The sequence below is a fragment of the Pseudomonas sp. WJP1 genome (assembly GCF_028471945.1).
In the GTDB taxonomy this organism is placed as follows: domain Bacteria; phylum Pseudomonadota; class Gammaproteobacteria; order Pseudomonadales; family Pseudomonadaceae; genus Aquipseudomonas.
The window spans coordinates 6487625-6545295 of record NZ_CP110128.1 but is presented as its reverse complement, the minus strand read 5'-3'; the positions used below and the strand labels follow the sequence as shown (position 1 = coordinate 6545295).

The 57671-nt window shown below is 58.9% G+C and carries 47 protein-coding genes and 1 pseudogene (1 of these 48 cut by a window edge); 26 read left to right on the top strand and 22 right to left on the bottom strand.

The annotated features are described in order from the left end of the window. Positions 1–86: 86 nt before the first annotated feature. The 10 genes from OH720_RS29505 to OH720_RS29460 all read left to right on the top strand — a co-directional run bounded on the left by OH720_RS29505 (position 87) and on the right by OH720_RS29460 (position 14601). Positions 87–1064 carry a dipeptidase gene (locus tag OH720_RS29505; protein ID WP_272603833.1) on the top strand — a complete coding sequence of 326 codons (978 nt, stop codon included), beginning with the start codon at positions 87–89 and terminating at the stop codon, positions 1062–1064. Positions 1065–1142: 78 nt separating this feature from the next. Then, positions 1143–1673, top strand: a complete 531-nt coding sequence (locus OH720_RS29500) for a DUF5943 domain-containing protein (RefSeq protein WP_272603832.1) — start codon at positions 1143–1145, stop codon at positions 1671–1673. Positions 1674–1688: 15 nt separating this feature from the next. Further along, positions 1689–3749, top strand: coding sequence for a dimethylglycine demethylation protein DgcA (gene dgcA, locus OH720_RS29495; protein ID WP_272603831.1), 2061 nt, complete (start codon positions 1689–1691; stop codon positions 3747–3749). A gap of 182 nt (positions 3750–3931) precedes the next feature. Continuing rightward, positions 3932–5878: a dimethylglycine demethylation protein DgcB gene (gene dgcB / locus OH720_RS29490; RefSeq protein WP_272603830.1), complete on the top strand. Its 1947-nt coding sequence runs from the start codon at positions 3932–3934 to the stop codon at positions 5876–5878. Continuing rightward, the gene (etfA, locus tag OH720_RS29485; protein WP_272603829.1) at positions 5878–7098 is read left to right on the top strand and encodes an electron transfer flavoprotein subunit alpha; all 1221 of its coding nucleotides are present in this window, start codon (positions 5878–5880) and stop codon (positions 7096–7098) included. Before dgcB ends, etfA begins: the two co-directional genes overlap by 1 nt. Before the next feature lie 15 nt (positions 7099–7113). Beyond that, the gene (gene etfB, locus OH720_RS29480; RefSeq protein WP_272603828.1) at positions 7114–7884 is read left to right on the top strand and encodes an electron transfer flavoprotein subunit beta; all 771 of its coding nucleotides are present in this window, start codon (positions 7114–7116) and stop codon (positions 7882–7884) included. A 24-nt stretch (positions 7885–7908) separates the two neighbouring features. Further along, positions 7909–8475 (top strand): GNAT family N-acetyltransferase, encoded by a 567-nt coding sequence (locus OH720_RS29475; protein WP_272603827.1) that lies wholly within the window; start codon positions 7909–7911, stop codon positions 8473–8475. 183 nt (positions 8476–8658) lie between these two features. Then, positions 8659–9879 (top strand): retropepsin-like aspartic protease, encoded by a 1221-nt coding sequence (locus OH720_RS29470; protein ID WP_272603826.1) that lies wholly within the window; start codon positions 8659–8661, stop codon positions 9877–9879. A gap of 134 nt (positions 9880–10013) precedes the next feature. Continuing rightward, positions 10014–10931 carry an RHS repeat-associated core domain-containing protein gene (locus OH720_RS29465; protein WP_272603825.1) on the top strand — a complete coding sequence of 306 codons (918 nt, stop codon included), beginning with the start codon at positions 10014–10016 and terminating at the stop codon, positions 10929–10931. Positions 10932–12642: 1711 nt separating this feature from the next. Continuing rightward, positions 12643–14601 (top strand): hypothetical protein, encoded by a 1959-nt coding sequence (locus tag OH720_RS29460; protein WP_272603824.1) that lies wholly within the window; start codon positions 12643–12645, stop codon positions 14599–14601. 119 nt (positions 14602–14720) lie between these two features. Here the strand turns inward: OH720_RS29460 and gbcA are convergent, their stop codons facing one another. Beyond that, positions 14721–16016: a glycine-betaine demethylase subunit GbcA gene (gbcA, locus tag OH720_RS29455; RefSeq protein WP_008057111.1), complete on the bottom strand. Its 1296-nt coding sequence runs from the start codon at positions 16014–16016 to the stop codon at positions 14721–14723. Positions 16017–16311: 295 nt separating this feature from the next. Here gbcA and gbcB point away from each other — a divergent pair, with 295 nt between their 5' ends. After that, positions 16312–17412: a glycine-betaine demethylase subunit GbcB gene (gene gbcB, locus OH720_RS29450; RefSeq protein ID WP_272603823.1), complete on the top strand. Its 1101-nt coding sequence runs from the start codon at positions 16312–16314 to the stop codon at positions 17410–17412. Positions 17413–17464: 52 nt separating this feature from the next. Here the strand turns inward: gbcB and OH720_RS29445 are convergent, their stop codons facing one another. Further along, positions 17465–18505, bottom strand: coding sequence for a threonine aldolase family protein (locus OH720_RS29445; RefSeq protein ID WP_008057114.1), 1041 nt, complete (start codon positions 18503–18505; stop codon positions 17465–17467). Between the two features lie 133 nt (positions 18506–18638). Here OH720_RS29445 and OH720_RS29440 point away from each other — a divergent pair, with 133 nt between their 5' ends. From OH720_RS29440 to fdhA, 8 genes are all read left to right on the top strand, one after another. Beyond that, positions 18639–19367 (top strand): TraX family protein, encoded by a 729-nt coding sequence (locus OH720_RS29440; protein ID WP_272603822.1) that lies wholly within the window; start codon positions 18639–18641, stop codon positions 19365–19367. 283 nt (positions 19368–19650) lie between these two features. Further along, on the top strand, positions 19651–20904 hold the full coding sequence (gene glyA, locus OH720_RS29435) for a serine hydroxymethyltransferase (protein WP_008057116.1): 1254 nt from the start codon (positions 19651–19653) through the stop codon (positions 20902–20904). A 24-nt stretch (positions 20905–20928) separates the two neighbouring features. Then, the gene (locus tag OH720_RS29430) at positions 20929–22179 is read left to right on the top strand and encodes a sarcosine oxidase subunit beta family protein (protein WP_180202378.1); all 1251 of its coding nucleotides are present in this window, start codon (positions 20929–20931) and stop codon (positions 22177–22179) included. A gap of 14 nt (positions 22180–22193) precedes the next feature. After that, positions 22194–22523, top strand: coding sequence for a sarcosine oxidase subunit delta (locus tag OH720_RS29425; protein WP_007980417.1), 330 nt, complete (start codon positions 22194–22196; stop codon positions 22521–22523). After that, complete coding sequence (locus OH720_RS29420) at positions 22520–25537, top strand: sarcosine oxidase subunit alpha (RefSeq protein WP_272603821.1); 3018 nt, start codon at positions 22520–22522, stop codon at positions 25535–25537. The genes OH720_RS29425 and OH720_RS29420 overlap by 4 nt, the downstream gene beginning before the upstream one ends. Positions 25538–25668: 131 nt before the next feature. After that, positions 25669–26301 (top strand): sarcosine oxidase subunit gamma, encoded by a 633-nt coding sequence (locus tag OH720_RS29415; protein WP_272603820.1) that lies wholly within the window; start codon positions 25669–25671, stop codon positions 26299–26301. A gap of 142 nt (positions 26302–26443) precedes the next feature. Next, a complete protein-coding gene (gene purU, locus OH720_RS29410) occupies positions 26444–27301 on the top strand; it encodes a formyltetrahydrofolate deformylase (protein WP_008057128.1) in 858 nt (285 codons plus the stop codon). A gap of 200 nt (positions 27302–27501) precedes the next feature. Then, positions 27502–28701 (top strand): formaldehyde dehydrogenase, glutathione-independent, encoded by a 1200-nt coding sequence (fdhA, locus tag OH720_RS29405; RefSeq protein WP_008057129.1) that lies wholly within the window; start codon positions 27502–27504, stop codon positions 28699–28701. A gap of 87 nt (positions 28702–28788) precedes the next feature. On the opposite strand, the gene OH720_RS29400 is transcribed toward fdhA, so the two are convergent. Next, a complete protein-coding gene (locus tag OH720_RS29400; protein WP_272603819.1) occupies positions 28789–29280 on the bottom strand; it encodes a DUF3757 domain-containing protein in 492 nt (163 codons plus the stop codon). A gap of 259 nt (positions 29281–29539) precedes the next feature. Here OH720_RS29400 and OH720_RS29395 point away from each other — a divergent pair, with 259 nt between their 5' ends. Then, complete coding sequence (locus tag OH720_RS29395) at positions 29540–30124, top strand: DUF2780 domain-containing protein (RefSeq protein ID WP_272603818.1); 585 nt, start codon at positions 29540–29542, stop codon at positions 30122–30124. Between the two features lies 1 nt (position 30125). Here OH720_RS29395 and OH720_RS29390 read toward each other — a convergent pair whose 3' ends face one another. Further along, positions 30126–31013, bottom strand: coding sequence for an acyltransferase (locus OH720_RS29390; protein WP_272603817.1), 888 nt, complete (start codon positions 31011–31013; stop codon positions 30126–30128). Between the two features lie 165 nt (positions 31014–31178). On the opposite strand from OH720_RS29390, the gene rloA2 reads away from it, so the two are divergent. Further along, complete coding sequence (gene rloA2 / locus OH720_RS29385) at positions 31179–31685, top strand: retropepsin-like aspartic peptidase RloA2 (protein ID WP_272603816.1); 507 nt, start codon at positions 31179–31181, stop codon at positions 31683–31685. Between the two features lie 47 nt (positions 31686–31732). Here the strand turns inward: rloA2 and OH720_RS29380 are convergent, their stop codons facing one another. Both OH720_RS29380 and OH720_RS29375 read right to left on the bottom strand, forming a co-directional pair. Beyond that, on the bottom strand, positions 31733–32614 hold the full coding sequence (locus OH720_RS29380; RefSeq protein ID WP_442967246.1) for an RHS repeat-associated core domain-containing protein: 882 nt from the start codon (positions 32612–32614) through the stop codon (positions 31733–31735). A gap of 83 nt (positions 32615–32697) precedes the next feature. After that, complete coding sequence (locus OH720_RS29375) at positions 32698–33561, bottom strand: RHS repeat-associated core domain-containing protein (RefSeq protein ID WP_272603815.1); 864 nt, start codon at positions 33559–33561, stop codon at positions 32698–32700. A gap of 178 nt (positions 33562–33739) precedes the next feature. Here OH720_RS29375 and creB point away from each other — a divergent pair, with 178 nt between their 5' ends. From creB to creD, 3 genes are read left to right on the top strand one after another with little or no spacing between them, the layout of a single operon-like run. Then, the gene (creB, locus tag OH720_RS29370) at positions 33740–34417 is read left to right on the top strand and encodes a two-component system response regulator CreB (protein ID WP_272603814.1); all 678 of its coding nucleotides are present in this window, start codon (positions 33740–33742) and stop codon (positions 34415–34417) included. Then, a complete protein-coding gene (gene creC, locus OH720_RS29365) occupies positions 34417–35850 on the top strand; it encodes a two-component system sensor histidine kinase CreC (RefSeq protein ID WP_272603813.1) in 1434 nt (477 codons plus the stop codon). Before creB ends, creC begins: the two co-directional genes overlap by 1 nt. A gap of 51 nt (positions 35851–35901) precedes the next feature. Next, the gene (gene creD, locus OH720_RS29360) at positions 35902–37272 is read left to right on the top strand and encodes a cell envelope integrity protein CreD (protein ID WP_272603812.1); all 1371 of its coding nucleotides are present in this window, start codon (positions 35902–35904) and stop codon (positions 37270–37272) included. 145 nt (positions 37273–37417) lie between these two features. Here creD and OH720_RS29355 read toward each other — a convergent pair whose 3' ends face one another. From OH720_RS29355 to OH720_RS29300, 12 genes and pseudogenes are all read right to left on the bottom strand, one after another. Continuing rightward, positions 37418–37900 carry a hypothetical protein gene (locus OH720_RS29355; protein ID WP_272606548.1) on the bottom strand — a complete coding sequence of 161 codons (483 nt, stop codon included), beginning with the start codon at positions 37898–37900 and terminating at the stop codon, positions 37418–37420. Continuing rightward, positions 37889–38222, bottom strand: a pseudogene (locus tag OH720_RS29350) (RHS repeat-associated core domain-containing protein); the annotation flags it as partial. The gene OH720_RS29355 and the pseudogene OH720_RS29350, both read right to left, overlap by 12 nt. 325 nt (positions 38223–38547) lie before the next feature. Beyond that, on the bottom strand, positions 38548–39402 hold the full coding sequence (locus tag OH720_RS29345) for an RHS repeat-associated core domain-containing protein (protein ID WP_272603811.1): 855 nt from the start codon (positions 39400–39402) through the stop codon (positions 38548–38550). 102 nt (positions 39403–39504) lie between these two features. Further along, positions 39505–40134 carry a glutathione S-transferase gene (locus OH720_RS29340; RefSeq protein ID WP_272603810.1) on the bottom strand — a complete coding sequence of 210 codons (630 nt, stop codon included), beginning with the start codon at positions 40132–40134 and terminating at the stop codon, positions 39505–39507. 191 nt (positions 40135–40325) lie between these two features. After that, positions 40326–41618, bottom strand: coding sequence for an MFS transporter (locus tag OH720_RS29335; RefSeq protein WP_272603809.1), 1293 nt, complete (start codon positions 41616–41618; stop codon positions 40326–40328). 277 nt (positions 41619–41895) lie between these two features. Beyond that, positions 41896–42075 carry a hypothetical protein gene (locus OH720_RS29330; protein WP_008054527.1) on the bottom strand — a complete coding sequence of 60 codons (180 nt, stop codon included), beginning with the start codon at positions 42073–42075 and terminating at the stop codon, positions 41896–41898. Continuing rightward, entirely contained in the window at positions 42072–43202 is a 1131-nt protein-coding gene (locus tag OH720_RS29325; RefSeq protein ID WP_272603808.1) for a PepSY-associated TM helix domain-containing protein, read from the bottom strand. Before OH720_RS29325 ends, OH720_RS29330 begins: the two co-directional genes overlap by 4 nt. A gap of 72 nt (positions 43203–43274) precedes the next feature. Beyond that, entirely contained in the window at positions 43275–45698 is a 2424-nt protein-coding gene (locus OH720_RS29320) for a TonB-dependent siderophore receptor (RefSeq protein WP_272603807.1), read from the bottom strand. Between the two features lie 236 nt (positions 45699–45934). Then, a complete protein-coding gene (locus OH720_RS29315; RefSeq protein ID WP_272603806.1) occupies positions 45935–46909 on the bottom strand; it encodes a FecR domain-containing protein in 975 nt (324 codons plus the stop codon). Beyond that, entirely contained in the window at positions 46906–47424 is a 519-nt protein-coding gene (locus OH720_RS29310) for an RNA polymerase sigma factor (RefSeq protein WP_032831242.1), read from the bottom strand. The genes OH720_RS29315 and OH720_RS29310 overlap by 4 nt, the downstream gene beginning before the upstream one ends. A gap of 196 nt (positions 47425–47620) precedes the next feature. Beyond that, complete coding sequence (locus OH720_RS29305; protein WP_272603805.1) at positions 47621–48328, bottom strand: 3'-5' exonuclease; 708 nt, start codon at positions 48326–48328, stop codon at positions 47621–47623. Then, the gene (locus OH720_RS29300; RefSeq protein ID WP_336299059.1) at positions 48325–50259 is read right to left on the bottom strand and encodes a putative nucleotidyltransferase substrate binding domain-containing protein; all 1935 of its coding nucleotides are present in this window, start codon (positions 50257–50259) and stop codon (positions 48325–48327) included. The genes OH720_RS29305 and OH720_RS29300 overlap by 4 nt, the downstream gene beginning before the upstream one ends. A gap of 261 nt (positions 50260–50520) precedes the next feature. Between OH720_RS29300 and OH720_RS29295 the strand changes: the two genes are divergently transcribed. Next, positions 50521–50967, top strand: a complete 447-nt coding sequence (locus tag OH720_RS29295; protein ID WP_272603803.1) for a response regulator — start codon at positions 50521–50523, stop codon at positions 50965–50967. Positions 50968–51145: 178 nt separating this feature from the next. Here OH720_RS29295 and OH720_RS29290 read toward each other — a convergent pair whose 3' ends face one another. Next, positions 51146–53338 carry a malate synthase G gene (locus OH720_RS29290; protein WP_272603802.1) on the bottom strand — a complete coding sequence of 731 codons (2193 nt, stop codon included), beginning with the start codon at positions 53336–53338 and terminating at the stop codon, positions 51146–51148. Between the two features lie 544 nt (positions 53339–53882). On the opposite strand from OH720_RS29290, the gene OH720_RS29285 reads away from it, so the two are divergent. Further along, positions 53883–54401, top strand: coding sequence for a glycine cleavage system protein R (locus OH720_RS29285; RefSeq protein WP_272603801.1), 519 nt, complete (start codon positions 53883–53885; stop codon positions 54399–54401). 215 nt (positions 54402–54616) lie between these two features. Here OH720_RS29285 and rarD read toward each other — a convergent pair whose 3' ends face one another. From rarD to OH720_RS29270, 3 genes are all read right to left on the bottom strand, one after another. Continuing rightward, entirely contained in the window at positions 54617–55504 is an 888-nt protein-coding gene (gene rarD, locus OH720_RS29280) for an EamA family transporter RarD (protein WP_008054539.1), read from the bottom strand. A 199-nt stretch (positions 55505–55703) separates the two neighbouring features. Further along, complete coding sequence (locus tag OH720_RS29275) at positions 55704–56678, bottom strand: serine/threonine protein kinase (protein WP_272603800.1); 975 nt, start codon at positions 56676–56678, stop codon at positions 55704–55706. Between the two features lie 198 nt (positions 56679–56876). After that, positions 56877–57671, bottom strand: the 3' portion of a protein-coding gene (locus OH720_RS29270; protein WP_272603799.1) for a PhoX family protein. The gene runs 1107 nt beyond the window's last position; 795 of the gene's 1902 nt are visible here — the last part of the coding sequence; the start codon falls outside the window, past its right edge — the gene reads right to left on this strand; the stop codon is at positions 56877–56879.

Genomic DNA, 57671 nt, shown 5'->3' with positions numbered 1-57671 from the left:
CGGCTGCCTCGCCCCTCAGGCATATGCTGGCCCCAAAGCGCCGGCACACGATTCGGCGCATGAATCGCCAACAAGGGGACAGCCTGATGAGCCCAGCCGAATTGCACGCCGACAGCATCGTTATCGACGGGCTGATTATTGCCAAGTGGAACCGCGAGCTGTTTGAAGACATGCGCAAGGGCGGTCTGACCGCAGCCAACTGCACCGTGTCGGTGTGGGAGGGCTTCCAGGCCACCGTCAACAACATCGCCGCCAGCCAGAAACTGATCCGCGAGAACAACGACCTGGTGATTCCGGTGCGTACCACCGCCGACATCCGCAAGGCCAAGGAGCAGGGCAAGACCGGCATCCTCTTCGGTTTCCAGAATGCCCATGCGTTTGAAGACCAGATCGGCTATGTCGAAGTGTTCAAGCAACTGGGCGTCGGTATCGTGCAGATGTGCTACAACACCCAGAATCTGGTCGGCACCGGTTGCTACGAGCGTGACGGCGGCCTGTCGGGCTTCGGTCGCGAAATCGTCGCCGAGATGAACCGTGTCGGCGTCATGTGCGACCTGTCCCACGTCGGTTCCAAGACTTCCGAAGAAGTCATCCTCGAATCGAAAAAGCCGGTCTGCTACTCCCACTGCCTGCCGTCGGGCCTCAAAGAGCACCCGCGCAACAAGTCCGATGAAGAGCTGAAGTTCATTGCCGACCACGGCGGTTTCGTCGGTGTGACCATGTTCGCGCCATTCCTGGCCAAGGGCATCGATTCGACCATCGACGACTACGCTGAAGCCATCGAATACACCCTGAACATCGTCGGTGAAGACTCGATCGGCATCGGCACCGACTTCACCCAGGGTCACGGCCAGGACTTCTTCGAGTACCTGACCCACGACAAGGGCTACGCCCGCCGCCTGACCAGCTTCGGCAAGATCATCAATCCGCTGGGCATCCGCACTGTCGGCGAGTTCCCGAACCTCACCGAGACCCTGCTCAAGCGCGGCCATTCCGAGCGCGTGGTGCGCAAGATCATGGGCGAGAACTGGGTCAACGTTCTCAAGGATGTCTGGGGCGAGTAAGCCGCAGCTCTTCTGAATCTTTTCCCCCGGCCGTCCGTGCCGGGGGCAATACCAAAATTTTTCTGGAGTTAAGTTTCCATGGCCAAGATCGCCCCGCAATTGCCTATCGAAGTCGACAGCGAAACCGGTGTCTGGACGTCCGACGCCCTGCCGATGCTGTACGTACCGCGCCATTTCTTCGTCAACAACCACATGGGCATCGAGGAAGTGCTGGGCGCCGACGCCTACGCCGAAATCCTCTACAAGGCCGGCTACAAGTCCGCCTGGCACTGGTGTGAAAAAGAAGCCGAATGCCATGGCCTGGAAGGCGTCGCGGTGTTCGAGCACTACATGAAACGCCTGTCGCAGCGCGGCTGGGGCCTGTTCAAGATCCAGGACATCGACCTGGATAAAGGCACCTGCAGCGTCAAGCTAGAGCACTCGGCATTCGTCTACGTGTACGGCAAGGTCGGGCGCAAGGTCGACTACATGTTCACCGGTTGGTTTGCCGGCGCGATGGACCAGATCCTCGCAGCTCGTGGCAGCAAGATCCGCACCGTGGCCGAGCAAGTCTACGGTGGCTCCGAAGAGGGCCACGAAGACGGCTTGTTCACCGTCAAGCCGTTGTAAGTCGAGGAACCCGCCATGGCTTTCGAAGCAATGTTCCAGCCGATCCAGATCGGCAAACTGACCATCCGTAACCGCGTGCTCAGCACCGCACACGCCGAGGTCTACGCGACCGACGGCGGCATGACCACCGACCGGTACGTCAAGTATTACGAAGAGAAGGCCAAGGGCGGGATCGGCCTGGCGATCTGCGGCGGTTCGTCCGTCGTCGCCATCGACAGCCCGCAGGAATGGTGGAGCTCGGTGAACCTGTCCACCGACCGTATCATCCCGCACTTCCAGAATCTGGCCGACGCCATGCACAAGCACGGCGCCAAGATCATGATCCAGATTACGCACATGGGCCGTCGCTCGCGTTGGGACGGTTTCAACTGGCCGACGCTGATGTCGCCGTCGGGCGTGCGTGAACCGGTGCACCGCGCTACCTGCAAGACCATCGAGCCGGAAGAAATCTGGCGGGTTATCGGCAATTACGCGCAAGCGGCCCGCCGCGCCAAGGCCGGTGGCCTGGACGGTGTCGAACTGTCGGCGGTGCACCAGCACATGATCGACCAGTTCTGGAGCCCGCGGGTCAACAAGCGTACCGACGAATGGGGCGGCACCTTCGAAGGCCGCATGAAATTCGGTCTGGAAGTGCTCAAGGCCGTGCGCGCCGAGGTCGGTGATGACTTCTGCGTGGGCATGCGTATCTGCGGTGACGAGTTCCACCCGGATGGTCTGTCCCATGAGGACATGAAGCAGATCGCCAAGTATTACGACGACACCGGCATGCTCGATTTCCTCGGCGTCGTGGGATCGGGTTGCGACACCCACAACACCCTGGCCAACGTGATTCCGAACATGAGTTATCCACCGGAGCCGTTCCTGCATCTGGCTGCCGGCATCAAGGAAGTGGTCAAGGTTCCGGTGCTGCACGCGCAGAACATCAAGGACCCGAACCAGGCCACCCGTATCCTGGAGGGCGGTTACGTCGACATGGTCGGCATGACCCGCGCGCACATCGCCGACCCGCACCTGATCGCCAAGATCAAGATGGGCCAGATCGACCAGATCAAGCAGTGCGTCGGCGCCAACTACTGCATCGACCGTCAGTACCAAGGCCTGGATGTGCTGTGCATCCAGAACGCCGCGACTTCCCGTGAATACATGGGCCTGCCGCACATCATCGAAAAAACCACCGGCGTCAAACGCAAGGTGGTGGTGGTCGGTGCCGGCCCTGCCGGTATGGAAGCTGCCCGTGTTGCCGCCGAGCGTGGTCACGACGTCACGCTGTTCGAAAAGAAAGAGTTCATTGGCGGGCAGATCACGACCGCCTCGAAAGCGCCACAACGGGACCAGATCGCCGGTATCACCCGCTGGTACCAGCTGGAGCTGGCACGGTTGAAAGTCGACCTGCGCCTGGGCGTGGCGGCTGATGCACCGACCATCATGGACCTGCGTCCGGATGTGGTGGTGCTGGCAGTCGGCGGTCATCCGTTCATCGAGCAGAACGAACATTGGGGCGCGGCTGAAGGCCTGGTGGTCAGCAGCTGGGACATCCTCGACGGCAAGGTTGCACCTGCCAAGAACGTACTGGTCTACGACACCATTTGCGAGTTCACCGGCATGTCGACCGCCGACTTCCTCGCTGACAAGGGCAGCCAGGTCGAGATCGTCACCGACGACATCAAGCCAGGCGTGGCGATCGGCGGTACGTCGTTCCCGACTTACTACCGCAGCATGTATCCGAAAGAAGTGATCATGACCGGCGACATGATGCTGGAGAAGGTCTACCGCGAAGGCGACAAGCTGGTGGCTGTGCTGGAAAACGAATACACCGGCGCCAAAGAGGAGCGGGTGGTGGACCAGGTGGTCATCGAGAACGGCGTGCGTCCGGACGAGGAGATCTACTACGCGATGAAGGAAGGCTCGCGCAACAAGGGCCAGATCGACGTCGAAGCCTTGTTCGCGATCAAGCCGCAGCCATGCCTGGAACAGAAAGGCGACGGCTACCTGCTGTTCCGCATCGGCGACTGTGTGGCCCAGCGGAACGTGCACGCGGCGATCTACGACGCGCTGCGGCTGTGCAAGGATTTCTAAGAGCTTGTGGATAACCCTGTGGGAGCGAGCTTGCTCGCGATGGACGTGAACGATGACGCGGGCAGTCTGATTTAACGCGTATTTCTCAGGTTTTTCGCGAGCAAGCTCGCTCCTACAGGGAATCGGGCAAGGCATCCAGGTAGTTTGGCCTGCAAGACCCTGCGGTCTTTGGGAGCTCCACCATGTTGAACACCCTTCTTCCAATCCTGTTGTTCGCTGCCCTGGGCCTCGCGGTTCTGGGCGCGTTGCGGCGGGTAGCCATGTGGCGCCGGGGCCGGGCCTCGAAGGTCGATCTGATCGGCGGCCTGTTTGCCATGCCCAAGCGCTACATGGTCGACCTGCACCACGTGGTGGCGCGGGACAAATACATTGCCAACACCCACGTCGCCACGGCCGGCGGCGCGGTAGCGTCGATCGTGCTGGCGATCCTGGTGCATGGTTTCGGCCTGCATAACCGCATTCTGGGTTATGCGCTGTTGTTGATGTCGGCGGTGATGTTCGTCGGCGCGGTCTTTGTCTACCTGCGTCGGCGCAACCCGCCTGCGCGGCTGTCGAAAGGCCCGTGGATGCGCCTGCCGAAAAGCCTGATGGCGTTCTCGGTGTCGTTCTTCCTGGTGACCCTGCCGGTGGCCGGTATCCTGCCGGAGAACTTCGGTGGCTGGCTGTTGGCGGTGATCCTCGGGATTGGCGTGCTGTGGGGCGTGTCCGAGCTGTTCTTCGGCATGACCTGGGGCGGGCCGATGAAGCATGCGTTTGCCGGTGCCCTGCACCTGGCCTGGCACCGTCGCGCCGAGCGCTTTGGCGGCGGTCGTTCCACCGGTCTGAAACCCCTGGATCTGAACGATCCGGCCGCACCACTGGGCGTGGAAAAACCCAAGGACTTCACCTGGAACCAGTTGCTCGGCTTCGACGCCTGCGTGCAGTGCGGTAAATGCGAAGCCGCTTGCCCGGCCTTCGCCGCCGGCCAGCCGCTGAACCCGAAAAAACTGATCCAGGACATGGTCGTCGGCCTGGCTGGCGGTACCGATGCCAAGTTTGCCGGCAGTCCGTATCCAGGCAAGCCGATTGGCGAACACGCCGGCAACCCGCATCAACCGATCGTCAACGGTCTGGTGGATGCCGAAACCCTGTGGTCGTGCACCACCTGCCGCGCCTGCGTCGAGGAATGCCCGATGATGATCGAGCACGTCGATGCCATCGTCGACATGCGTCGCCATCTGACCCTGGAAAAAGGCGCGACCCCGAACAAGGGCGCCGAAGTCCTGGAAAACCTGATCGCCACCGACAACCCGGGCGGTTTTGCGCCGGGCGGCCGGATGAACTGGGCGGCGGACTTGAACCTCAACCTGATGAGCGAGAAGAAGTCTACCGACGTGCTGTTCTGGGTCGGCGACGGTGCCTTCGACATGCGCAACCAGCGCACCCTGCGCGCCTTCGTCAAAGTGCTGAAAGCGGCAAAAATCGACTTCGCCGTACTCGGCCTCGAAGAGCGCGACAGCGGTGACGTGGCCCGACGCCTGGGCGACGAGGCGACCTTCCAGTTGCTGGCCAAACGCAACATCCAGACCCTGGCCAAGTACAGCTTCAACCGCATCGTCACCTGCGATCCGCACAGCTTCCATGTGCTGAAAAACGAATATGGCGCCTTCGATGGCAACTACCTGGTGCAGCACCACAGCACCTACATGGCGGAAATCATCGACGCGGGCGCGCTGAACCTCGGTCAGCACAAAGGCGACAGCGTGACCTATCACGACCCGTGCTACCTCGGCCGCTATAACGGCGAATACGAGGCGCCGCGCCAGGTCCTGCGTGCGCTGGGCATCGAGGTCAAGGAAATGCAACGCTCCGGTTTCCGCTCGCGCTGCTGCGGCGGTGGTGGCGGTGCGCCGATCACTGACATTCCGGGCAAGCAGCGTATCCCCGACATGCGCATGGAAGACATCCGCGAGACGGGCGCCGAACTGGTGGCTGTGGGCTGCCCGCAGTGCACCGCGATGCTCGAAGGTGTGGTCGAACCACGGCCGCTGATCAAGGACATTGCCGAACTGGTGGCCGACGCGCTGCTGGAGGATCAGGCCCCAAAGTCGGCTACGCCGGCCAAACGTGAACCCGCGGAGGTGCACTGATGAGCGACATTATCCGCCGCGACCCCCGTGCCGAATGGATCGCCCGCAACCGCCTGCACCCGCTGCACGCGGCCATGCAACCGGCGCAACACAGCTGGATGGGGCCTAACGGCGTCATCCGCAAGAACCCGCACGGCATCGGTTTCATCGGCCCTAACGGCATCAAGCGCATCGACCGCAGCGGTGCTCAGCAGGGCGGGGCGACCAAACGCTCGGCCGCCGTTGAAGTGCAATTGCCGCTGCATCAGGTGCTTACGCCGGCGTTCTACATCTGCGTGGTGCCGGACATGGTCGGCGGCCGCTTGAGCAGCCACGACAAGGACTTGCTGGGCCTGGCCCAGCAACTGGCCGGCAGCGAAGGCGCGGTATTGGCCGTGGTCTTCGGCGAACACAAGGAAAACGCGTTTTCCACAGCCGGCGTCGATCGCTTGCTGGTGCTCGAAGGCGACGAGTTCAGTGGTTATGCACCGGAACAACGGGTGCAGGGTCTGCGGGCTGTGGATAACCAGTTCAGCCCGCGTCACTGGCTGCTGCCGGACAGTCGCAGCGGCGGTGGCGAATTGGGTCGGCGCTTTGCCGCGGCCCTGGGCGAACGTCCGGCCACGCGGGTCTGGCAGGTCAAGGACCAGGAGTGCATCGGCCGCGCCGGTGCCGGCTTGCAAGACCTGGCGCGTCCGGTTGCGCGGTTGATCCTGGCCGCCGTCGAATGTGCCGAACCGGTCAGCGAAACCCGTCACGAAGTCTTGCCAGTCGAGTTATCCACAACCATCGCGCGCAGTCTCTCGCGCATCGAGGATCTGGGCGCGGTGGCGGTGGACCCGGCGGCGATTCCCATGGCCGAGGCCGAGTTCATTTTCTCCGGCGGCAACGGGGTCAAGGATTGGGACTTGTTCCACCAGACCGCCGCGGCCCTTGGCGCCACCGAAGGCGCCTCGCGGGTGGCGGTGGACGATGGCTTCATGGCCCGCGACCGTCAGGTCGGCGCGTCCGGCACCTGGGTTACCGCGCGGGTCTACGTAGCGGTGGGGATTTCCGGGGCGATCCAGCACCTGCAGGGCATCGGTGCCTGCGACAAGGTGGTGGCGATCAACCTCGACCCGGGCTGCGACATGATCAAACGGGCCGACCTGTCGGTAATCGGCGAGAGTGCCGAGATTCTTCGGGCCTTGATCGCGGCGGTAGAAGCCTACCGCAACGACGCCAAGCGCGATGCGGCTTAAGGGAAGGAAAGGGTTATGAGCACGAAAATCATCAGCCTGGTGTCCATCGGCGCCCACCCGACTTCCGGTCGACCACGACGTGCGGAGCAGGATGCGCGGGCGGTGGAACTGGGCTTGCAACTGGCTGGGGATAACTTGCAGGTACTGCACGCCGGCGACGTCGCCGAGCCGGCCTTGCGCGCTTACCTGGGCATGGGGCTGGAACAATTGCATGTGCTGGAACAACCGCAAGGCGCCGATGCGCTGCCGGCCTTGACCGCTTATTTGCGTGATGCCGGGGCACAGGTCGTTTTGACCGGTAGCCAGGCGGAAACCGGTGAAGGCTCGGGCATGTTGCCGTTCCTGCTGGCCGAAGGCCTTGGCTGGCCGCTGGTGGTGGGGCTGGCGCAGGTCGAGTCCATCGACGGCGGTTCGGCGTTGGTGCTGCAGGCTTTGCCGCGCGGTCAGCGGCGTCGCTTGAAGGTTCGCTTACCGTTTCTCGCCACTGTGGATAACGCGGCGCCCAAGCCCCGGCAGAGTGCCTTCGGCCCGGCCCGGCGTGGGGTATTGCAGGCCAAGGACGTGGAAATCGTCGACGATGAATTGCTCGCGGTCGCCACCCTGCAACCGGCCAAGCCACGCCCTAAACGCTTGAAGGTGATCAAAGCCAAAAGCGGCGCTGACCGCATGAAAGCCGCAACGGCGAAAGCCAGTGGCGGTGGGGGACAAGTGCTCAAGGGCGTAACGGCGCAAGCTGGGGCTGAAGCAATTCTCAAGTTGCTGATAGAAGAAGGTGTGGTCCGCTAGCGGTCAGTTTTTGGGGGCAGGTCAATGGCAGTAGAATTTCGTCCGGCAGTGCGCGCGGACGCGCGTGAGATTGCGCGTTTGTTCCAGATTTCATCGGAGGGGGCTTCGGATTACATCTGGAGCCAGATAGCAGAACCCGGGCAGGATCTGCTCGACGTCGGAGCCCTGCGCTACGCCCGTGACGATGTGGATTTCTCCTGGCAGAACTGCCTGATCGCCGAAGCCGAAGGTGAAGTCATTGGCATGCTGCACAGCTACGTGATGCGTCACGATCCTTTCGCAGCGCCGGTGACCGACCCGGTGCTGGCGCCGTACGCCAAGATGGAAATCCCCGACACCCTTTATATTTCCAGCCTGGCGCTGCATGAAGGCTGGAGAAATCAGGGGCTGGGCAAGCAGTTCCTTGCCTACGCCTACGACCGCGCCAATCGGCTCGGGCTCAATGGCCTGAGCCTGATCGATTATGCCGCGAACACCGGTGCCAGGCGGTTCTATGAGCGCCATGGTTTCCGTGTTGTCGATACCTGCCAGATCACGCCGCATCCGATGATTCGGGTGACGGGTGAGGCCTATTTGATGTATCGGCCCTAGGGCCTTGGGTTGACCCTCTCTTACGGTTATCCACAGTCCAGTGGATAACCCGTTTTCCTCTTGCGCCACCCTCCCGCCTGCTACATTTTCACTGTGCGCTGTTGAGGGTACGGCAACCGGTCACGAAGTTTTCTGAGCTTCAGCGCTTGATCATAAAGCCTGGTTTTTATGAGTGGGTTGGCCATGAAGCCTGTAAAGCGGACTCTGCTGGTTCTTGTACTGGTGACGCTTGCCTCTTTCGGCTCTCTGGCTGGTCCCCGGCCAAACCCACCTGAACGCCGTTCTGAACCCGAACATGATTTCTATCAGTGGGTGGTGTCCGGGCAGGGGCAGAAAGCTTCCCTGGCGCAAATGCAGCAGCGCTGCGACAGGGTATTGGATGCCGGGGAACACCTAAGTTGCTCGGTATCCGTTATCGCTCGAATGTTCGAGACCAAGGCTGCCAACCAGTTGCCTGACTACATGCTGGCAACCCAGCGCAAGCATGCCCGGGCAATCGACGCGGATCCAGAGTTGAAAGTGCTGTTTTCAATGTTCGGCAGCCAATCCTTGTCGGCCCTCAGGGCGACCGGCGACTTTTCGGTGAGCCGAACGCAGCGGCGCGAAAGGCTGGTGATTCATCCCTATTCCAGTGACGTTTTCATTGCTGACCAAGTGCTTCCATTCATCGACGTCAGCGCGGCCAATGGGCACTCGGCGCGTTTCGTCCTGGACACCGGCGCCCCGCAAACCCGGGTCAACCACGACACCGCGAAGCTGATGGGGATCAAACTGTTGACCGACTCCCACTACGCCTACAGCACGTTCTATGGCGAGAGGGACCTGTCTGCGCGGCTCGGAATTCTTGACTCGATCAAGCTGGGGGGCAGCGAGTTCAGGAATGTACTGGTGTTTGTCAGCGACCGTGACAACCTGTTCGGCCTGGACCTGATCAGCAAGCTGGGGCGCCTGAAAATCGCCCGCAAAACCCTGGAACTGAACCCGGCTGCGGTCGTGCGCTGCGAGTCGCCGATCATGTACAGCCGGGCGGACATCAACCAGCGCCTGGTGATCGCCGCACGCCTGGATAACCGGGTTACCCAGGCGATCGTCGACACCGGCAATGTCGACTACCTGACCTCGGCTTCGCCGGGAGACCCAATCAATGCGGTGAAGTCGCTGGTCCCCGGCAATTCCCCACTCATCACCGCTGACAGGCAACACTATCAAACCTTCAAAGGCGTGCTGAATTTGCCGGGTCATGGCATGGCCGTCACCTACAAATACTATCCAGGCTTCACCATTCCACCGTCGTGGGTACTTGGACGGTACGTGCCGTCGATTTTACTCGGCTGGCAAGCCTTCAACGATTTTGAATTGAATCTGGATGTCGACACGGGGCGGTCTTGTTTCAACAGCGTCTGATGGTGGGTGGATTTTTGATGTCCAGGCCGCGAGCGACCTATCAGAACTGCTAGTGTCGATTTCATCAGGCGTTTGTTACGGTATTGAGAAGTCCATTTCCACTCAGGATTTGCAATCCCTTGAGGACGCCCCTGATGCCTGTATCCCAACTCTACCGTTCTCCTTCGCCAGATCGCGGCTTCTCTCGAACGCTGTTGTTGGCCACTGACCTGCAGCAAAGCATCCTCGCCGAGCTTGATCGCAGTGGTCCGAATCAACTCACGTATACGGCCTATGGTTCGCAGAGTAGTCGGCTGCCGGCAGGCACTCGACTCGGATTTAATGGGCAGCTTAAAGAACACCCTACCGGCTGGTATCACTTGGGGAATGGGCATCGTGTTTATAACCCGGTGCTGATGCGTTTCCACAGTCCAGATCGGTTGAGCCCGTTTGGCAAAGGAGGCATGAATAGCTATGTCTACTGCGGTGGATCACCAGTGAATCGGGTCGATCCAACCGGCAAGTGGTGGTTCGCCATCCCTGTTGCAGGGCAGGCAGTTGGCACAGCATTGGGTGCGGTCTTTGCCGTTGGAGCGACTTTCAGAACTGCAGTTGCAAAATATTTTACCAAAACTCCTTTGCCCGCAAATCTACAGACTGCCAACAGAAGGCAATTCTGGGGCGGCGTTATTGGAATATTATCTCGTCCGTTGGGAATTCCAGGCGCTCTCGCCGCTGCCCTACCCCCTACAAATGCGGCCCTGAGTGTCGGGGGGAATTTAGTGAGCCAAGTATTGACGTTCAGCGGTGGATTGGAGCAAGCCTTGCATCAGGGGAGGCAATTGGTGGATGTATCTCGAGCTACGGGACCATCAATACCGCGCATGGCGTTCGAATCTGTAAAGGAAGTAAGTGGCGCGAACGCGGTCACGGCGTTTGTCAAACGTAGGTTTACCAGGGCTTCTGAAATTGGTCCAGATGTACCCATGGTCAGTTTTCAAGTTGACGCTCGCACCGTGAGGGATCCGGATAGTTTGGGATCGCAGGAGATGTCTCAATTTTATGGGAGTTGAATGATTCTTTGTGGATGAAGATATGAGTCCATGCATATTTGTCCCCAATCTCTGTTGGCGTACCTGTGGATAAGATGTTCGCTTACCGCTGAGGGCCTTATAAACAGCGGTGTTCAGGCTTCTGGTTAAAAATCGATCAAATCATGGTTTTAACTGATCAACCGTGCGAAAACCCTGAAAAATCGCAGCTTTCAGCGCTTTTCCACAGAGGGGCAATAGTTGCCCCCAAAGTCTGTTGGCGTTTCTGTGGATAAGGTGTTCGCCATCCTCTGCAAGCCACGTGATTCGCGCTTCTTAGAGGTTTGATCAATAAATGACCAGTAGCTGTGGAAATCTCTGGTTCTGAATAAGTCACGGATTTTCTTCGGTTTCTGTGAAGTTTTCGGCATTTCCACAGTTGTCCCCATTTGCTGTGGGTGCAGGTGTGGATAACTTGTTTGCGGAAGGCTGGGAGGCGCGCAGGGTATAGCTCTGAACGGAATCGATCATATTTCGTACAGATCTATAGTGAGGGCAGTATTGCGAGCAACCCCTTGTAGGAGCGAGCCTGCTCGCGATGGTCGTGAACGATAACGCGTAAAGCCAGGTACCCAGCGGCGCTCTCAAGTTTTTCGCGAGCAGGCTCGCTCCTACAGAGAGCTTTTTAGCCTCAACGCCCAGGTTTGCCAGCAACCGCTCGTTCTCCGGCCGCGCGCCGGTCCTGGCCGTTGGTGGCATCCCATACCTGGTTTTCAACGGTTTTCCACAGCCGTGCGTAAGTTGCCCCCAAAGTCTGTTGGCGCTTCTGTGTATAAGGTGTTTGCCATCCTCTGCAGGCCACGTAATCCGTACTTCTTAGAGGGTTGGTCAATAATTGATCAGTCGCCAAGGAAAACCCTGGTTCTGGATAAGTCACGGATTTTCTTCGGTTTGTGTGGAAAAAGTTTTCGACAATTCCACAGTTGTCCCCATTTGCTGTGGGTGGACATGTGGATAACTTGTTTGCGGAAGGCTGGGAGCCTTATGGGGTATAGCGCTGAACGGAATAGATCATATTTCGTACAGATCTATAGAGATAGTATCGCGAGCAAGCCTCTTGTAGGAGCGAGCTTTTTAGCCTTGAATACAGCGCACGCTCGGCGCCCAGGTTGCTCAGCAAGCGCTCGCTCTTCGGCCAGGCGCCGGGTCTAGCTGTTGGTGGCATCCCAGAAATGACTTTCAGGGCTTTTCCACAGCGGAGTAATAGTTGCCCCCAAAGTCTGTTGGCGCTTCTGTGGATAAGGTGTTCGCGATCCTCTGCAGGCCACGTAATCCTTGTTCTTTAGAGGGTTGATCAATAAATGATCAGTTGACATGTGAAACCCGGATTCTAGATAAGTCACGGATTTTCTTTGTTTTTGTGGAGAAAGTTTTCGACATTTCCACAGTCGTCCCCATTTGCTGAGGGTGGAGATGTGGATAACTTGTTTGCGAAAGGCTGGGAAGCACATACCGTATAGCTCAGTGCGGAATAGATCATATTTCGTACAGTTCTATGAGAGAGGGGTGCCGCGCGAAGGGATGTAGTGTTTTTGGCGCCTTCGCGAGCATTGCACCTGATACATAATTAATACCCTACATGAGCAGCATAGGCATGATGTGTATTATTCATCGTTAACTGTCATTTGTGACAGGTGCGAACCTTCGTTTTTTTGATTAGGGTTGATCTTTACTTCTCGCTTCGGAAGATGCCATGAAAAGTACAGATGACAACCCGGAACCGGCCAGCTCTTTTAGTTTAAATAACTGGATGACGGATATTCATTCCTATGTAAAGGACTTTCGCCTGTGCCAGCTGAGTTTGCCCGGTGCGCATAATGCAGGAGTGGATAAGGATATTGCACAAAACGATTCTTATGATGCTTGTCAGGATCATGCCATTTACCACCAGCTGGAAAATGGTGTACGGGTCCTGGATATAAGGATCAAGTGGTATTCGGGTGTTGCTGGCGGTTTTTTTGATAAGTTTATTTCCATCCACGAAGGAATGGGTAGAAATCTTGGGTATATATTAAATGAGGTGGTGAGGTTTCTCGAGGGTCACTCGGGTGAGATTGTAATTTTAGACTTTCATGACATCCAGTCGGGGAGTAATGCTCCGGCCCCCTATAAGGAGCTTCATGAGGCCTTGGTTTCCGGCTATCAGAAATACATGTTGCCGGTATCTGCTAGCAGTTTGACCATTGCGCAAATAAAAGAGCAACACCCGGGGCCTCGTATGGTTATCGCAGTGCCTAGCTACGTATGGCGTACCCCGGAGCCAATTCGTGATCGCAGCTTATTTTGGCAGCAAGTTGAACACCGGTGGATTGGTCAGAGCATGGTGAATACTGACGAACTGAAGGGTTATATTGCGGGTGTCATAAGTGATCCTCCGCCAGCGGAAGAGTTATGGTCGACATCGGCAACTGCTTTTAGTCTTATTGGCGGGCCGTTAGATATAATTTCGTATCTTAAGTCCTGGTACCCGGCAAACGGTGATTGGCAGGCAAAAAGCAATATTATCAACTTTGACTGGTGTGCGCGATCAAATGCAGACTTGGTATGTCAATGTATTGAAAGCAATAAGATCAAAACACCTCGCGCTGTACTTGAGATCACAAGCCCGGTCAATGGAGACTTTGTGGACGACGAATACGTTGTAGTTCGTGGGACCGGGAAGGCTGGGGCTATTGTGGATCTCTACGAGAGTGGTAGCGGATATTATAGCTATGGCAATGGCCAGGTTAACGTCGCTACGCATACATGGGAAATACGGACTAGATTCATCCCTAGGGGGGCTTTCAACCTGACCTGTATCCAGAGATTTGACGGCAAGGAGTCAAGGTGGGCTAATACAGTATCATTTACGCACGGCCTGCGTCCTGCGCCTGTTCTCTATCGTCCAGATGCTGGAGCGGTCACGCAATCAGTCAGGCCGTTGATTAAAGGTGGTGATGCACAAGTAGGCGCAACTGTTCGACTCTATGTAGGCGACGAAATTTACGGTACTGCTATTGCGGATTCTCAAGGCAATTGGGATCTTGTGTTAATAAGGGATCTTCCTTTGGGTCCTCGATCGTTGACATTTGATCAGGTTGTCAATGGTCAAGTATCTGCCCGTTCACAGGCTACTTTTATCACTGTGTCAGATAAACCAAGTAAGCCGACACTAAGTCGTACTGAAGTTGGGCCTGGTTGGGTAGAGATTTATCTCCATAGAAATGACGACATTGCCAACTATACTTATTCTCTAAATGGTGGGCCTGGAAAAGTCTATTACAGTAACTTGTACAAATTTAATGGCTTGGTGTTGGGAGAGACCTATTATGCAGAAGTCATTTCTACTAATAGCCAAGGTGTCAATTCTGATATAGCAACCTTTCCGCTAAACTATGCTGCGGAGATTCCAGCGCCTACAAATTTTCACGTGATATCGAATGGGGGACGGTCCGTTACGATGGGTTGGAATGCTCCCGCTCCTTTAGCTGGACTACAGTTGGCCGGCTATAGTTTCGGGCCTGCTGGAGTTGGAAATCATCATGTTGTTAACCCAGTAGGGACATTCGATAACCTTATTACGAATTGGCCAACAGAGATGCAAGTTCGAGCGATGTACCAACGTGGTCTTGTATCAGGGTGGGTAAGTCTGGTGGTTTTTCCGAAGCCTTGACAGATGCCTGGAGGATAAAGGTGATTGATGAGCGCATGGACCCCAATGGCCGAAGTCATTCACGCTAGAATATCTGCTACCGGCCAACTACGAATGGTCGGTAGCATTTACTCCTCATTCTAGCCCTGAACGGGCACGCCCTTTAAATACGGCGCAGGTTCAGCGCCGAGATTGCTCAGAAGACGCTCGCTGTACCAATCCACAAAGTTCACCACACCAAACTCATAGGTCTTGGAGTAAGGCCCAGGCTGATACGCCGTGGAGTTGATGCCGCGCTGGTTCTCCTCGGCCAGGCGACGGTCCTGGTCGTTGGTGGCATCCCAGACCTGGCGCATGCGCTCCACGTCGTAGTCCACGCCTTCAACGGCATCCTTGTGCACGATCCACTTGGTGGTGACCATGGTTTCCTGCGCGCTGATCGGCCACACGGTGAACACGATGATGTGGTCGCCCATGCAGTGGTTCCACGAGTGCGGCAGGTGCAGGATGCGCATCGAGCCCAGGTCCGGGTTCTTGATGCGACCCATGAGTTTGGCGCAGCCTTGTTTGCCGTCCAGGGTCATCGACACGGTGCCCTTGAGCAAAGGCATGCGCACGATGCGGTTACGCAGGCCGAAGCTGGCGTGTGCGTAAGGGATCTTCTCGGCTTCCCAGGCGGCGGCAGAGGCGGCCACGTGGTCCTTGAACGCCTGGTCGGCGCGTGGGTCGGTGACGTCGTCCCATTCCAGCAGGGTTTTCAGCAGTTCCGGGTGCGACGCGTTGCAGTGGTAGCACTCGCGGTTGTTTTCCAGCACAAGCTTCCAGTTGGCTTTCTCCATCAAGGTGGTGGTGATTGCCACCTTGGTGTTTTCCATGTCGTACGGTTCCATGTAATGGCTGAGCGTCGACAGGAAGTCATCGATGGCCGGTGGGTTTTCCGCCAGGCTGATGAAGATGTAGCCACCGGCGGTCTTCACATTCACCGGCTTGAGGCCGTACTGCTTCATGTCGAAGTCGGCGCCCATTTCGGTACCGGCGAACAGCAGGCGGCCGTCGAGTTCGTAGGTCCACTGGTGGTAGTGGCAAACCAGTTTGGCGACCTTGCCTTTTTCGCTGGTGCACAGGCGCGAACCACGGTGGCGGCAGACGTTATGGAAGGCATGCACCACGCCATCGGCGCCACGGATCACGATGATCGGGTTCTTGCCCACTTGCAGGGTCAGGTAGTTGCCCTTGGTCGGGATTTCGCAGGTCATGCCGGCGATCAACCACTCTTTCTGGAAAATCTCCTGCATGTCGATATCAAACAGGCGCTCGTCAGAGTAAAACGGCTGCGGCAGCGAGAAGGTGCGCTCGCGCTCTTGCAGCATCTGTGCGGTGGCCTTGCGTGCGGGTTCCAGCGGATCGCCCAGGCTCAGGGTAGTAGTGACGTCCATCGTTTAATCCTCAAGGCCATCTGCGTGGCCGGCGAAAGTGGCTAATCAGGTGTACTGCTAAGGGTTGCTACGCAAGGTGTAAAGATTGTGTCTTGGTATGGGGCGAGTGTGGGGCCGGCGCTGGCCAGAACCTTATCCATGGGCGACATGGTGCAATCTGTTCCCGACGCGCAAGCCCCGGTCGTTGGGGGCTGGTCGCGATAAGCATGTGAATGTCGCAGATAGGTAAATGGGTGTTTCGCGCTATACGCAGAATCGCCAACATGAAGGCCGACAGTCGGCCGTGGAGATCAGCATGTCCAACAGCTTCCTGAACCCGGTAACCACCCAGACCTGGGCCAATGGTCGGCACATCGTCCGTTGTGTCAAAGTCATCCAGGAAACCTGGGATGTGCGCACCTTCTGTTTCATGGCCGACCAGCCGATCATGTTCTTCTTTAAGCCCGGGCAGTTTGTCACCCTGGAGCTGGAAATCGAAGGCCAGCCGATCATGCGGTCGTACACCATTTCCAGCTCGCCGTCGGTGCCGTACAGCTTTTCGGTAACCATCAAGCGCGTGCCGGGCGGTAAGGTGTCCAACTGGCTGCACGACACCCTGCACGAAGGCCAGGAGCTGGCGGTGCACGGGCCAGTCGGGCTGTTCAATGCCATGGACTTCACCGCGCCGAAGGTGCTTTACCTCAGCGGTGGCGTCGGTATCACGCCGGTCATGTCCATGGCGCGCTGGTTTTACGACACCAACGGCAATGTCGACATGGTGTTTATCCACAGCGCCCGTTCTCCCAAGGACATCATTTACCACCGCGAGCTGGAGCACATGGCGTCGCGGATCGACAACTTCAGCCTGCACCTGATTTGCGAGAAGCACGGCATGGGCGAGCCCTGGGCCGGTTATCGCGGTTACCTCAACCACCGAATGCTGGAATTGATGGCGCCGGACTTCCTTGAGCGGGAAGTGTTCTGCTGCGGCCCGACCCCGTACATGAACGCAGTCAAGCGCTTGCTGGAAGCCGCTGGATTCGACATGAAGCGTTATCACGAGGAATCCTTCGGCGCGACGCCGCCAGAGGCACGTGCCGACGCTGTGGAACATGCCGAACAAGCGGCCGAAGCACCGGAAGTCGACGCGGCGGATTTGCACCAGGTGGAGTTCATCTCGTCCGGCAAGAGCATTCGCGTGGCGCCTGGCGAAACCGTGCATGCGGCGGCGGCCAAGGTCGGCTTGCTGATTCCCAAAGCCTGCGGCATGGGTATTTGCGGTACCTGCAAGGTGCTGAAGCTGGGTGGCGAGGTGGAGATGGAGCACAACGGCGGGATCACCGAGGAAGACGAAGCCGAAGGGTACATCCTGTCGTGCTGCAGCGTGCCGAAGGGCGATGTGCGCATCGAGTTCTGATCTCGCTCACCATGATCATTCCCACGCGGAGCGTGGGAATGATCATGACGGGTTAGTGGGACATCACTTCCCGAATGTCCCGCGCCAATTCCCGTACGCGCTCTTCTTCGGTATCCCACGAGCACATGAAGCGCGCGCCCCCGTTGCCGATGAAGGTGTAGAACCGCCAGCCCTTGGCGGTCAGCGCAGCGATGGCCGGTTCCGACAGTTGCAGGAACACGCCGTTGGCCTGCACCGGGAACATCAATTCCACGCCAGGAATGTCGCTGACCAGTTCGGCCAGCAATTGCGCGCAGCGGTTGGCGTGATTGGCGTATTTGAGCCAGGCATCGTTTTCCAGGATGCCGACCCATGGCGCCGACAGGAAACGCATCTTTGAAGCAAGCTGCCCAGCCTGTTTGCAGCGGTAATCGAAGTCTTCAGCCAGCTTGTGGTTGAAGAACAGGATCGCCTCACCCACCGCCATGCCGTTTTTCGTGCCGCCAAAGCACAGCACGTCGACGCCGGCCTTCCAGGTCAGGTCCGCTGGTGTGCACCCGAGGAACGCGCAAGCGTTGGAGAACCGCGCGCCGTCCATGTGCAGGTTCAGGCCCAGCTCTTTGCAGGTGGCGCTGATGGCACGGATTTCGTCCGGGGTGTAGACGCTGCCGACTTCGGTGGCCTGGGTCAGGGTCACGACGCGGGGTTTGGGGTAGTGGATGTCCTGGCGCTTGAGGGCGATTTCGCGGATCGAATCCGGCGTCAGCTTGCCGTTTTCGGTGCGGGCGATCAGCAGTTTGGAGCCGTTGGAGAAGAATTCCGGTGCGCCGCATTCGTCGGTTTCGACGTGAGCTGTTTCCGAGCAGATCACGCTGTGGTAACTCTGGCACAGCGACGACAGGGCCAACGAGTTGGCGGCGGTGCCGTTGAAGGCGAAGAACACTTCACAGTCGGTTTCGAACAGTTTGCGGAAATGGTCGGACGCGCGGGCGGTCCACTCGTCGTCACCGTAAGCGCGCTGGTGGCCATGGTTGGCCTGTTCCATGGCAGCCCAGGCTTCAGGGCAAATACCGGAATAGTTGTCGCTGGCGAATTGTTGGCTCTTATCGGTCATGGCCCTGCTTTCCGTGGTCGAGGCGCTTATGGTGAAGCGTCTCGTGGTCAATGATGGTGCGCACCTTACCGAAGATCGTCCGGGGCGCGCACGGGATGTCTCTGTCAGAACATTACAAGGATGTTGGGCAATTATGCACATGGCTACACACTTAAATCAGCGCGACCGTGCACTGGATCTGCTCAAGTGGCTGGCGCTGCTGAGCATGGTGCTCGATCACCTGCGATATGTCGGCTACTCCGCCGATTGGCTGTATGTGCCGGGGCGCCTGGCATTTCCGTGGTTTTGCCTGGCGATGGCGGCCAACCTGGCGCGCAAGCCGGCGGTGGCGACCAACGGGCAGTGGCGCTATCTGGGCTGGTTGTTAATGTTTAGCGCCGTGAGCGAAATCCCCTACCGAATGTTCATTCCCAACCCCGACACGTTGAACGTGATGCCCACGCTGGCGCTCGGTCTGTTGGTGGTCCGCGGTTGGCAGGACCCGACCCTGCAAGCGCGTCTGCTAGCGGTCGGCGCCGTCGTGCTGGCGGCACTGTTTGCGCGACAGCTGATGTTCGGGTTTTTCGGCGTGATGTTGCCGCTGGCAATGCTGCTGGTGATTCGGCGTCCCTGGTATTTCGCCCTGTTACCGGGGCTGGTTTGCCTGGCGGCCAATCAATGGCAGGTGCTGTATTACTCCGTTCGATTGGGTAATCACGTGGCCGTGGCGGCTGTCGTTACTTGTCTGATTGCGCCATGGCTGGGGGTGTTCCTGTTGCGACATGCGCATGACGTAAAACCACCGCCGATGCGGCGCTGGGCGTATGCGCTGTATCCCGTACACTTCCTGATATTGCTAGCACTACGACAGGCCATCGCCTAACCCTGTAGGAGTGAGCCTGCTCGCGATGGCGGCGGGCCAGCCGACATCAATGTTGAATGTGAGGCCGCTATCGCGAGCAGGCTCGCTCCTACAGGGATCTGTGGAGGATCAAAGGTCATGTATGGCATGCCATTTCCCAGCATGTCGTAAACGCACCTTTGCGTGGCGCGCGTAGGCATTTGACGACTCCAAGCCGGTCATACCATCGCTATCAAAGGGCACTGCCGAAAAGCCAGTGCCTCACCGAGACGAATGGCGCACCGCCGCCGCTGGGAGAGACGCGATGTTCAGCAAGCAAGACCAGATCAAAGGTTACGACGATGCACTGCTGGCGGCGATGAATGCCGAGGAGCAACGCCAGGAAGATCACATCGAACTGATCGCGTCGGAGAACTACACCAGCAAACGTGTGATGGAAGCGCAAGGCAGCGGCCTGACCAACAAATACGCCGAAGGCTATCCGGGCAAGCGCTACTACGGTGGCTGCGAGCACGTGGACAAGGTTGAAGCGCTGGCCATCGAACGCGCCAAGCAGCTGTTCGGTGCCGACTACGCCAACGTGCAGCCGCACTCCGGTTCCTCGGCCAACAGCGCCGTTTACCTGGCCCTGCTGCAAGCCGGCGACACCATCCTGGGCATGAGCCTGGCCCATGGCGGTCACCTGACCCACGGTGCCAAGGTTTCGTCCTCCGGCAAGCTGTACAACGCCGTGCAGTACGGCATCGATACCGACACCGGCCTGATCAACTACGACGAAGTCGAGCGCCTTGCGGTCGAGCACAAGCCGAAAATGATCGTTGCCGGTTTCTCGGCCTACTCCAAGACCCTCGATTTCCCGCGCTTCCGTCAGATCGCTGACAAAGTCGGTGCGCTGCTGTTCGTCGACATGGCCCACGTGGCCGGTCTGGTCGCCGCCGGCCTGTACCCGAACCCGCTGCCGTACGCCGACGTGGTCACCACCACCACCCACAAGACCCTGCGCGGTCCACGTGGCGGCCTGATCCTGGCCAAGTCCAACGAAGAAATCGAGAAGAAGCTCAACGCTGCCGTCTTCCCCGGCGCCCAGGGCGGCCCGCTGATGCACGTGATCGCCGGTAAGGCGGTGTGCTTCAAGGAAGCGCTGGAGCCAGGCTTCAAGGCTTATCAGCAACAAGTGATCGACAACGCCCAGGCCATGGCCGGCGTGTTTATCAAACGCGGCTACGATGTAGTGTCCGGCGGCACCGATAACCACCTGTTCCTGGTCAGCCTGATCCGTCAGGGCCTCACCGGCAAAGAGGCGGATGCAGCACTCGGTCGCGCCCACATCACTGTGAACAAGAACGCTGTCCCGAACGATCCACAGTCGCCGTTCGTCACCTCCGGCCTGCGCATCGGCACCCCGGCGGTCACCACTCGCGGCTTCAAGGTCACCCAGTGCGTCGAGCTGGCCGGCTGGATCTGCGACATCCTCGATAACCTCGGCGATGCCGATGTCGAGGCGAATGTCGCCCAGCAAGTATCGGCACTGTGCGCGGACTTCCCGGTTTATCGCTGAGCGCGGTTTTTGGAGTAAATGACTATGCAACGCTACTCAGGCTTCGGCCTCTTCAAACACTCGCTCAGCCACCACGAAAACTGGCAGCGCATGTGGCGCACACCGACCCCGAAAAAGGTCTACGACGTGGTCATCGTCGGCGGTGGCGGGCATGGTCTGGCGACCGCCTACTACCTGGCCAAGGAACACGGCATCACTAACGTGGCCGTGGTCGAGAAAGGCTGGCTGGGCGGCGGTAACACCGCGCGCAACACCACCATCGTTCGCTCCAACTACCTGTGGGACGAGTCTGCGCACCTGTACGAGCACGCGATGAAACTGTGGGAAGGCCTGTCCCAGGACCTGAACTACAACGTGATGTTCTCCCAGCGTGGCGTCTACAACCTGTGCCACACCCTGCAGGATATTCGTGATTCCGAGCGTCGGGTCAGCGCCAACCGCCTCAACGGCGTGGACGGCGAGCTGCTCGATGCCAAGCAAGTAGCCGACGAGATTCCGTACCTCGACTGCTCGAAGAACACCCGCTACCCGGTGATGGGCGCCACCGTCCAGCGTCGCGGCGGCGTGGCCCGTCACGATGCCGTGGCCTGGGGCTTTGCCCGTGCCGCCGACGCCTTGGGCGTGGACTTGATCCAGCAGACCGAAGTGATCGGCTTCCGCAAGGAAAACGGCGTGTGCATCGGCGTGGAAACCAACAAGGGCTTCATCGGTGGCAAGCGCGTCGGCGTAGTCACCGCCGGTAACTCCGGGCACATGGCCAAGCTGGCCGGTTTCCGTCTGCCGATCGAGTCCCACCCGCTGCAAGCGCTGGTGTCCGAGCCGATCAAGCCGATCATCGACAGCGTGATCATGTCCAACGCCGTACACGGTTACATCAGCCAGTCCGACAAGGGCGACCTGGTAATCGGCGCCGGTATCGACGGCTACAACGGCTACGGCCAGCGCGGTTCGTACCCGGTGATCGAACACACCATCCAGGCCATCGTCGAGATGTTCCCGGTCCTGTCCCGCGTACGCATGAACCGTCAGTGGGGCGGCATCGTCGACACCACGCCGGATGCGTGCCCGATCATTTCGAAAACCCCGGTGCCGAACATGTTCTTCAACTGCGGTTGGGGCACCGGCGGCTTCAAGGCAACACCTGGCTCGGGCAACGTGTTTGCCGCAAGCCTGGCCAAGGGCGAAATGCACCCATTGGCCGCACCTTTCTCCATCGACCGTTTCCACAACGGTGCGTTGATCGATGAACACGGCGCTGCTGCGGTTGCCCACTAACAGGAGAAATCCCCATGTTGCATATCTTCTGTCCTCACTGCGGCGAACTGCGCTCCGAAGAGGAATTCCACGCATCCGGCCAGGCGCACATCCCGCGTCCACTGGACCCGAACAGCTGCACCGACGAGGAGTGGGGCGACTACATGTTCTTCCGCGACAACCCTCGCGGCCTGCACCACGAGTTGTGGGACCACGTTGCCGGTTGCCGCCAGTACTTCAACGTCACCCGCGACACCGTGACCTACGAGATTCTCGAAACCTACAAGATCGGCACCAAGCCACAATTCACCGACAAGACCGATAGCCCGAAAGCGGCCAGCACGGCTCTGGGAGAGAAGGTATGAGCCAGATCAATCGCCTGTCCAACGGCGGACGGATCGACCGCAACAAAGTCCTGACGTTCACCTTCAACGGCCAGAGCTACAAAGGCTTCGAAGGCGATTCGCTGGCCGCTGCACTGCTGGCCAACGGCGTCGACATCATCGGTCGCAGCTTCAAGTACTCCCGCCCGCGCGGCATCTTCGCCGCCGGTGCCGAAGAGCCGAATGCGGTGCTGCAGATCGGCGCCACCGAAGCCACGCAGATCCCGAACGTGCGCGCCACGCAACAAGCGCTGTACCAGGGCCTGGTCGCCACCAGCACCAACGGCTGGCCAAGCGTGAACAACGACATGATGGGGATTCTCGGCAAGGTCGGCGGCAAGCTGATGCCACCGGGTTTCTACTACAAAACCTTCATGTACCCGCAATCGTTCTGGATGACCTACGAGAAGTACATTCGTAAGGCCGCTGGTCTTGGCCGCTCGCCGACCGAGAACGATCCGGACACCTACGACTACATGAACCAGCACTGCGATGTGCTGATCGTCGGCGCCGGCCCTGCAGGCCTCGCCGCTGCACTGGCAGCTGCGCGCAGCGGTGCCCGTGTGATCCTGGCAGACGAGCAGGAAGAGTTCGGCGGCAGCCTGCTCGACTCCCGCGAAAGCCTCGACGGCAAGCCTGCCGTGGAATGGGTCGCCAGCGTCATCGCCGAGCTGAAGAATACTCCGGACGTGCTGCTGTTGCCGCGCGCCACGGTCAACGGCTACCACGACCACAACTTCCTGACCATTCACGAGCGCCTCACCGATCACCTCGGCGACCGCGCACCGATTGGCCAGGTGCGCCAGCGCATCCACCGTGTTCGCGCCAAGCGTGTTGTGCTGGCGACCGGCGCTCACGAGCGTCCACTGGTCTACGGCAACAACGACGTGCCGGGCAACATGCTGGCTGGCGCGGTCTCGACTTACGTGCGCCGTTACGGCGTGGCACCGGGCAAGAAGCTGGTGCTGTCGACCAACAACGACCACGCCTACCGCGTTGCCCTGGATTGGCTCGATGCCAGCCTGCAAGTGGTGGCGATCGCCGACGCCCGCAGCAACCCGCGTGGTGCGCTGGTGGAAGAAGCGCGCGCCAAGGGCATCCGCATCCTCACCGGCAGCGCCGTGATCGAAGCCCGTGGCAGCAAGCACGTGACCGCTGCCCGCGTCGCGGCCATTGATGTCAAAGGCCACAAAGTCACCAGCCCTGGCGAGTGGCTCGAGTGCGACATCGTCGCCAGCTCCGGCGGCTACAGCCCGGTAGTTCACCTGGCTTCGCACCTGGGCGGCAAGCCGATCTGGCGTGAAGATATTCTCGGTTTCGTACCGGGCGAAGCGCCGCAAAAACGCGTGTGCGTCGGTGGCATCAACGGCGTCTATGGCCTCGGCGATTCCCTGGCCGACGGTTTTGAAGGGGGCGTGCGCGCTGCCAGCGAAGCCGGTTTCGGTGCGGTCGAAGCGACCTTGCCAAAAGCCCTGGCGCGTCTGGAAGAGCCGACTTTGGCGCTTTTCCAGGTGCCTCATGAAAAGAACACCGCACGGGCGCCGAAGCAATTCGTCGACCTGCAGAACGACGTCACCGCCGCCGCCATCGAACTGGCGACCCGCGAAGGCTTCGAGTCGGTCGAGCACGTCAAGCGCTACACCGCGCTGGGCTTCGGTACCGATCAGGGCAAGCTCGGCAACGTCAACGGCCTGGCCATCGCTGCCCGTTCGCTGAACGTGACCATCCCGCAGATGGGCACCACCATGTTCCGTCCGAACTACACGCCGGTGACATTCGGCGCGGTAGCCGGTCGTCACTGTGGGCACATCTTCGAGCCGGTGCGCTACACCGCGCTGCATCAGTGGCACCTGAAAAACGGCGCCGAGTTCGAAGACGTGGGCCAGTGGAAACGTCCGTGGTACTTCCCGAAATCCGGTGAAGACATGCACGCCGCCGTGAAGCGCGAGTGCAAAGCCGTGCGCGACAGCGTCGGCCTGCTGGACGCTTCGACCTTGGGCAAGATCGACATTCAAGGCCCGGATGCACGTGAGTTCCTCAACCGCATCTACACCAACGCCTGGACCAAGCTCGATGTGGGCAAGGCGCGTTATGGCCTGATGTGCAAAGAAGACGGCATGGTGTTCGACGACGGCGTAACCGCTTGTCTTGCCGACAACCACTTCGTGATGACCACCACCACCGGCGGCGCTGCACGCGTGCTGCAATGGCTGGAAATCTACTCGCAGACTGAATGGCCGGAGCTGAAGGTGTACTTCACTTCCGTGACCGATCACTGGGCAACCATGACCCTGTCCGGGCCGAACAGCCGCAAGCTGCTCAGCGAAGTCACCGACGCAGACCTGAGCAACGAAGCCTTCCCGTTCATGACCTGGAAAGAAGCCCTGGTCGGTGGCGTGCCGGCGCGGATTTTCCGGATTTCGTTTACCGGTGAGCTGTCGTACGAAGTCAACGTGCAAGCCGACTACGCCATGGGCGTGCTGGAAAAAATCGTCGACGCTGGCAAGAAGTACAACCTGACCCCGTACGGCACCGAAACCATGCACGTACTGCGGGCCGAGAAGGGCTTCATCATCGTCGGTCAGGACACTGACAGCTCGATGACCCCGGATGACCTGAACATGGGCTGGTGTGTCGGTCGCACCAAACCGTTCTCGTGGATCGGCTGGCGTGGCATGAACCGTGAAGATTGCGTGCGTGATCAGCGTAAGCAGCTGGTGGGCCTGAAGCCGATCGATCCGAACAAGTGGCTGCCGGAAGGTGCGCAGCTGGTGTTCAACACCAAGCAGGCGATCCCGATGACCATGGTCGGTCACGTGACCTCCAGTTACCTGCACAACTCCCTGGGCTATTCGTTTGCCATGGGCGTGGTCAAGGGCGGCCTGAACCGCATGGGCGAACGTGTGTTCGCGCCACTGGCGGACGGCAGCGTGATCGAGGCGGAAATCGTTTCTTCGGTGTTCTTCGATCCGAAAGGCGAACGCCAGAACGTATAACACCACAGTACCTGTAGGAGCGAGGCTCGCCCGCGAAGAACGATAACGCGGTGCCTCAGTAAAACCGAGTCGCTGCCTTCGCGGGCAAGCCTCGCTCCTACAGGGCATACGAATTCAGGAACAGGTGCTTTATGACCGCAGCCAATGTTTACCAACAACGCCCAACCAACGGGGCCAAGGCCGAGTCGTCGCTGCATCACGCCGACCTCGCCAGCCTGGTGGGCAAGGGTCGCAAGAACGCCGGTGTGACCGTGCGCGAGAAAAAACTCCTCGGTCACCTGACCATCCGTGGCGACGGCCACGATGCCGCGTTCGCCGCGGGCGTGCACAAGGCCCTGGGCATCGAATTGCCGGGCGCGCTGACCGTCATCGTCAAAGGCGAAACCAGCCTGCAATGGATGGGGCCGGATGAGTGGCTGCTGATCGTGCCGACCGGTGAAGAATTCGCCGCCGAGCAAAAACTGCGCAAGGCGCTGGGCGACCTGCACATCCAGATCGTCAACGTCAGCGGTGGCCAGCAGATCCTCGAACTGAGCGGCCCGAACGTGCGCCAGGTGCTGATGAAATCCACCAGCTACGACGTGCACCCAAACAACTTCCCGGTGGGCAAGGCGGTCGGTACGGTGTTCGCCAAGTCGCAACTGGTGATCCGTCACACCGCCGAGGACACCTGGGAACTGCTGATTCGTCGCAGCTTCTCGGATTACTGGTGGTTGTGGTTGCAGGATGCTTCTGCCGAGTTCGGCCTAAGCGTTCAGGCTTGAGATCGCCTTCGCGGGCAAGCCTCGCTCCTACAGTGTTTAGTCGTTCGCGAATAATTTGTACGACGCGGACCTGTAGGAGCGAGGCTTGCCCGCGATCAACCGCGAAGCGGTTGTCAACAAATCGCACAGGAGTCACCGCACTATGAGCCGCGCCCCAGACACATGGATCCTGACCGCCGACTGCCCCAGCGTGCTCGGCACGGTGGACGCGGTGACCCGCTTTCTGTTCGAGCAGGGCTGCTACGTCACCGAACACCACTCCTTCGATGACCGCCTTTCGGGGCGTTTCTTCATTCGTGTGGAGTTCCGCCAGCCTGACGGCTTCGACGAGCAATCATTCCGCGCAGGCCTTGCCGAGCGCGGTGCAGCCTTCGGCATGATCTTCGAGCTGACCCCGCCGCATCACCGCCCGAAAGTGGTGATCATGGTGTCCAAGGCCGATCACTGCCTCAACGATTTGCTCTACCGCCAACGCATCGGCCAATTGTCGATGGACGTGGTCGCCGTGGTCTCCAACCACCCGGACCTCAAGCCGCTGGCCGACTGGCACCAGATCCCGTACTACCACTTCCCGCTGGACCCGAACGACAAGCCTTCACAGGAGCGTCAGGTCTTGCAGGTGATCGAAGAGTCCGGCGCCGAACTGGTGATCCTTGCCCGCTACATGCAGGTCCTGTCGCCGGAGCTGTGCCGCAAACTCGACGGCAGGGCGATCAACATCCACCACTCCTTGTTGCCCGGTTTCAAGGGTGCCAAACCCTATCACCAGGCCTACAACAAGGGCGTGAAACTGGTCGGTGCCACGGCGCACTACATCAACAACGATCTCGATGAAGGCCCAATCATCGCCCAGGGCGTCGAGGTGGTGGATCACAGTCATTACCCGGAAGATCTGATCGCCAAAGGGCGCGATATCGAAGGGCTGACCCTGGCGCGGGCAGTTGGTTATCACATTGAGAGAAGGGTGTTTTTGAACGCCAATCGCACGGTCGTTCTTTAGATCGTCTTCGCGGGCAAGCCCGCTCCCACAGGATCCGGGATGAGCACATGATTTGTGAACGACACGAAACCCTGTGGGAGCTGGCTTGCCAGCGATGAGGCCACAACAGGCAACACAAGAAACAGCATCTATACCCGAGCACTTAACGCGCTGCCTGCCTGGGCAACGCGGTTCCATAAAAACAACAGCGAGGTGAAAGCATGTCTGGCAATCGTGGTGTGGTGTATCTCGGCGCTGGCAAGGTCGAAGTACAGAAAATCGACTATCCGAAAATGCAGGACCCGCGCGGCAGGAAGATTGAGCACGCTGTCATCCTGCGTGTGGTTTCCACCAATATCTGTGGTTCCGACCAGCACATGGTGCGCGGTCGTACCACCGCGCAAACCGGCCTGGTCCTGGGTCACGAGATCACCGGTGAAGTGATCGAGAAGGGCCGCGACGTCGAAAACCTGCAAATCGGCGACCTGGTGTCCGTGCCGTTCAACGTGGCTTGCGGGCGCTGCCGTTCCTGCAAGGAAATGCACACCGGCGTGTGCCTGAGCGTTAACCCGGCTCGCCCGGGCGGTGCTTATGGCTATGTCGACATGGGCGACTGGACCGGTGGCCAAGCTGAATACGCGATGGTGCCGTACGCCGATTTCAACCTGCTGAAACTGCCAGATCGCGATCGCGCGATGGCAAAAATCCGCGACCTGACCTGCCTCTCCGACATCCTGCCGACCGGTTACCACGGTGCGGTGACTGCCGGCGTAGGCCCGGGCAGCACCGTGTACATCGCTGGCGCCGGCCCGGTCGGCCTGGCGGCTGCCGCTTCCGCTCGCCTGCTGGGTGCGGCAGTGGTGATCGTCGGTGACGTCAACACCGTGCGCCTGGCCCACGCCAAGGCCCAGGGTTTCGAAATCGCCGACTTGTCCCTCGACACCCCATTGCACGAGCAAATTGCCGCGCTGCTGGGTGAGCCTGAAGTGGATTGCGCCATCGACGCCGTAGGCTTCGAAGCTCGCGGTCACGGCCATGACGGCGTGAAACACGAGGCTCCGGCCACTGTGCTCAACTCGTTGATGGGCGTGGTCCGTGTTGCCGGCAAAATCGGTATCCCGGGCCTCTACGTCACCGAAGATCCAGGTGCCGTCGACGCCGCCGCGAAAATGGGCAGCCTGAGCATCCGCTTCGGCCTGGGCTGGGCCAAATCCCACAGCTTCCACACCGGCCAGACCCCGGTGATGAAGTACAACCGCCAGCTGATGCAGGCGATCATGTGGGACCGTATCAACATTGCCGAAGTGGTGGGCGTGCAGGTGATCAGCCTGGATCAGGCGCCTGAGGGATATGGCGAGTTCGATGCGGGTGTGCCGAAGAAGTTTGTGATTGATCCGCATAAGCTGTTTAGTGCGGCGTAAACGCTGTATAGATAAAAAGGGCGATCTGAGATCGCCCTTTTTTTGTAAGTTTAATTTGTTCGTTGCACGTTCTTTAAAACGGCGTGATTACTTTTGAGCTTGAGCGGCAGACAGCGAAGAATATTCAAAAGCACATTTTTCCTGCTCTTCGGAACCACAGGCTTCTACATGCTTGGCGTTCTTGTTGGCAGCGGGGGGCTGTTTGTTGACTTCCCGTTTCCATAGAGTATTGGCTGCCGGTTTCCAGTCTTTAAAGGAATACAGCGTCAAACGAGTAAAGGCGAGAAAATCTTCCCCTTCATAGTCGCAGGACACGACAAACGTATTTCCCTGGGAGCTGACGTCCCGATACAGCGCACCGGTATACTCAAAAGTCTTGATGTGATGCTCTTCAGCCTTAGGATTGGAACCAACCCATACCCGATTGTTTGGCCCAGGGGCGAAGTATTCATACCCCCCTTCGTGCTCATCTTTGACTTGAGATATCTCACTGACTGCTGGGCAGACAGCACTTGCGGCATAGGCATTTCCAATCGCCATCAATGTCATGAGTAAGCTTGTAGTTATTGTAGAACGCATGTTTGACACTCCATTGTTTGGGAGGTGTCATCTTTACGAACTACTGTTTTCAGCACTACTGGCACTTATGATGGTGAGTTGTAACGGACTATGAAAAAGCATGAAAAGAGCTGATATTGCCGCAGGCTTCAGGGCTACTTTTTGACGAGCGGATGAGAAATGGGTGCAGGCCTGAGGAACATGCCCGCACCTGCCCGGTCAAAACGGCAGCTTTGCGCCCGAAAGCCGGGCGTTTTTTCATGACGCAGAGGATGTCTGAATGAAGATTTCACGCGGTTTTGTCCTGGCATCACTCTTGACTCTGGCGGTCAGCCCGGCCTTTGCCCAGTTCAGCCTGAGCGATGCGGCCAATGCCATTTCCGGCATGAACGGCGACAATGAAGCGACCGATACAGCGCCGACTGCGGAAACGGCGGACCTGCTGGGTGCGCTCACTCAATTGAACATCACGCCACAACAAGCCGTCGGCGGCGCCGGGGCGATGCTCGGGTTGGCGAAGAATCAGCTGAGTTCGACCGACTACTCGGAGCTGGCCAAAAGTGTGCCGGGGATCGACATTCTCTCGGGTGGGGGTGAACTGGGGGCGCTCGCCGGGTTGCTCGGTTCGACCGGCAAGGCCGCAGGGCTGGATAACGCCCTGGGCAACGTCAAGGACACCAATGACCTGAACAACGCCTTCAGCGCCCTGGGCATGGACACCGGCATGATCGGGATGTTTACCCCGGTGATCCTGCAATACCTCGGTCAGCAGGGCGTCGGCGGTTCGCTGCTGAGCAGCCTGGGCAGCATCTGGGGCACAGGCACTGGCAACAGTATCGGCTCTGGCATCGTCACGGGTAGCTGATTCAGCGGCGCTCGGTGCGCAACGCGTCGATACGCCGGTCCTTCTCGGTCCAGAGCTGGTTGACCCAGTTCTGGACTTTCTCGCGAAACAGCGGATCGTTTTCGTAGTCGCCCTGCCACAGCGCCGGGTCGAGTTCGCGGGTCTTGATGTCGATGATGACCCTTGGCACGTTGCCGCTGATCAAGTCCCAGAACCCCGGAATCTTTTGCTGTGGATAAACCACCGTGACGTCGAGAATGGCATCCAGTTGTTCGCCCATCGCTGCCAGCACAAAGGCCACGCCACCGGCCTTGGGCCTGAGCAGGTGGGTGAAGGGTGATTGTTGCTGGGTGCTTTTGGCGGTGGTGTAGCGAGTGCCTTCCAGATAGTTGACCACGGTCACGGGCTGGCGCTTGAACAGTTCGCAGGCCTGTTTGGTGATCTCCAGATCCTTGCCGGCCAGTTCCGGGTTCTTCGCCAGAAAAGCCTTGGTGTAGCGCTTCATGAATGGGTAATCCAGAGCCCACCACGCCAGGCCCAGGAACGGCACCCAGATCAGCTCTTTCTTGAGGAAGAACTTGAAGAACGGCGTGCGCCGGTTCAGCGTCTGGATCAGCGCCGGGATATCGACCCAGGATTGATGGTTGCTGATCACCAGATACGAAGTGTCGGTGCGAAGATCGTCACCGCCACGAATGTCCCATTGGGTGGGGATGCACCAGCGGAAGATCAGCTTGTCGATCTCGGCCCAGGTCTCGGCGATCCACATCACCGCCCATGAGGCGTAATCGCGAAAGCGACCGGGCAGGAGCAGTTTGAGCAAGGCAAACACCATCAACGGCCCGAATAGGACCAATGTGTTGAGTGACAGCAGCAGGGTGACGAAACAGCCGGTGAGCAGGCGGCGCATAGGCAACTCTTGAAAGCGTGTGGGCGCGCCATGATAAGCAGCTTCGGGCGACAGGCCAAATCAGGGGTGACGAATGTTTCACCTCTGCATCGTTAACCTAGTGGGAACGATCAGCTCGACAACGGTCTAAAATTGCGCTGCCCACCCTTCAAGGACTCTCAGTACGTGAAATCCCTCCTCGCACTGCTTTCACTCATCGCCCTGCCGGTCTTGGCCGCCGAGCCGACCCTGTACGGTCGCTACGAATATATCGCGCTACCGGAAATCGGCGGCGAAGTGCTCAAGGCCAAGATGGACACCGGCGCCCTGACCGCGTCGCTGTCGGCCAAGGACATCGAGACCTTCACCCGCGACGGTGAAGACTGGGTGCGATTCCGCCTGGCTACCAAGGATGCTAGCAACAAGGTCTACGAGCACAAGGTGGCGCGGATCAGCAAGATCAAGACCCGCTCGGAAGAGGATGAGGATGACAGCGAAGTGATCGCGCCCACCAAGCGGCCGGTGGTCGATCTGGAGTTGTGCCTGGGCAATGTAAAACGCACAGTTGAGGTGAATCTCACTGACCGAAGCAGTTTCAACTATCCACTGCTGATTGGTGCCAAAGCGTTGCGTGAGTTTGGGGCTGCGGTGAATCCGGCTCGGCGCTTTACGGCGGATAAGCCGGATTGCTGATGGACAATCTGGGCGCGCGCTCACAGCGCGCCCGTCAAACATCTGATTCAGTTACTGCTGTAACCCGGCTCTCCTTCTCGTATAGTGCGGTTAGATTCTGGAGGGTCGCCCACGACGTTTAAGCTTCTGAACTTCTTCTCGTTACTTATTGTTCTGAGCATTCTGCTTCGCTCCCCGCCTGGAGCCCATCCGCTGATTTCTCTTCCAGCGTTATTCAGTTCTTGCGGACCCATGAATTCGACGGAGTTTGAGAATTCGGAATCGTATGGAGTTTTTCCGGGCCAAGTGGGCATAGGTGATGGTGGCGAATCTGCAGGCTTATCTTTCAATTTATTAAGTCGTTGACGCATATTGATACTGTCGCTCTTCTTCAAATTGGTCAGGCTAGTTTCATTGACCGATGGGGTCATAGCGCTCGCAGGGGAGGAGATATTCTCGCTGGGCTTAAGCTGAGTAGACGTGGTTGTTACCGGATTAACTTTTGCGGCGGTTTTTTTCACTTTCGCCTTTCTGCCAGTGACACGGTTGAACCATTTCATGAACCCCCCTTTATGACCTGTCGGGTCTAATCGATTACGGGGGTCGCCATCGCAATAAACGTAAGCATTCAGACCTCCTTCCCCAAATGGACTCCAACTATCAGGACTGTTAAACCGCATCAACACCGGATTGAACTGCCGATACCCTTTCCCCAAATGATAATGCCCGGTCAGCGGGTCCGGCAGTTCGCCATTAAACCCGATCAGGCTGAGCAAACCGTTTTCCCGTGGACGGTGGCCATAGGGTGTGTAGGCAATGGGATTGGGCTGATTCGCATCGAGGGCGTTCAACACCGACTGCTGTTGATCGGTTGCCAGCAGTATCGTTTTGCGTGATTTTGAAGACATCGGCTGAGCTCCGACAAGGTCTAAAAAGCTGTTCTCCAGCATCGGTCATTTTTCATTCATTGCCTACTATCAGAACTGCTAGTTACTACAGAACCCTCCCTGAGCGGACTCACCGTTACGTGGCTCTAGCGTGAGTCTCTGATTCTGACCGCGGTATCAACAAAGTCTTGTGCGTTGAAGTCGCCGGCGAAACGGCTGGGGCCCTCAATGCGCAGGGATGAGACGTGGGAAATCACGCGTGCCAATTCATTTTTATGGGCGAGCAGGTCAGCCTTCAGATTTCTTATTTCCGTTTCATTCAGGTGTTTAAGGAACTGGTTTTTTGGATTGAGTAAACCGGTATTGGTGGTAACTACATCCAAGGTGTCTCGAAGATATTTGTCAGCGCTGTTGAGATGCTTGATGCCTGTTGCTATATCTGAAGGGTTTTCTGTATTGAAGTAAGTAGGTTTTTTTTTGTCAGATAGAGCCCGAGCAATGAGTGCGTCAGGGGGTGTGTTTTTATGGTTTGCGAGCATTCTTATTTTTTCTGCTCCACCAAAGTGTTGTTCTGTGGTCATTACGATGTCTGTAAATCGCTCACTTTTCGGTCCCTTCATGAATTTATAGAGGTTCATGAATATTTCGTCGAAAAAGCTAGCGGGTACTAAGGTGTGACCCGTTGGGTCTTTCCAATTTATGGGGTTTCCCGTGCAGTACGCATAAGCATTTAAACCACCCCTGCCAAACGGGCTCCAACTATCCGGGCTGTTAAACCGCATCAACACCGGATTGAACTGCCGATACCCTTTCCCCAAATGATAATGCCCGGTCAGCCGGTCCGGTAGTTCACCATTAAACCCGAGCAGGCTGAGCAAACCGTTTTCCCGTGGACGGTGGCCATAGGGCGTGTACGCAATCAGACGGGGCTGATTCGCGTCGCGGGCGTTCAACACTGACTGTTGTTGATCGGTTGCGAGCAGTATTGTTTTGCGTGATCGATCAGACATCGGCTGAGCTCCGAGTACGGTCCAGAAAGCTGTTCCCCAGCATCGGTCCTTTTTCCGCCATTGCCTACTATCAGAACTGCTAGGTCCTACAGACCCCGCCGCGATTTAACTCAGTCGGATTGACGTCGATTCAGCCTTGAGTCACCGTTCGCCCACTCCACCATCAGGCTCGGACGCCATGCCTCATATCCTGATTGTCGAAGACGAAGCATCGATTGCCGACACCCTGATTTTCGCCTTGCAGGGCGAAGGGTTCAGCACCACCTGGCTGACCCTTGGCGCGGCGGCGCTGGAGCATCAGCGTCAGACCCCGGCAGACCTGATCATCCTCGACATCGGCCTGCCCGACATCAGCGGCTTCGAAACCTGCAAGCAATTGCGGCGGTTCAGCGAAGTACCGGTGATGTTTCTCAGCGCCCGCGATGGCGAGATCGACCGCGTTGTTGGCCTGGAAATCGGCGCCGACGATTACGTGGTCAAGCCGTTCAGCCCCCGTGAAGTGGCGGCGCGGGTCCGGGCGATTCTCAAGCGCATGGCACCCCGGGCGGTAGAAGAGTCGTCAGCACTGTTTCGTATCGACAGCGATCGTGTGCAGATCAGCTATCGCGGTCAGTTGCTGACCCTCACCCGCCACGAATTCCGTTTGCTGCAATGCCTGCTGGAACAACCCGAGCGGGTGTTCAGCCGCGAGCAATTGCTCGATGCGCTGGGTGTCGCCGCCGACGCCGGTTATGAGCGCAGCATCGACAGCCACATTAAGAGCGTGCGCGCCAAATTACGCCAGGTGAAGGCCGATGCCGAGCCGATCCAGACCCATCGTGGCCTGGGCTACAGCTATAACCCGAGGCAAGGCTGATGCCGTTGGGGATCCGGATTTTCCTGGTGTACGCGCTGTTTATCGGTTTGACCGGTTACTTCGTGCTCAACACCGTGATGGAAGAAATCCGCCCGGGTGTGCGCCAGTCCACCGAAGAAACCCTGGTCGACACCGCCAACCTGATGGCCGAAATCCTGCGCGATGACTTCAAGGCCGGCACCCTCAACCAGAACCGCTGGCCCGAGCTGCTCAAGGCCTACGGCGAACGGCAACCCAAGGCGAACATCTGGGGCCTGTCGAAGAATCAGGTCAATCATCGTATCTACGTCACCGACGCCAAGGGCAGGGTGGTGCTCGACTCCAGCGGCGTGGCGGTTGGTCAGGATTACTCGCGCTGGAACGACGTTTACCTGACCCTGCGCGGCGAATACGGCGCCCGCTCCAGCCGTAGCGATCCAGATGATGCGAGCTCGTCGGTGATGCACGTCGGTGCACCGATTCGCGACAACGGGCAGATCATCGGTGTGGTCACCGTGGCCAAACCCAACAGCTCGTTGCAGCCTTACGTGGATCGCACGGAGCGACGATTGCTCGCCTATGGTGCCGGGCTGATCGGCCTCGGCCTGTTGTTCGGCGCATTGTTGTCCTGGTGGCTGAGCCGCGCGCTGCGACGGTTGACCGCTTATGCCCAGGCCGTCAGCGAGGGCCGGCGGGTCGAGGTGCCGCATTATCACGGCGGCGAACTGGAGCAACTGGCGACGGCGGTGGAACAGATGCGTACGCAGCTCGAAGGCAAGGCCTATGTCGAGCGCTATGTGCATACGCTGACCCATGAGCTGAAAAGTCCGCTGGCGGCGATTCGTGGCGCGGCGGAGCTGCTGCAAGGTGAGATGCCGTCGGCTCAGCGGCAGCGTTTTGTCAGCAACATCGACAACGAAAGTGCGCGGATGCAGCAGTTGATCGAGCGCTTGTTGAATCTGGCGCAGGTTGAACAGCGCCAGGGGCTTGAGGAGCGCGTAGAAGTGCCATTGGCGGCTTTGGTGAATGAGTTGCTGAGCGCTCAAGCGGCGCGTATCGAAGGCAAAGAGCTGCGCGTGGAACAAACGATTCCACGGGATCTGACGTTGATCGGTGAGCCGTTCCTGTTGCGGCAGGCGCTTGGAAATCTGTTGGAGAATGCACTGGATTTCACTCCGGCAAAGGGCGTGTTGCGATTCAGTGCCAAGCAGATTGGCGAGCAGATCGAGTTCACACTGTTCAACCAGGCCGAGGCGATTCCTGACTATGCATTGCCACGATTGTGCGAGCGTTTCTACTCATTGCCGCGACCGGACAATGGACGCAAGAGCACGGGGCTGGGGCTTAATTTTGTCGAGGAAGTGGTGAAGTTGCACGGTGGGGAAATGAGCATTGGCAATGTCGAAGGTGGGGTGGAAGTCAGTCTCCACATAATCTCCATATTCCCCTCATAAAGCCCCCACACAGCCAACCCAGACTCTCCCCATCCAAACAGGGAGAGTCCCATGAACCGCAGCCTGACCCTAAAACTCGGGGCGATCGCCCTACTGATTCTGTTGTTGCTGATCCCGCTGTTGATGATCAACGGTGTGATCCAGGACCGCCAGCAACTGCGCGACGGCGTGCTCGAAGACATCGCCCGCAGCTCCAGCTACAGCCAGCAATTGAGCGGGCCGCTGATGGTGGTGCCTTATCGCAAGGTGGTGCGCACCTGGAAGACCCACGAAAAAACCAATGAGCGTTATCAGGAAATCGGCGAAGAGAGGGGGCGTTTGTACTTCCTGCCGGAGCGCTTCGAACTCGATGGCCAGGTACAGACCGAACTGCGCTCGCGCGGCATTTATCAGGCACGTCTGTTCCATGCCGACAACCGTATCAGCGGCCATTTTTCACTGCCAGCACAACTGGGTATCAAGGAAGACTTCGCCGACTACCAATTCGACCAGCCGTTCCTGGCGGTCGGCATCAGCGACATTCGCGGCATCGAGAATGCCTTGAAACTCGAACTGAACGAGCAGAAGCTGGACTTCGTTCCGGGCAGCCAGGTGGGTTGGCTGGGTGAGGGCGTCCACGTGACTTTGCCGGCGTTGGACGCGAGACAAAACACAGAACTGGCCTTCGGTTTCGACCTGAAGCTGCAAGGCACCGGCCAGCTGCAGATCCTGCCGGTAGGCAAGACCAGCAAAGTCTCGCTGGCTGCCAACTGGCCGCATCCCAGCTTCATCGGCAACTACCTGCCGGCGCAGCGCGAAATCACCGATCAGGGCTTCTCCGCCAATTGGCAGACGTCGTTTTTTTCCGCCAATCTGCAAGAGATCCTGAGCAGCTGTGTGTCCCGTGGCGGCTGTGAGGCGTTGTTCAGCCGCAGCTTCGGGGTGAGCTTCATCGATCCGGTGGACCAGTACCTGAAAAGCGATCGGGCGATCAAATATGCGCTGTTGTTCATCGTCCTGACCTTCGCCGGTTTCTTCCTGTTCGAAGTGCTGAAAAGCCTGGCGGTGCACCCGGTGCAATATGCCTTGGTTGGCGTGGCATTGGCGTTCTTTTATCTGCTGCTGTTGTCGCTGTCCGAACACATCGGATTTGCTTTGGCGTATCTGCTGTCGGCCAGTGGTTGCGTGTTGTTGATTGGTTTTTATGTCTGCCATGTACTGCGTAGTGTGCGCCAAGGCTTGAGTTTTTCGGCAGGGTTGTCGGCGTTGTACGGCCTGCTCTATGGCTTGTTGAGTGCCGAGGATTATGCGTTGTTGATGGGGTCGTTGTTGCTGTTTGGGGTGTTGGGTGTGTTTATGGTACTGACGCGGAAACTGGATTGGTATGGGGTTGGGCAGAAGGTGGGCAAGCCGATGGAGTTTGATGCTGGGGTGGCGAAATGAGCCGGTCTTTGGGATTGAGGGAGGATCAGGATATCGGGAGGGAGTTGGCAAAAAAGTTGCTGGACTATTTCCGAAACGGCGTTAACAACGAATTGAGGTGAGGAGGGAGTTAGCCGCCGAACAGAAACGTCGGCGGCTAAGGAAGTTAATGGGAAGGCGGTTCAAAGCCGGCACGGATCAATTTATTTTCGTAATGAATTACCCTGCTCTCGTTATGGCTGTGGCGTGCTTCGAGTGTCGCCTCATCAAGCTTTATTAATTGCCGGTTTGCCCAGGCATTAGAGGGGCGTGACTCGATTTGGTCTTTTATATTTGATTGTGCTGAAGTGCCTGGAGTTGTGTTAGTTAAAGGTTTTTTTGGCTGTCCTTTGGAGTCTAAAGTCGGCAGGTTTTTTACGTACGCTTTATAGTCGCTTGGTGAGTTGAATCCATTTTTCTTCCAGTCTGGAGTTTTTGGTTGGTTACCAACGCTATTCTTGGTTTTTGTTTGGCTGATAATTTCGGTGGCAGGGCTTGAAGTCGTTTTTGTTATTGAGTTAGTCGGTGTGGTTTGCACTGCTTTAGCGCCGCGTAACTTTGCTCTGAGGAGTTTCTCAAAGGGCATAGCAATATCGTCAATAAACGCCATTGACCATACATGCCCCGTTTGATCACTCCGATTCCTCGGGTCCCCCCACAATACGCATACGCATTCAACCCACCCTCCCCAAACGGACTCAAACTGTCCGGGCTATTGAACCGCATCAAAACCGGATTGAACTGCCGATAGCCATTGCCCAAATGATAATGCCCGGTCAGCGGATCCGGCGGTTCGCCGTTAAACCCGAGCAGGCTGAGCAAGCCATTTCCGCTGGGCGAAGACCGTACGGTGTGTAAGCGATGGGATGAGGCCCATGTGCGTTCAGGGCACTCAATACCGAGCGCTGTTGATCAGTTGCCAGCAAGATTGTATTGCGTGAATGCGTAGGCATTGGTTGATACTCCGAGACAGGTCGATGGAGCCGAACCATCAGCATCGTAGTTTTTTCAGCGATTGCCCACTATCAGAACTGATAGGGTGCTGGCGCAGCTACATTAAACCTTCGGCATCGTCGCCAGCATCGACGGCCGCTGACTCACCTTGAAATACCCCCCCCGCCAACTGCGGATTCGCCGAGCGCCAGTCCACAGAGTGAAGGGGACAGATCTGTTTTGGTTTAAATAGATCCGTCCCCTTATTCTTGTCCCATTATTCTTCCTACTATTGTCTCATTTGTTGTCGGTCCTTATTGATCCTTATTGCTGGCGTATAAGTTTTGACATTGAGGCTTCATTGATAATGTTTGCATATTCTGCATCCAGTTTACTATGGTAAGTCAAGGTTTCTACTATGTTCGATGCGAACATGGTTCTCTTGTTTATTTGAATGTAATTATTCAAAGATTTTACCTGTTGTTTAGTCAGGTCGGTGGCGCTGCTACTAGCTTTGATCTTAATTAGTTGAGGGGGTGCGGCGTAGAGTTTTGTTTTATTGCCAAGAGTGACCTTCCTAACGGAAGTGAATGTTGCATGATCGTTTTTATATTTCTCAAATAAATAAATCTTCTTGTCAGCTTTTTCCGCGAAATACTTTATCTGTTTGAAGTTTGTAAGCTGTTCGGCGTTGGCGGACGGTAATAAAGCAACCGGGTCGAAAATAGCGTGTGGAGCAACAAACCTCTTATTACCATTTATTGCGGCGATTGCAGCATCTTTTCTAGAAGGCACCGGAAACCCAAGCATCTTTGAAAAAAATCGACCGAATGAACCGGATGCGTGCCCTTCAGGATCTATGCGGTTCCTTGGATCCCCCAAGCAATAACAATACGCATTCAAACCACCCTTGCCAAACGGACTCCAACTATCCGGACTATTAAACCGCATCAACACCGGATTGAACTGCCGATAACCATTCCCCAAATGATAATGCCCGGTCAGCGGATCCGGCGGTTCGCCGTTAAACCCGAGCAGGCTAAGCAAGCCATTTTCCGCTGGGCGATGACCGTACGGTGAGTAAGCAATGGGATGAGGCCCATGCGCGTTCAGGGCGCTCAAGACCGAGCGCTGTTGATCGGTTGCCAGCAGGATTGTATTGCGTGAATGCGTAGGCATTGGCTGAAACTCCGAGAGAGGTCGATGGAGCCGAACCATAAGCATCGGAGTTTTTTCAGCGTTTGCCCACTATCAGAACTGATAGGGTGCTGCGCAGCTACATCAAACCTTCGGCATCGTCGCCAACATCGAAGGCCGCTGACTCACCTCGAAGTACCACCCCGCCAACTGCGGATTCGCCGATCGCCAGTCCAGATCCGGATGGCGCAAATCAAGATAACCCAACGCACAGGCCACACCGATCGCGGCGATGTCGAAATGGCTGGTCAGCTCGGCCATCGCATCTTTTTCCAGCAACGCCAGGGCTCGGCGGATCTTGTCGCGCTGGCCGTCGAGCCATTGGTCCCAGTGTTTTTCCGGGGCGCGCAGGGCGACTTCGTAGCGCACCAGTACCGCGGCGTCCATGATGCCGTCGGCCAGGGAGGCGAGGGTGAGGCGCCGCCAGCGGGCCGAGCCTTCGCGGGGGATCAGTGGGTTGCCGACGTGCTGGTGGTCGAGGTAGTCGAGGATCACTCGGCTGTCGTGGATGATGCTGCCATCGGCCAGGCGCAGGGCGGGGATCTTGCTCAGGGGGTTGTCGTCGATCAGGGTCTGGTCCGGGTCGACGGGTGTGAGTACGCAGTTTTGCAGGGCGACGCGGTCCTGTTGACCGGTTTCGTGCAGTAGCACCATGACTTTGCGGACGAAGGGGGAAAGGGGGTTGTGGTACAGGGTCATGCTCGGGGCGGACATGGCGACGTCTCGGTCGGAGGTGGTGTCGGGCAGCATAGCGCGTTGAGGGGGTAGCTCAATATCGTAAAAATACAGACCTTCTGTAGGAGCGAGCCTGCTCGCGAAAAACCAGAGTACGCCGCGTATACCTGGTTTAACGCGTTATCGTTCACCACCATCGCGAGCAGGCTCGCTCCTACAGGGGATCTTGTTCAGCCTGCTGGTTGCAATGCGGCCTGTGGGCTCGAAGCTACCTGAGGTTTTAGCTCCCGGGCAACGGTCCAGACGATGAACGCGGCGACGATGTCGAAGATCGCCAGGGTCACGAACAGCGGGCTGTAGCCGATCTTGGTCACCATCACGCCAAACACCAGGGTGAAAGCCGCCGCGCCTAGGTAGCCGAACATGCCACCCATGCCGGTCGCCGTGGCCACTTCGTTTTTACCGAATGAGTCAGAGGTAATTGCATACAGCGCACCGGACAAGGTCTGGTGAGCGAAACCGCCGATGCACAGCAGCGCAATCGCCGTGTACGGGCTGGCGACCAGGCCGATGCACGCCGGGCCGATCATGCACGAGGCTCCGAACAGCAGGACCATTTTGCGCGAGGTGAACAGCGACACTTTGCAGTGTTTATGGAAGAACGGGCTCAGGTATCCGCCGAGCACACAGCCGAGGTCGGCGGCGAGGAACGGCAGCCAGGCGAACATCGCGACCTCCTTGATGTTCATGTGCCGCTCGGTCATCAGGTACAGCGGAATCCACGCGTTGAAGGTCTGCCAGGCTGGCTCGGAGAGAATCCGTGCGCTGGCGATGGCGTAGAAATTACGGCTGCCGATGATTTTCTTCCAGCTGCCTTTTTGCGTGGCCGGTTCCTTGAAATGTTCTTCCTGGCCGCTGAGGATGTAATCGCGTTCTGCATCGCCCAGTCGCTTTTGATCCCGGGGATGTTTGTACAGGATCACCCATAGGAAGCTCCAGAGCACGCCAAGACCGCCGACGATCAGGAACGCCAGTTCCCAGCCGCTGTGCAGGATAGCCCAGACCACCAGGGGCGGCGCCAGCAGTGCGCCAATCGACGAGCCGATGTTGAACCAGCCAATCGCGACCGAGCGCTCCTTGGCAGGAAACCATTCGGTGGTGGCTTTCACGGCCGCCGGCAAACCTGCGGCTTCCGTCAGCCCGAGCAGGCCGCGGACGAACGCCAGGCCCTGCCAGCCACTCGCCAGCGCAGCCAGTGCGCAGGCGATCGACCAGGCGAAAGCGAAAATGGCGAAGCCCATCTTGGTGCCGATGGCATCGATGATGTAGCCGGCCACCGGTTGCATCAGCGCATAGCAGACCTGCCAGGCGACAACGATGTGCGAGTACTGCTCGGTGGAAATGTTCATTTCGCTCATCAGGGTCGGAGCGGCCACTGACAGGGTATTGCGAGCGAGGTAGTTGACGATCAGACCGGCTGTTACCAGGCCGACCATCCACCAGCGGATGCCTTTGACTTTCATCACATCACCGTCATTTTTTTGGAGTTATTTTTGGTGTCGCAGTTGTTGTAGGTTGTCGTACAACATGCGCCTTTATAGGAGTGCAAGGGTGAATGTGTCAACAAATATGTCGGGGTTTTTACGGGGTGAGGCGACGGGCGGGAAGAGGAGTGTCATCGTATGACTTGTAGGAGCGAGCATGCTCGCGATGGTCGTCAACGATGACGCGGGAAGCCTGGCACCCCCAGGCGTTCTCAGGTTTATCGCGAGCAGGCTCGCTCCTACAGGGAATGAATCATTACCGACGTTGAAGGAGGCCACGTAGGGCGAGGACAGCAGGAATGCCCAGCCCAAGCCAGCTCAGGGCATCCCAAACGCCATCGCCGAGCAACGCGGCAAACAACCCGCCTGCACTGAACAAGGCGATAACGGTAGGGGTGCCGAACACCTTCCAGAAACTCGACTGCCGGGGCTTCATGCCACGCTCTCCGCTTTTTCCAGCACGGGTTTGGCAGCCTTGCGCCGCACCACCCACAGGTAAACGCCACTGCCGAGCACGATGATCGTCAGCACGTCCAGGGTCGCCCAGAGGATTTGCATCGGCATGCCGCCGTAGTCACCGAAATGCAACGGCTGCGACATGCCCATCGCGTCCATGTACCAGGGACGCTCGGCCACGGCGGTGACTTTCAGGGTGCTGGCGTCGATCAGCACCGGCGTCAGCAAGTGCGAGGTCAGGTGGGTGCTGCCTTTCATGAACACGGCGTAATGGTGTTCGCTGGAGAACCGCGTGCCAGGGAAGGCGATGAAATCCGGCTGCATGCCGGGAGCGACCTCCTTGGCGATGTCGAGCAAGCGCGTGGCCGGCGCCAGTTGTGTCAGTGGCGGCGCATCGCGATACGGCGCAACCATCGCGCTCAGGCTGTCGTTGCGCCACGCCGCGATCAGCAGGTCGGCGCAGGCACTGATCACGCCGGTCACACCCACCACCAAGGCCCAGGTCAGGGTCACCACGCCGATCAGGTTGTGCAGGTCGAGCCAACGCAAGCGGGTGGATTTGTCCTGGCGCACGGTGGCGAATTTCAAGCGACGCATGAACGGCAGGTACAACACGGTGCCGGACACGATCGCGACGACGAACATCAACCCCATGAACGCCAGCAATAATTTGCCCGGCAGCCCGGCGAACATGTCCACGTGCAGGCGCAGCATGACCATCATGAAGCCGCCATTGGCCGACGGCATCTCCAGCGCTTCGCCGGTGCGGGCGTCGAGCATGAAGGTGTGGGACGAGTTCGGCTCGGTGCCGGCGGTGGCCGCCATGATCGCGATGGCGCCGTTGGGCTCGTCATCGTCGAAACCGAAATACTGCATGACCTCACCGGGACGATGCCTTTCAGCCGCCTGCACCAGCTGCTGCAGGTTCAGCTGCGGGGTGTCCGCCGGCATTTGCTTCAACTCGGCGGCATCGCCCAGCAAATGGTCGATCTCGTGGTGGAAGATCAACGGCAGGCCGGTCAGTGCCAGCAACAGCAGAAATACCGTGCAGATCAGGCTGGTCCAGGTGTGGACGAAGGACCAGCGGCGAATTGTTTTACTTTTCATTTCATAGCCTCCAGAAATACCAAAGCCGTCCTCGAAGGACGGCCTGGGTACCGGGCGTGTCAGGTCAAGTCGTTACCACTTGTAGGTGGCACTGGCGACGACACTGCGTTCATCGCCGTAGTAGCAATAGAAACTGTCGCAGGTGGAGAGGTAGTCCTTGTCGAACAGGTTGGTCGCGTTGACGGCCAGCGACGCGCCTTTGAGGCTGTTGTCGAGGCGGCCGAGGTCATAGTGGACCGCTGCGTCGAACACGGTGTAGGCATCTGCCTTGCCGAGCTCGGTGTTGGCCTGATCGCCATAGGTGTTGCCGGTATAGCGAACGCCACCGCCGATACCGAAACCGTCCAGCATGCCGTTGTGCCAGGTGTAGTCAGCCCACATCGACGCAGTCTGGTTAGGCATCAGTTGCAGGCGATTGCCCTTGTACGTGCCATCTTGCACTTCGGATTTTGCCAGGGTGTACGCGGCGGTGAGCTTGAGGTTTTCCGTCACATCGGAGACGGCTTCCAGCTCCAGGCCCTTGACCTTCACTTCACCGGTCTGGCTGGTGACTGGAATGCCACCGACGTTGTTGGTGACCGAGACATTTTTCTGGGTCAGGTCATACACCGCGGCGGTCAGCAATGTGTTGCTGCCCGGAGGCTGGTACTTGATACCCAGTTCCCATTGCTTGCCTTCGGTCGGCTTGAACGATTCGGTGGTGGAGGTATCGGCGTTGCTCGCCGGCTGGAACGATTCGGCGTAGGACAGGTACGGCACGAAACCGTTGTCGAATACGTAGCTGATCGCTGCGTTGCCGCTGAAGTTCTTGTTGCGGTCGGTGTTGGTGGCATCGCCCTTGTTGAAGAACTTGGTGCTGGTATGAACCCAGTCCTCACGACCACCCAGCGTCAGGCGCCATTGATCGAGGGCCATCTGGTCCTGGACGTACAGGCCGGTCTGATAGGTCTTCTGGTCGTAATCGTAGAAGGCCTGCGAGCGTGGCGGACGGACGATGGGTTGACCATAGATCGGGTTATTGACGTTGGTGGTCCCGCCGTCGCCGAAGATCGAGGTGTAGTTGGTGTTGGTGCGCTGGTGATCAAGGCCGATCAGCAGGGTGTGGCTGATGTCGCCGGTGGCGAAGTCAGCCTGCAGGTTGTTGTCCACGGCGAACTGACTGATGTCCTCGTCGGTGGTGGTGCTGGTACGGCCGACATTGCCGTCGGCATCGACCTGGGTGAACGGGTAGGCGCCGGGGGTGAGGGCCTGGAAGGACAGGTCCGACTTGGTGTAGCGCAGGTTCTGGCGGAACTGCCAGACATCGTTCAGGCGATGTTCAAAGGCGTAGCCCAGTGCGTAGTAAGTACGGTCGTAGAACTCCCAGTCCGGATCGCCCAGGTTCTTGTGATGGGAGATATCGCCCAATGGCGAGTCGATCTTGGTGCCCTGGATCGGACGGAACTGGCTGGTGATGCCGGTATCGTCACGGGTGAATTGGGTGAGCAGGGTGAACCGGGTGTCGTCGTCGATGTTCCAGGTCAGGCTCGGCGCGATGTTGTAGCGCTTGTCGTCGATATGGTCGATGGGCGTGCCGCCATCGCGCACCACACCGCTGAGGCCGTACAGGAACTGGCCCTCATCGTCGATCTTGCCGGTGCTGGCGAAGTTGATCTGGCGGTGATTGTCGCTGCCGTATTGCACTTGGACTTCATTGCTCGACTCGGCGCTCGGACGGCGGCTGACCATGTCCAGCAAACCACCGGGCGGGGTCTGGCCGTACACGGAGGAAGCAGGGCCGCGCAGCACGGCGAGACGATCCAGGTTCCAGGTTTCCTGCTTGGGGTTGGCATACACGCCCTTGGGCAGCGGCAGGCCGTCCAGGAATTGGGTCGGCTCGAAACCGCGTACGCGCAACCAGTCGGCACGGGTGTCGCTACCGAAACTGGCGCCGGTGGTACCTGGCAAGTAGCGCACGGCGGCGTCGAGGGTGTGCACGTTGCGATCGTCCATCTGCTCGCGGGTTACCACCGAGATCGAACGCGGTGCTTCGACCAGTGCGGTATCGGTCTTGCTGCCGGCGGCGGTTCGCTTGGCGAGGTAACCGGTGGTGGCGCCCCACGCGCTTTCAGTGTTTTCCACGCCGATCACGCTGGTGGCCGGCAAGGCCATCACACCCTCGGGCACGGCCACCAGAGTGTAGGTGCCGCCGCTTTGTTCCAGTTGCAGTCCGGTGCCACGCAGGGCTTCGCGCAGGGCGCCGGCAGCGTCGAACTGACCTTTGACCGGGGCCGAAGTCTTGCCGGCGGCCAGCGACGGGTTCAACGACAGCGCCAGGCCGGCCTGGCTGGCAATCTGGTTCAGGGTGCTGGCCAGTGGGGCGGCCGGCAGGTTGTAGGCACGAACGCTGGATGCCTGTTCAGCGGCGATCAGTTGGCTGCTGGCCAAAGGGGTGCAAAAGGCAAGGGCTACGGCCAGCAAACTGGGGCGCAACAAGGTGTCTAGCGAACGGGACATACAGCGGCTCCTGAAAGGGAATACTTCTCAATTGCCTAGGTGCCGGATGAAAAGCGAAAAGTGATAGGGCTGGATGAAAATAATTTCGATTCAGTAATTTTTAGTGAGGCTGATGGCCCCATCGCGGGCAAGCCTCGCTCCTACAGGATTTTGGGTCGTTCACGGAATTACCGCTCGACACAGAACCTGTAGGAGCGAGGCTTGCCCGCGATGAGGTCCGTCCAGGCACCATCAAATCAGGGCTTGGCCTCGGCCTTCGCCGCCACCGTCACCCACCATTGCGTATGGTGCTCAATCTGCACCGGCAGCGTTGGCAACAGCGCGTTCAGGGCCAGGTCGGTGTTTTTCAGTGGGAAACTACCGGTAATCCGCAGGTCGGCCACTTCAGGTGCAACACCCAGGTGACCCGGGCGATAACGAGCGATTTCACGCACCAGGTCTTCCAGTCGCGCGTTGTCCACCACCAGCATGCCGCGGGTCCAGGCATCGGCGCCGAGGTTGAGCGTGACAATCGGGCCCAGGCCGTCGCTGCGGATCAGCATTTGCTGGCCTTCGTGCAGGATCTGCTCTTCAGGACTCGATTGCGGATGGGTGGCCACCGCCGATTGCAGCACGCCGAGGCGCGTGCCTTGCTCTTCACGCTTGACCAAGAACCGGGTGCCCAAGGCGCGCATGCTGCCTTCGCGGGTTTCGACGATAAACGGCCGGGCATCGCCATGACCGGTTTCGACGAGGATTTCGCCTTCCTGCAGGATGACCAGCCGCTGCTTGTCATCGAAGCGCACGTCCACGGCACTGTGGGTGTTGAGGTTGATCAGGGTGCCGTCGTCCAGGCGAATCGTGCGTTGTTCGCCGGTGGCGGTACGCTGGTCGGCCAGCCAATAGTCGATCGGCAGGTAACGCTCGCCGGCAAACAGCGCCAGTCCGAGCACCGCAACGATGCTGGCCAGGCCGCTGCCGAGCTTGCGCACCCGGCGGCGAATGCCTTCGCGCGATTGCAGCAGGGCGGTGCGTGCCGGGCCGCTGGCGACGCTGAAGCGCTGGTCGAGCATGCCCAACTGACGCCAGGCGCGGGCATGTTCTTCGTGGGCGGCGTGCCACTTGGCGAACTCTTCGCGCTCCACCGGGTTGCCGGAGTCCAGGGACAGTTGCCAGGCGATGGCGGCGTCGAGCACCTGTGCCGACACCGGCTTGGAGCTGACCGGGCTCATGTCGGCTCCCCGTACAAGGCGATGTAGCACTGACGGATGCCCTGGGCCAGGTACTGGCGCACCCGCGGCACCGAGACACCGAGGCGCTCGGCGATTTCCGCATGGCCGAGGCCATCGAGACGGTTGTAGAGAAAGGCCGCACGGGCCTTGCTCGACAGCTTACCCAGCAGGCGATCGATGTTTTTCAGGTCTTCGAGGATCATTTGCTGTTCTTCCACCGACGGTTGTTCGGCTTCTGGAATCAGCATCAGCTCGGTGAGGTAGGCCTGTTCCAGCGCGGCGCGGCGGAAATAGTCGAACAGCAGGCCCTTGGCAATCGCCACCAGAAACGCCCGCGGCTCGCGCGGTTCTTTCAGTTCCTCACGCCCGAGCAAGCGCACGAAGGTGTCCTGGCTCAGGTCTTCGGCCCGTTGCGGGCAGGCGACATTGCGGCGTAGCCAGGCCAATAGCCAACCACGGTGGTCGCGATATAACGCACCAACGAGCTCACTTTGGGGGCTTGGGACTGACGACACGCAGCATCACCGATTGGGAAGTGTTAACTAACGAGAATTGTTCGCGATTGTGTCAGAGGCGGGGGAGGGAAAGCAATTGGCGTTGGTCGGGTGACCGCGTCATCGTTCATCGCGGGCAAGCCCGCTCCCACAGGGGCACCGAAATCCATGTGGGAGCGGGCTTGCCCGCGAAGGCGGCAGAACAGGCGCCGAAGACCTAGAAAGACGGTGTCTGCTGCCGTCGCTTCCACTGGTTCAACCGCTGCTGCAGGTTCAAAGGGCTATGAATCTGCTGCTGGCGCGCGCGGCTGAACAGGATCAGCGCCAGTTCGGCGGTCGCCAGGGCGTCGGCGCTGGCGTTATGACGCTCGAAGACTTGCAGCTTGAACCAGTCGATCCACTCGTCCAGGCCGGCCTCGCGGATGTTGGCCTGCGGACACAGCAGCGGGGCGATGTCCGCCACATCCAGAAACACATGCTGCAACCTGTAGCCCAGGTGCTCTTTCAATGCGCGCCCAAGCATGTGCTGGTCGAACGGTGCATGAAAGGCCAGCACCGGGCTGTCGCCGACAAATTCCATGAATTCGAGCAACGCCTCGGCGGGGTCGCTGCCGGCGGCAATTGCACTGGGGCCCAAGCCGTGAATGAGCACACTGGGGCCGAGCTTGAGTTCGTCGCATTGCAAGGTGCGCTCGAACTGTCGGCTGAAATCGATCGCGCCATCCTCGATCACCACGGCACCGATGGACAGTACCCGGTCCTTGTTCATGTTCAGCCCGGTGGTTTCCAGGTCGAGCACGACCCAGCGCTGCTCGCGCAGGCTGCATTCACTCATTCCACTTGCGGTCGGGAGGCATTGAAGGCGTTGTTGCACGTCTGCGGACAAGCTCGGGCCGGCGGGGCGCAGCCATGAAAACAGGCTCATAACTGATACCGCAAGGACAGGCTGCTTTGCAGGCGCTGGGCCTGGCGCAGGGATTCACGCAGGATGCGTCGATCCAGATGATTGAGGCTGTCGGGGTCGACCCGGTTGGAGTAGGGCAGATTCTCCCGGGTCTGTAGCTGATGTTGCTGCATGCGGGTTTGCTGGATGAAGTGATAGGCCTCTTCGTACGCCGCGCCGTCCAGTGGCTCGATGACCTCCTTGGCCACCAGTTGGCGAAAGCGCTCCAGGGTATTGTTCGCTTCGATGCCGTGGGCGAGGGCGAGTAACCGCGCCGCGTCGACGAAGGGGGTCAGGCCCTGGATCTTCAGGTCCAGCGTAGCTTTTTCGCCATTTTTGCGCGCCAGCACGAACTCACGGAAACGACCTACGGGAGGGCGATTGCGCAACGCGTTTTCAGCCATCATGCGCTGGAACAGACGGTTGTCGGCCACCTGATCGAGAATTGAGCGGCGCAGTTGTTCGCAGCCTTGCTCGCTGCCCCAGACCACGCGCAAATCGAAATAGATGCTCGAACCCAGCAGGTTCTCCGGCGTGGCTTCGCGAATGAACGCGCCAAAGCGTCGGGCCCATTCGACCCGCGACAGGCACAGCTCTGGGTTGCCAGCCATGATGTTGCCTTTGCACAAGGTGAAACCGCAGAGCGCCAGGCTGTGGTTGATCTGATGGGCGATGGGCAGCAATTTCCCGCGGATCTCGGCGGCGTGGGCTGCGTCCCGTGCTTCGAACAGAATGCCGTTGTCCTGGTCGGTGTGCAGCGTCTGTTCGCGGCGACCTTCGCTGCCGAAACACAGCCAACTGAACGGGATGCCGGGATCGCCTTTCTCGGCCAGGGTCAGCTCGATCACCCGGCACACGGTGTGGTCGTTGAGCAGGGTGATGATGTGGGTGATCTGGGTCGAAGACGCACCGTGGGCCAGCATGCGTTCCACCAGTTGACCAATCTCGCCGCGCAGCAGCACCAGGTTTTCCACACGCTGGGCGCTGCGGATGGTGCGTGCCAGGTGCACGAGGTCGACCCGTTGCAGGGAAAACAGATCGCGTTCCGAGACCACGCCGCACAGGCGCTGATCCTTGACCAGGCAGACGTGGGCAATATGCCGCTCGGTCATGGCAATCGCGGCATCGAAGGCGCTGTGGTCAGGAGACAGGTAGAACGGCGACCGGGTCATGTGTCGCTCGATCGCTTCGTTGAAATCGCCGGTGCCGTTGGCCACGACATGGCGCAAGTCGCGCAGGGTAAAAATGCCCAGCGGCGCTTTATGTTCATTGACGATCACAATGCTGCCGACCTGCTGCTCATGCATCTGGGTCACGGCTTCACGCAGGGGCGTGGTGGGGCTGCATGTCACCGGATGACGCATGGCCAATTCACCCAGGCGGGTGTTGAGCGAGTATTGGGTGCCAAGGGTTTCCACGGCTTTTTGCTGGACCTGCTGGTTGACCTGATCCAACAGGCTGCTCACGCCACGTAGGGCAAAGTCGCGAAAGGTGCCGGAAATGGCGAACAACTTGATGAATGCAAGTTTGTTCAGCTGTAGGCAAAAGGTGTCTTCGGCGGCCAGGTGTTCGGTGCGCGTTGCTCGCTCCCCCAGCAGCGCTGCGAGGGGAAAGCATTCGCCCGTGGTGATTTCGAAGGTGGTTTCGGTTCCGCCCTTGGCCGAGTGCGGACGTTCGCCGACAACTCGGCCTTGTTTGACGATGTAGAAGTGTTCAACCGGGCCGTCGGCGGGCTTGATGATGCTCTCGCCGGGGGCGTAGAAGCGCAGCTGGCACTGTTCCACCAGATACGCCAAATGAGCGTGGTCCATCTGGTTGAAAGGCGGGAAGCGCTGAAGGAATTGCAAAGTACCCTGGATGTTCTGCAACACCGCGGTTTTCCCTGCCTGTGTGAAGGCGTCCGCTTTACTCATAACCATTACCGCAGTCTTTTTTTTGAATTGTTGTTGTCGGATGACTCACCCATGGTCGACTCCTACGGCCGGAGTGCCCATTGGACGTAAGTCTAGGTAGGCGGGAAACGTGATGCAGTATCGGAAAGACCCTACCTGAACGTGAGAAAAACCTCACCTTGCCCCTATTGGAAAATTATCCGACGGAGTGCACATTGATGGTGTGCTTAGCGATGTCTCACCACTGTGCTAGGGAATTGATTTGACCATGTAGAGAATGCCATGTCCGACCACGATATTTTGAGTGATGCCGAGCGCCAGGCACTCAGTGACGTCATGCTGGAGCCCGACCTGCCGCCGCAGCGGGTGCTGATTGTCGACGACGACAAGGACGCCCGGGAGCTGCTGTCGGAGATCCTGGCACTGGACGGCATTCGTTGCATGACGGCAGCCAGTGGCGAAACCGCACTCAAGATGCTGGAAGAGAAACCCTCGATTGGACTGGTCATTACCGACCTGCGCATGGGACATGTCGATGGCCTGGACCTGATTCGCCAGGTGCGGGAGTCGGTGCGGGCGGCAATGCCGTTCATCATTGTCTCTGGCGATGCTGACGTGAAAGATGCCATCGCGGCGATGCATTTGAGCGTGGTGGATTTTCTGCTCAAGCCCATTGATAGCGGCAAGTTGCTGGGATTGGTCAAGCATGAGTTGGGATTGGAGCCCTAACCAAAATTCTATGTTGCCTATTCAATCGCCTTCGCGGGCAAGCCTCGCTCCTACAAGGATGATGCTTACTTCTGTAGGAGCGAGGCTTGCCCGCGAAGGCAGCGCAACTGATTCCAAGCGAACAAAAAAGCCCCGATCTTTCGACCAGGGCTTTTTCATATCCGGCGCAAACGCTCAGTTACAGGCCATTGGCAGCCTTGAACTGGCGACGACGACGGTGCAGGACCGGCTCGGTGTAGCCGTTCGGTTGCTTCGTACCTTCCACCACCAGCTCGACTGCCGCCTGGAAGGCGATGTTGCTGTCGAAGTCCGGTGCCAGAGGACGATACAGCGCATCCCCGGCGTTCTGACGGTCCACCACCGGCGCCATGCGCTTGAGACTGGCCATCACCTGCTCTTCGGTGACGATGCCATGACGCAGCCAGTTGGCGATGTGCTGGCTGGAAATACGCAGCGTTGCACGGTCTTCCATCAGGCCGACGTCATTGATGTCCGGCACCTTCGAGCAACCAACGCCCTGGTCGATCCAGCGCACCACATAACCCAGGATGCCCTGGCTGTTGTTGTCCAGTTCGTTCTGGATCTGCTCGGCGGTCCACTGCGGGTTCACGGCCAGCGGGATGGTCAGGATATCGTCCACCGACGCATGGGCACGCTTGGCCAGTTCGGCCTGACGGGCGAACACGTCGACCTTGTGGTAGTGCAGCGCGTGCAGAGCAGCGGCGGTCGGCGAAGGCACCCACGCGGTGTTGGCACCCGCCAGCGGGTGAGCGATTTTCTGTTCCAGCATCGCTGCCATCAGGTCGGGCATCGCCCACATGCCTTTACCGATCTGCGCACGGCCTTGCAGGCCGGTGCTCAAGCCGATATCGACGTTGGAGTTCTCGTAGGCGCCGATCCATTTTTCCGCCTTCATGTCGGCCTTGCGCACCATCGGGCCGGCCTCCATGGAGGTGTGGATTTCATCGCCCGTGCGGTCGAGGAAGCCGGTGTTGATGAACACCACGCGCTCGCTGGCCGCCTTGATGCAGGCCTTGAGGTTGACCGTGGTACGGCGCTCCTCGTCCATGATCCCGACTTTCAGGGTGTTGCGTGGCAGGCCCAGCACGTCTTCGATGCGCCCGAACAGCTCGTTGGTGAACGCCGCTTCTTCAGGACCGTGCATCTTCGGCTTCACGATGTAGACGGAGCCGGTACGGGTGTTTTTGCGCGAAGTGTTGCCGTTCAGGTTGTGCATCGCCGCCAGGACAGTCACCAGACCGTCGAGGATGCCTTCCGGCACTTCGTTGCCCTCTTTATCGAGGATCGCGTCGATCGTCATCAGGTGACCGACGTTGCGCACGAACAACAACGAACGACCGTGCAGGCTCAGCTCGCTGCCGTCGACGGCGGTGTAGGTGCGGTCGGCGTTCATGGTGCGGGTAAATGACTTGCCGCCCTTGGCGACTTCTTCCGCCAGGTCGCCCTTCATCAGGCCGAGCCAGTTGCGGTAGATCACGACCTTGTCATCGGCGTCGACGGCGGCGACCGAGTCTTCGCAGTCCATGATGGTGGTCAGTGCGGCTTCCATCAGGATGTCTTTGATACCGGCAGCGTCGGTCTGGCCGACCGGGGTGCTGGCATCGACCTGGATTTCGAAATGCAGGCCATTGTTTTTCAGCAGGATCGCGGTCGGTGCCGAAGCATCGCCCTGGAAGCCGATCAACTGGGCGTCGTTGCGCAGGCCAGAGCTCTTCAAATCCGCAGTGCTACCGCCTTTGAGGGCGACCACCAGTTTGCCGTCAACGATGGTGTAGTGTGTCGAATCGACGTGGGAGCCGGCCGCCAAAGGCGCCGCTTCATCGAGGAAAGCGCGGGCGAAGGCGATGACCTTGTCGCCGCGAACCTTGTTATAGCCTTTGCCTTTCTCCGCGCCGTCAGCCTCGCTGATGGCGTCGGTGCCGTAGAGCGCATCGTACAGCGAACCCCAGCGGGCGTTCGAAGCGTTAAGCGCGAAGCGGGCGTTCATCACCGGTACCACGAGTTGTGGACCAGCCATGCGGGCGATTTCTTCATCGACGTTTTGCGTCGTTGCCTGGAAATCGGCCGCTTCTGGCAGCAGATAACCGATGTCTTGCAAAAAGGCTTTATAGGCCACGGCGTCGTGCGCCTGACCTGCGCGTTCCTGGTGCCAGGAATCGATACGAGCCTGGAAATCATCGCGTTTGGCGAGTAGGGCTTTGTTCTTCGGCGCCAGGTCATGGATGACCTTGTCGGCACCGGCCCAGAACTGGTCGGCGGTGAGGCCGGTTCCGGGAATGGCTTCGTTGTTCACGAAGTCGAACAGGACTTTGGCGACCTGCAGGCCACCGACTTGAACGTGTTCAGTCATTGCTTGCCTCACTCTGCTCAGCTATTTCGCTTTTCAGCTCTTCAATTTAACAATGAAGCCTCTGGCATTTAAACCACAAACCCTGCGACCAGTGCATGCCATTTCTGACGGCTGGGTGGGGACCAATCAACGGCGTGGAGGCCTTGCTGACGGGGCTTTCAGGGATGCGACTGCGCCTGTGGCAGACATCGATCCAACGTTATGTAGTGCGCGCTGCGGCATACTACATGATGAATTGCGCTTGTGAAAATTAGACTAATTACGTCGTTCTGCGACCCCATGACGCATTGCAGTCACGCCGGGGATGAGGATGTTCTCAAAAAAGCATGAGATTGTTCCAGTTAAATATAAAAAGTTGTACACGATTTGTTCTTTCAGTGGGGTTCGCAGTGCTTCCATTCGCGAGCAAGCCCGCTCCCACAGGGATTGCGTAAGACCTGTGGGAGCGGGCTTGCTCGCGAAGGCGTCAGGCCAGTCAGCGCAGGTTTAACCCTTGCCTATACTTGGATTTCTAAAACAAAAATCATGACCAGAGGGCTGCGCCATGGACCACCTCGTACTCACTGTTTTTGCACCGGACAAGCCTGGGCAGGTCGAGCGCATAGCCCAATGCATCGCCGAGCATGGCGGCAACTGGCTGGAAAGCCGTATGTCACGCATGGCCGGGCAATTCGCCGGGATTCTTCGGGTGGGAGTCCCGGCGGAAGCCTACGATTCTCTGGTCGATGCCCTGCAAGGATTATCGGCCCACGGCATTCGCGTATTGATCGCCGAAAGCGGTATCGAACAATCGTGCACCTGGAAACCGATCTCCATGGAATTGGTGGGCAATGACCGGCCGGGGATCGTGCGCGACATCACGCGTTTGCTCAGTGAGCAGGGGGTGAACCTGGAACGCCTGGTGACTGAAGTGCGTCCGGCCCCCATGAGCAGCGAGCCGCTGTTCCACGCCGAAGCGATACTGGCGGTGCCATTGACGCTGTCGCTGGAGGTGCTGCAATCGCGCCTGGAAACGTTGGCGGACGATCTGATGGTGGAATTGGTGCTGCGCAGTGAACCTTGATCAGGTTATCCAGTTTAAACGTGCACCTGCCTGTGGATAACCTGTAGAGACAGCCCGCCAGGCCACGCTGGCCGGGGCTTTGCAATAATTGATCAAAAAACCAGCAGTTTCAGTGACTTGCGCACAAACGGCGGGGATCACGCTGTGGATAACCTTGGGAAGGATCAGTGCAGGCCACGGAGAACGTGGCCTGCAGAGGTTTGTGTGTTTTTTGATCAGCTGCGACGGCGCAGGCTGAACCAGGCATCGACGCTGTAAACCGCCAGGCCAGCCCAGATGAAGATGAACGCCACCAACGTACTGGACGACAGGTGCTCGCCAAACAGCAGGACAGCCTGCAACAGCACCAGGGTCGGCGCCAGGTACTGGAGGAAGCCCAGGGTCGTGTAGGGCAAGTGCCGCGCGGCGGCGTTGAAACAGACCAGCGGCACCAGCGTAACCGGACCGGCAGCCACCAGCCACCAGGCTTCGGAGGTGGTCCAGAATTCAGCCTGGGCGCTGCTGGCGGTTGGATTGAGCAGCAACCAGGCCAGCGCTATCGGCACCAGCATCCAGGTTTCGACCACCAATCCCGGGAGTGCCTTGACCGGCGCCTGCTTGCGGATCAGCCCGTAGAAGCCGAAGGTCAATGCCAGCACCAGCGACACCCAGGGCAGGCTGCCGACTTGCCATACCTGCTGCGCCACGCCAACCGCCGCCAGCCCCACCGCAATCCATTGCATGCGTCGCAGCCGTTCGCCGAGGATCAGCATCCCCAACAGCACGTTCACCAAGGGGTTGATGTAGTAACCGAGGCTGGCCTCCAACATGCGTCCGTTGTTCACAGACCACACATAGGTCAGCCAGTTGGCGGCGATTAGCGTGCCGCTCAGGGCCAGGATCGCCAGCCGACGCGGGTTCTCCCGCAGTTCGCGCCACCAGCCCGGGTGTTTCCAGACCATCAGCAGCAAGGCGCCGAACAGTGCCGACCACAGCACGCGGTGAATGATGATCTCCACCGCGGGCACGCTGGCGATGGCCTTGAAGTAGAGCGGGAAAAGTCCCCAGATGATGTAGGCACTCAGTCCCAGTATGTACCCGCGACGCGGGTTGGCGGCTTGCATGCAGAATCCTTGCTTAGGCAGCTAACAAAGAGGGGATTGTAAGGAGATTTTGCGTGATGTGCTGGTACCTGTAGGAGCGAGCATGTCGAATCGTCGCACCGTCGCGATGGTCGTTAACGATAACGCGGGGAACCTGATGCCCCGCGGTGTTCTCAGGTTTTTCGCGAGCAGGCTCGCTCCTACAGGGGGGCGGTGGCGTTCAGAAAAGTTTGAGGGGTTCTTCATTGAGTGCAGCCAGTTGCTCACGCAACGCCAACACCTGATCCCCCCAATACCGCTCCGTACCAAACCACGGAAAGCTGCGCGGGAATGCCGGGTCGTCCCAGCGGCGGGCGAGCCAGGCGCTGTAGTGCATCAGGCGCAGCGCGCGAAGGGGTTCGATCAGCGCCAGTTCCCGGGGATCGAAGTCGTGGAATTCGTTGTAGCCGTCCATCAATTCGGACAATTGACCCAGGCAGTCCTGGCGATCGCCGGCCAGCATCATCCAGATATCCTGCACCGCCGGGCCCATGCGGCAGTCGTCGAGGTCGACGATGTGGAACATCTCATCACGGCACATCATGTTGCCGGGGTGGCAGTCACCGTGCATGCGAATGTTCTGGTGCGGTGTATTGCTGTAGGCATCTTCCACGCGCTTGAGCAGATCGCGGGCCACGGACTCGTAGGCCGGCAGCAGGCTGCGGGGAATGAAATTGCCTTCGAGCAAGGTCGTCAGCGAATCATGGCCGAAGTTTTTCACTGCCAGCGCTTCACGGTGCTCGAACGGCTTGGTCGAACCCACCGCATGCAGGCGGCCGAGCAACTGTCCCAGGCGATACAGCTGATCGAGATTGCCGGGCTCCGGCGCGCGTCCGCCGCGGCGGGGGAACAGGGTGAAACGGAAACCGTTGTGCTCGTGCAGGGTTTCACCGTTGTGGATCAGGGGTGCGACGACCGGCACCTCGACCTCGGCGAGTTCGAAAGTGAACTGGTGTTCTTCCAGAATCGCTTCGTTGGTCCAGCGTTGCGGGCGGTAGAACTTGGCGATCAGCGGCTCGGCGTCTTCGATTCCAACCTGGTAGACACGGTTTTCGTAGCTGTTGAGCGCCAGGATGCGGGCGTCGCTGAGAAAACCGATGCTTTCGACGGCATCGAGCACGAGGTCTGGGGTGAGCGTTTCAAACGGGTGGGCCATGCTGACTCCTGCGCGCAGCAGGCTGCTGCGTCCGGCCAGGCATGGTAGCGCAGACGGGGCTGCTTTAGGGACTGGGCTTGAGATGTGTGGTGTCTGGGCTGACGCTTTCGCGGGCAAGCCTCGCTCCTACGGGTTCACCGCCAATTTCAACATGGCGCTGATCCTGTAGGAGCGAGGCTTGCCCGCGAAGAGGCCCTCTCAGGCGCCGACGATTCCGCCGTCTTCACGCGAAATGGCAATCACCGAAGACCGCGGCTTTCCGTTCGGCAAGTGCTCAGGGAAGGTCGAGCCGCCGTTCTCCCCCGGATGCTGAATCCCGACAAACAACGTCTTCTGGTCCGGCGAAAAACTGATGCCCGTCACCTCACAACCAATCGGCCCGACCATGAACCGGCGAATCTCCCCGGTCACCGGGTCGGCGCAGAGCATCTGGTTGTTGCCCATGCCGGCGAAATCACCGGCATTGCTCGAATCGCCGTCGGTTTGAATCCACAGCCGCCCGGCATCATCGAACGCCAATCCATCCGGACTGTTGAACATGTTCTGCGGGGTGATGTTCGACGAGCCGCCTTTCGGCGTACCGGCATGCACTTGCGGGTTGCCGGCGACCACGAACAGGTCCCAGGCAAAGGTGTTCGAGGCGTGGTCGTCGCGGTCGGTGCGCCAGCGCAGGATCTGCCCGTAGACATTCTTCTCGCGCGGGTTCGGCCCGCCCACCGGTTGCCCGTCTTCACCACGCTTGGCGTTGTTGGTCAGGGTGCAGTAAACCTGGCCGTCCTTGGGGCTGACGACAATCCATTCCGGACGGTCCATACGCGTGGCCTTCACCACGCTGGCGGCCAGGCGCGCGTGAATCAGCACCTGGCCCTGGTCGGCAAAACCGCTGCTGGCGTCGATGCCGTTTTTGCCGTGGGTCAGTTCGATCCATTGCCCTTGGCCCTTGGGGTGATCGGCATTGCCGTCGCCGGCGTCGAAACGTGCCACGTACAGGGT

What these genes read in the sequence shown, in the direction of transcription:
- OH720_RS29505 (WP_272603833.1), top strand. Translation starts at nt 87, where the DNA reads ATGAGCCCAGCCGAATTGCACGCCGACAGCATCGTTATCGACGGGCTG.
- OH720_RS29500 (WP_272603832.1), top strand. Translation starts at nt 1,143, where the DNA reads ATGGCCAAGATCGCCCCGCAATTGCCTATCGAAGTCGACAGCGAAACC.
- dgcA (WP_272603831.1), top strand. Translation starts at nt 1,689, where the DNA reads ATGGCTTTCGAAGCAATGTTCCAGCCGATCCAGATCGGCAAACTGACC.
- dgcB (WP_272603830.1), top strand. Translation starts at nt 3,932, where the DNA reads ATGTTGAACACCCTTCTTCCAATCCTGTTGTTCGCTGCCCTGGGCCTC.
- etfA (WP_272603829.1), top strand. Translation starts at nt 5,878, where the DNA reads ATGAGCGACATTATCCGCCGCGACCCCCGTGCCGAATGGATCGCCCGC.
- etfB (WP_272603828.1), top strand. Translation starts at nt 7,114, where the DNA reads ATGAGCACGAAAATCATCAGCCTGGTGTCCATCGGCGCCCACCCGACT.
- OH720_RS29475 (WP_272603827.1), top strand. Translation starts at nt 7,909, where the DNA reads ATGGCAGTAGAATTTCGTCCGGCAGTGCGCGCGGACGCGCGTGAGATT.
- OH720_RS29470 (WP_272603826.1), top strand. Translation starts at nt 8,659, where the DNA reads ATGAAGCCTGTAAAGCGGACTCTGCTGGTTCTTGTACTGGTGACGCTT.
- OH720_RS29465 (WP_272603825.1), top strand. Translation starts at nt 10,014, where the DNA reads ATGCCTGTATCCCAACTCTACCGTTCTCCTTCGCCAGATCGCGGCTTC.
- OH720_RS29460 (WP_272603824.1), top strand. Translation starts at nt 12,643, where the DNA reads ATGAAAAGTACAGATGACAACCCGGAACCGGCCAGCTCTTTTAGTTTA.
- gbcA (WP_008057111.1), bottom strand. Translation starts at nt 16,016, where the DNA reads ATGGACGTCACTACTACCCTGAGCCTGGGCGATCCGCTGGAACCCGCA.
- gbcB (WP_272603823.1), top strand. Translation starts at nt 16,312, where the DNA reads ATGTCCAACAGCTTCCTGAACCCGGTAACCACCCAGACCTGGGCCAAT.
- OH720_RS29445 (WP_008057114.1), bottom strand. Translation starts at nt 18,505, where the DNA reads ATGACCGATAAGAGCCAACAATTCGCCAGCGACAACTATTCCGGTATT.
- OH720_RS29440 (WP_272603822.1), top strand. Translation starts at nt 18,639, where the DNA reads ATGCACATGGCTACACACTTAAATCAGCGCGACCGTGCACTGGATCTG.
- glyA (WP_008057116.1), top strand. Translation starts at nt 19,651, where the DNA reads ATGTTCAGCAAGCAAGACCAGATCAAAGGTTACGACGATGCACTGCTG.
- OH720_RS29430 (WP_180202378.1), top strand. Translation starts at nt 20,929, where the DNA reads ATGCAACGCTACTCAGGCTTCGGCCTCTTCAAACACTCGCTCAGCCAC.
- OH720_RS29425 (WP_007980417.1), top strand. Translation starts at nt 22,194, where the DNA reads ATGTTGCATATCTTCTGTCCTCACTGCGGCGAACTGCGCTCCGAAGAG.
- OH720_RS29420 (WP_272603821.1), top strand. Translation starts at nt 22,520, where the DNA reads ATGAGCCAGATCAATCGCCTGTCCAACGGCGGACGGATCGACCGCAAC.
- OH720_RS29415 (WP_272603820.1), top strand. Translation starts at nt 25,669, where the DNA reads ATGACCGCAGCCAATGTTTACCAACAACGCCCAACCAACGGGGCCAAG.
- purU (WP_008057128.1), top strand. Translation starts at nt 26,444, where the DNA reads ATGAGCCGCGCCCCAGACACATGGATCCTGACCGCCGACTGCCCCAGC.
- fdhA (WP_008057129.1), top strand. Translation starts at nt 27,502, where the DNA reads ATGTCTGGCAATCGTGGTGTGGTGTATCTCGGCGCTGGCAAGGTCGAA.
- OH720_RS29400 (WP_272603819.1), bottom strand. Translation starts at nt 29,280, where the DNA reads ATGCGTTCTACAATAACTACAAGCTTACTCATGACATTGATGGCGATT.
- OH720_RS29395 (WP_272603818.1), top strand. Translation starts at nt 29,540, where the DNA reads ATGAAGATTTCACGCGGTTTTGTCCTGGCATCACTCTTGACTCTGGCG.
- OH720_RS29390 (WP_272603817.1), bottom strand. Translation starts at nt 31,013, where the DNA reads ATGCGCCGCCTGCTCACCGGCTGTTTCGTCACCCTGCTGCTGTCACTC.
- OH720_RS29380 (WP_442967246.1), bottom strand. Translation starts at nt 32,614, where the DNA reads ATGCTGGAGAACAGCTTTTTAGACCTTGTCGGAGCTCAGCCGATGTCT.
- OH720_RS29375 (WP_272603815.1), bottom strand. Translation starts at nt 33,561, where the DNA reads ATGTCTGATCGATCACGCAAAACAATACTGCTCGCAACCGATCAACAA.
- creB (WP_272603814.1), top strand. Translation starts at nt 33,740, where the DNA reads ATGCCTCATATCCTGATTGTCGAAGACGAAGCATCGATTGCCGACACC.
- creC (WP_272603813.1), top strand. Translation starts at nt 34,417, where the DNA reads ATGCCGTTGGGGATCCGGATTTTCCTGGTGTACGCGCTGTTTATCGGT.
- creD (WP_272603812.1), top strand. Translation starts at nt 35,902, where the DNA reads ATGAACCGCAGCCTGACCCTAAAACTCGGGGCGATCGCCCTACTGATT.
- OH720_RS29355 (WP_272606548.1), bottom strand. Translation starts at nt 37,900, where the DNA reads ATGGCGTTTATTGACGATATTGCTATGCCCTTTGAGAAACTCCTCAGA.
- OH720_RS29345 (WP_272603811.1), bottom strand. Translation starts at nt 39,402, where the DNA reads ATGCCTACGCATTCACGCAATACAATCCTGCTGGCAACCGATCAACAG.
- OH720_RS29340 (WP_272603810.1), bottom strand. Translation starts at nt 40,134, where the DNA reads ATGTCCGCCCCGAGCATGACCCTGTACCACAACCCCCTTTCCCCCTTC.
- OH720_RS29335 (WP_272603809.1), bottom strand. Translation starts at nt 41,618, where the DNA reads ATGAAAGTCAAAGGCATCCGCTGGTGGATGGTCGGCCTGGTAACAGCC.
- OH720_RS29330 (WP_008054527.1), bottom strand. Translation starts at nt 42,075, where the DNA reads ATGAAGCCCCGGCAGTCGAGTTTCTGGAAGGTGTTCGGCACCCCTACC.
- OH720_RS29325 (WP_272603808.1), bottom strand. Translation starts at nt 43,202, where the DNA reads ATGAAAAGTAAAACAATTCGCCGCTGGTCCTTCGTCCACACCTGGACC.
- OH720_RS29320 (WP_272603807.1), bottom strand. Translation starts at nt 45,698, where the DNA reads ATGTCCCGTTCGCTAGACACCTTGTTGCGCCCCAGTTTGCTGGCCGTA.
- OH720_RS29315 (WP_272603806.1), bottom strand. Translation starts at nt 46,909, where the DNA reads ATGAGCCCGGTCAGCTCCAAGCCGGTGTCGGCACAGGTGCTCGACGCC.
- OH720_RS29305 (WP_272603805.1), bottom strand. Translation starts at nt 48,328, where the DNA reads ATGAGCCTGTTTTCATGGCTGCGCCCCGCCGGCCCGAGCTTGTCCGCA.
- OH720_RS29300 (WP_336299059.1), bottom strand. Translation starts at nt 50,259, where the DNA reads ATGAGTAAAGCGGACGCCTTCACACAGGCAGGGAAAACCGCGGTGTTG.
- OH720_RS29295 (WP_272603803.1), top strand. Translation starts at nt 50,521, where the DNA reads ATGTCCGACCACGATATTTTGAGTGATGCCGAGCGCCAGGCACTCAGT.
- OH720_RS29290 (WP_272603802.1), bottom strand. Translation starts at nt 53,338, where the DNA reads ATGACTGAACACGTTCAAGTCGGTGGCCTGCAGGTCGCCAAAGTCCTG.
- OH720_RS29285 (WP_272603801.1), top strand. Translation starts at nt 53,883, where the DNA reads ATGGACCACCTCGTACTCACTGTTTTTGCACCGGACAAGCCTGGGCAG.
- rarD (WP_008054539.1), bottom strand. Translation starts at nt 55,504, where the DNA reads ATGCAAGCCGCCAACCCGCGTCGCGGGTACATACTGGGACTGAGTGCC.
- OH720_RS29275 (WP_272603800.1), bottom strand. Translation starts at nt 56,678, where the DNA reads ATGGCCCACCCGTTTGAAACGCTCACCCCAGACCTCGTGCTCGATGCC.